42 protein-coding genes and 2 tRNA genes (1 of these 44 running past the window's edge) are annotated in these 57,671 nt (G+C 62.5%); 32 read left to right on the top strand and 12 right to left on the bottom strand.

The genetic code is table 11. From position 1 onward, the window contains the following. The 6 genes from rplI to AC1AUD_RS12285 all read left to right on the top strand — a co-directional run. Positions 1-221 carry the final stretch of a 50S ribosomal protein L9 gene (gene rplI, locus AC1AUD_RS12310; RefSeq protein WP_476574668.1) on the top strand. 226 nt of this gene lie to the left of the window's left edge, so 221 of the gene's 447 nt are visible here — the last part of the coding sequence; the start codon falls outside the window, past its left edge; its stop codon occupies positions 219-221. Between the two features lie 457 nt (positions 222-678). Beyond that, positions 679-755 (top strand) — tRNA-Lys (locus tag AC1AUD_RS12305). Between the two features lie 203 nt (positions 756-958). Beyond that, on the top strand, positions 959-1,690 hold the full coding sequence (locus tag AC1AUD_RS12300; protein WP_476574667.1) for an MIP/aquaporin family protein: 732 nt from the start codon (positions 959-961) through the stop codon (positions 1,688-1,690). A gap of 196 nt (positions 1,691-1,886) precedes the next feature. Then, positions 1,887-3,059: a glutamate--tRNA ligase family protein gene (locus tag AC1AUD_RS12295; protein WP_476574681.1), complete on the top strand. Its 1,173-nt coding sequence runs from the start codon at positions 1,887-1,889 to the stop codon at positions 3,057-3,059. Between the two features lie 106 nt (positions 3,060-3,165). Continuing rightward, on the top strand, positions 3,166-3,999 hold the full coding sequence (locus tag AC1AUD_RS12290; RefSeq protein ID WP_476574666.1) for a YggS family pyridoxal phosphate-dependent enzyme: 834 nt from the start codon (positions 3,166-3,168) through the stop codon (positions 3,997-3,999). Between the two features lie 35 nt (positions 4,000-4,034). Beyond that, a complete protein-coding gene (locus AC1AUD_RS12285) occupies positions 4,035-4,850 on the top strand; it encodes a fumarylacetoacetate hydrolase family protein (RefSeq protein WP_476574665.1) in 816 nt (271 codons plus the stop codon). 128 nt (positions 4,851-4,978) lie between these two features. On the opposite strand, the gene AC1AUD_RS12280 is transcribed toward AC1AUD_RS12285, so the two are convergent. Further along, the gene (locus tag AC1AUD_RS12280) at positions 4,979-5,911 is read right to left on the bottom strand and encodes an AEC family transporter (protein WP_476574664.1); all 933 of its coding nucleotides are present in this window, start codon (positions 5,909-5,911) and stop codon (positions 4,979-4,981) included. Positions 5,912-6,320: 409 nt separating this feature from the next. On the opposite strand from AC1AUD_RS12280, the gene clpB reads away from it, so the two are divergent. Beyond that, positions 6,321-9,002 carry an ATP-dependent chaperone ClpB gene (gene clpB, locus AC1AUD_RS12275; protein ID WP_476574663.1) on the top strand — a complete coding sequence of 894 codons (2,682 nt, stop codon included), beginning with the start codon at positions 6,321-6,323 and terminating at the stop codon, positions 9,000-9,002. Between the two features lie 140 nt (positions 9,003-9,142). On the opposite strand, the gene AC1AUD_RS12270 is transcribed toward clpB, so the two are convergent. Next, on the bottom strand, positions 9,143-12,187 hold the full coding sequence (locus tag AC1AUD_RS12270; protein WP_476574680.1) for an HAD-IC family P-type ATPase: 3,045 nt from the start codon (positions 12,185-12,187) through the stop codon (positions 9,143-9,145). A 200-nt stretch (positions 12,188-12,387) separates the two neighbouring features. On the opposite strand from AC1AUD_RS12270, the gene AC1AUD_RS12265 reads away from it, so the two are divergent. The 17 genes from AC1AUD_RS12265 to AC1AUD_RS12185 all read left to right on the top strand — a co-directional run bounded on the left by AC1AUD_RS12265 (position 12,388) and on the right by AC1AUD_RS12185 (position 32,350). After that, complete coding sequence (locus AC1AUD_RS12265; RefSeq protein ID WP_476574662.1) at positions 12,388-12,669, top strand: metal-sensitive transcriptional regulator; 282 nt, start codon at positions 12,388-12,390, stop codon at positions 12,667-12,669. Between the two features lie 41 nt (positions 12,670-12,710). Then, on the top strand, positions 12,711-14,195 hold the full coding sequence (locus tag AC1AUD_RS12260) for a DNA recombination protein RmuC (protein ID WP_476574661.1): 1,485 nt from the start codon (positions 12,711-12,713) through the stop codon (positions 14,193-14,195). Continuing rightward, positions 14,192-14,812 (top strand): type I phosphoribosyltransferase, encoded by a 621-nt coding sequence (locus tag AC1AUD_RS12255; RefSeq protein ID WP_476574660.1) that lies wholly within the window; start codon positions 14,192-14,194, stop codon positions 14,810-14,812. The genes AC1AUD_RS12260 and AC1AUD_RS12255 overlap by 4 nt, the downstream gene beginning before the upstream one ends. A 9-nt stretch (positions 14,813-14,821) precedes the next feature. After that, positions 14,822-15,712, top strand: coding sequence for a TrmH family RNA methyltransferase (locus AC1AUD_RS12250; protein ID WP_476574659.1), 891 nt, complete (start codon positions 14,822-14,824; stop codon positions 15,710-15,712). Positions 15,713-15,784: 72 nt separating this feature from the next. Then, positions 15,785-16,810: an ATP-binding cassette domain-containing protein gene (locus AC1AUD_RS12245; RefSeq protein WP_476574658.1), complete on the top strand. Its 1,026-nt coding sequence runs from the start codon at positions 15,785-15,787 to the stop codon at positions 16,808-16,810. After that, a complete protein-coding gene (locus tag AC1AUD_RS12240; RefSeq protein ID WP_476574657.1) occupies positions 16,807-17,826 on the top strand; it encodes a permease of ABC transporter system in 1,020 nt (339 codons plus the stop codon). Before AC1AUD_RS12245 ends, AC1AUD_RS12240 begins: the two co-directional genes overlap by 4 nt. A 472-nt stretch (positions 17,827-18,298) precedes the next feature. Further along, entirely contained in the window at positions 18,299-18,598 is a 300-nt protein-coding gene (gatC, locus tag AC1AUD_RS12235) for an Asp-tRNA(Asn)/Glu-tRNA(Gln) amidotransferase subunit GatC (RefSeq protein WP_476574656.1), read from the top strand. A 5-nt stretch (positions 18,599-18,603) separates the two neighbouring features. Continuing rightward, entirely contained in the window at positions 18,604-20,142 is a 1,539-nt protein-coding gene (gene gatA, locus AC1AUD_RS12230; RefSeq protein ID WP_476574655.1) for an Asp-tRNA(Asn)/Glu-tRNA(Gln) amidotransferase subunit GatA, read from the top strand. Positions 20,143-20,163: 21 nt separating this feature from the next. Next, on the top strand, positions 20,164-21,660 hold the full coding sequence (gene gatB, locus AC1AUD_RS12225) for an Asp-tRNA(Asn)/Glu-tRNA(Gln) amidotransferase subunit GatB (protein WP_476574654.1): 1,497 nt from the start codon (positions 20,164-20,166) through the stop codon (positions 21,658-21,660). 190 nt (positions 21,661-21,850) lie between these two features. Then, entirely contained in the window at positions 21,851-22,933 is a 1,083-nt protein-coding gene (locus AC1AUD_RS12220; RefSeq protein ID WP_476574653.1) for a GNAT family N-acetyltransferase, read from the top strand. A 76-nt stretch (positions 22,934-23,009) separates the two neighbouring features. Further along, positions 23,010-23,324, top strand: coding sequence for a DUF2469 domain-containing protein (locus tag AC1AUD_RS12215; protein ID WP_476574652.1), 315 nt, complete (start codon positions 23,010-23,012; stop codon positions 23,322-23,324). Between the two features lie 94 nt (positions 23,325-23,418). Further along, positions 23,419-25,008: an NAD(P)/FAD-dependent oxidoreductase gene (locus tag AC1AUD_RS12210; protein WP_476574651.1), complete on the top strand. Its 1,590-nt coding sequence runs from the start codon at positions 23,419-23,421 to the stop codon at positions 25,006-25,008. Positions 25,009-25,218: 210 nt separating this feature from the next. Continuing rightward, a complete protein-coding gene (gene rho, locus AC1AUD_RS12205) occupies positions 25,219-27,219 on the top strand; it encodes a transcription termination factor Rho (protein WP_476574650.1) in 2,001 nt (666 codons plus the stop codon). A gap of 472 nt (positions 27,220-27,691) precedes the next feature. Continuing rightward, the gene (locus AC1AUD_RS12200; protein WP_476574649.1) at positions 27,692-27,814 is read left to right on the top strand and encodes a hypothetical protein; all 123 of its coding nucleotides are present in this window, start codon (positions 27,692-27,694) and stop codon (positions 27,812-27,814) included. 90 nt (positions 27,815-27,904) lie between these two features. Then, positions 27,905-28,297 carry a chorismate mutase gene (locus AC1AUD_RS12195; protein ID WP_476574648.1) on the top strand — a complete coding sequence of 131 codons (393 nt, stop codon included), beginning with the start codon at positions 27,905-27,907 and terminating at the stop codon, positions 28,295-28,297. Between the two features lie 955 nt (positions 28,298-29,252). Further along, positions 29,253-29,915 carry a hypothetical protein gene (locus tag AC1AUD_RS12190; RefSeq protein ID WP_476574647.1) on the top strand — a complete coding sequence of 221 codons (663 nt, stop codon included), beginning with the start codon at positions 29,253-29,255 and terminating at the stop codon, positions 29,913-29,915. A 446-nt stretch (positions 29,916-30,361) separates the two neighbouring features. Next, the gene (locus tag AC1AUD_RS12185; protein WP_476574646.1) at positions 30,362-32,350 is read left to right on the top strand and encodes a hypothetical protein; all 1,989 of its coding nucleotides are present in this window, start codon (positions 30,362-30,364) and stop codon (positions 32,348-32,350) included. A gap of 122 nt (positions 32,351-32,472) precedes the next feature. On the opposite strand, the gene valS is transcribed toward AC1AUD_RS12185, so the two are convergent. The 4 genes from valS to AC1AUD_RS12165 all read right to left on the bottom strand — a co-directional run bounded on the left by valS (position 32,473) and on the right by AC1AUD_RS12165 (position 38,453). Then, positions 32,473-35,211, bottom strand: a complete 2,739-nt coding sequence (valS, locus tag AC1AUD_RS12180; protein ID WP_476574645.1) for a valine--tRNA ligase — start codon at positions 35,209-35,211, stop codon at positions 32,473-32,475. A gap of 67 nt (positions 35,212-35,278) precedes the next feature. Next, positions 35,279-36,832 carry an ABC transporter substrate-binding protein gene (locus AC1AUD_RS12175; RefSeq protein ID WP_476574644.1) on the bottom strand — a complete coding sequence of 518 codons (1,554 nt, stop codon included), beginning with the start codon at positions 36,830-36,832 and terminating at the stop codon, positions 35,279-35,281. 156 nt (positions 36,833-36,988) lie between these two features. Further along, positions 36,989-37,648: an endonuclease III gene (nth, locus tag AC1AUD_RS12170; RefSeq protein WP_476574643.1), complete on the bottom strand. Its 660-nt coding sequence runs from the start codon at positions 37,646-37,648 to the stop codon at positions 36,989-36,991. A 1-nt stretch (position 37,649) separates the two neighbouring features. Next, complete coding sequence (locus AC1AUD_RS12165) at positions 37,650-38,453, bottom strand: winged helix-turn-helix transcriptional regulator (RefSeq protein ID WP_476574679.1); 804 nt, start codon at positions 38,451-38,453, stop codon at positions 37,650-37,652. Positions 38,454-38,924: 471 nt separating this feature from the next. Here AC1AUD_RS12165 and AC1AUD_RS12160 point away from each other — a divergent pair, with 471 nt between their 5' ends. Next, complete coding sequence (locus AC1AUD_RS12160) at positions 38,925-39,659, top strand: hypothetical protein (protein ID WP_476574642.1); 735 nt, start codon at positions 38,925-38,927, stop codon at positions 39,657-39,659. A gap of 182 nt (positions 39,660-39,841) precedes the next feature. Here AC1AUD_RS12160 and AC1AUD_RS12155 read toward each other — a convergent pair whose 3' ends face one another. Next, complete coding sequence (locus tag AC1AUD_RS12155; protein ID WP_476574641.1) at positions 39,842-40,339, bottom strand: inorganic diphosphatase; 498 nt, start codon at positions 40,337-40,339, stop codon at positions 39,842-39,844. A gap of 360 nt (positions 40,340-40,699) precedes the next feature. Between AC1AUD_RS12155 and AC1AUD_RS12150 the strand changes: the two genes are divergently transcribed. After that, entirely contained in the window at positions 40,700-43,630 is a 2,931-nt protein-coding gene (locus AC1AUD_RS12150; RefSeq protein WP_476574640.1) for an S-layer homology domain-containing protein, read from the top strand. A gap of 79 nt (positions 43,631-43,709) precedes the next feature. Further along, positions 43,710-44,198, top strand: coding sequence for a hypothetical protein (locus AC1AUD_RS12145; protein WP_476574639.1), 489 nt, complete (start codon positions 43,710-43,712; stop codon positions 44,196-44,198). Between the two features lie 242 nt (positions 44,199-44,440). Here AC1AUD_RS12145 and AC1AUD_RS12140 read toward each other — a convergent pair whose 3' ends face one another. Genes AC1AUD_RS12140 through AC1AUD_RS12130 form a run of 3 tightly spaced genes read right to left on the bottom strand, consistent with a single transcriptional unit; the run spans position 44,441 to position 45,643 of the window. Further along, complete coding sequence (locus AC1AUD_RS12140) at positions 44,441-44,770, bottom strand: nucleotidyl transferase AbiEii/AbiGii toxin family protein (protein WP_476574678.1); 330 nt, start codon at positions 44,768-44,770, stop codon at positions 44,441-44,443. Next, positions 44,770-45,132, bottom strand: coding sequence for a hypothetical protein (locus tag AC1AUD_RS12135; protein WP_476574638.1), 363 nt, complete (start codon positions 45,130-45,132; stop codon positions 44,770-44,772). Before AC1AUD_RS12135 ends, AC1AUD_RS12140 begins: the two co-directional genes overlap by 1 nt. After that, positions 45,113-45,643, bottom strand: a complete 531-nt coding sequence (locus AC1AUD_RS12130) for a hypothetical protein (protein WP_476574637.1) — start codon at positions 45,641-45,643, stop codon at positions 45,113-45,115. Before AC1AUD_RS12130 ends, AC1AUD_RS12135 begins: the two co-directional genes overlap by 20 nt. Before the next feature lie 369 nt (positions 45,644-46,012). Between AC1AUD_RS12130 and AC1AUD_RS12125 the strand changes: the two genes are divergently transcribed. Both AC1AUD_RS12125 and AC1AUD_RS12120 read left to right on the top strand, forming a co-directional pair. Next, entirely contained in the window at positions 46,013-48,622 is a 2,610-nt protein-coding gene (locus AC1AUD_RS12125; RefSeq protein ID WP_476574636.1) for an S-layer homology domain-containing protein, read from the top strand. Between the two features lie 653 nt (positions 48,623-49,275). After that, positions 49,276-52,629 carry an S-layer homology domain-containing protein gene (locus tag AC1AUD_RS12120; RefSeq protein WP_476574635.1) on the top strand — a complete coding sequence of 1,118 codons (3,354 nt, stop codon included), beginning with the start codon at positions 49,276-49,278 and terminating at the stop codon, positions 52,627-52,629. 70 nt (positions 52,630-52,699) lie between these two features. On the opposite strand, the gene AC1AUD_RS12115 is transcribed toward AC1AUD_RS12120, so the two are convergent. After that, complete coding sequence (locus AC1AUD_RS12115) at positions 52,700-55,012, bottom strand: alpha-1,4-glucan--maltose-1-phosphate maltosyltransferase (protein WP_476574634.1); 2,313 nt, start codon at positions 55,010-55,012, stop codon at positions 52,700-52,702. Positions 55,013-56,218: 1,206 nt separating this feature from the next. On the opposite strand from AC1AUD_RS12115, the gene AC1AUD_RS12110 reads away from it, so the two are divergent. Then, the gene (locus AC1AUD_RS12110; protein WP_476574633.1) at positions 56,219-56,866 is read left to right on the top strand and encodes a hypothetical protein; all 648 of its coding nucleotides are present in this window, start codon (positions 56,219-56,221) and stop codon (positions 56,864-56,866) included. Positions 56,867-56,959: 93 nt separating this feature from the next. Beyond that, positions 56,960-57,033 (top strand) — tRNA-Met (locus AC1AUD_RS12105). On the opposite strand, the gene AC1AUD_RS12100 is transcribed toward AC1AUD_RS12105, so the two are convergent. Further along, entirely contained in the window at positions 56,993-57,202 is a 210-nt protein-coding gene (locus tag AC1AUD_RS12100; protein ID WP_476574677.1) for a helix-turn-helix domain-containing protein, read from the bottom strand. The genes AC1AUD_RS12105 and AC1AUD_RS12100 overlap by 41 nt on opposite strands. Positions 57,203-57,387: 185 nt before the next feature. Here AC1AUD_RS12100 and AC1AUD_RS12095 point away from each other — a divergent pair, with 185 nt between their 5' ends. Beyond that, positions 57,388-57,624 (top strand): helix-turn-helix domain-containing protein, encoded by a 237-nt coding sequence (locus AC1AUD_RS12095; protein ID WP_476574632.1) that lies wholly within the window; start codon positions 57,388-57,390, stop codon positions 57,622-57,624. The last annotated feature ends 47 nt before the right edge of the window (positions 57,625-57,671 follow it).

Here is a 57,671-nt window from a genome sequence, read left to right as displayed (position 1 = left end):
AGGGCACCGCCGTGACCATCGCCGCCAAGGTGAGCGAGTCCGGCAAGCTGTTCGGCGGCGTGTCCGCCGACGCCATCGCCAAGGCTCTGGCCGACAAGGCCCCGGTCGATCCGAAGGCCATCGAGGTCGAGACGATCAAGACCACGGGCGAATTCCCGGCCAAGGTCACCCTGCACCCGGAAATCGTCGCCTCCTTCTTCGTGAAGGTCGTCGCCGAGTGATTCATTCCGGCTGACCCTGCTTCGGTGGGGCGCCGGATTCCATCAGACTGCATGTCTGAGCTTAAGCATCGAGACCCTCCGTTCCGCGCATGTTCGCGGGCGGAGGGTTTTCTTATCGCGTGGTCTGTGCGCCACATTGTGGTGCGCCAGTAACGTTGGAAGGGGATTCAGCGTTACTTGCGTTCCATAAGATAGCGTGGCGGTAACGCTGGCAGGGAGCTTAGCGTTGCCCATGCTCCGCAAGATGGCGTGAAGATAACGCTGAGGTTCGCTAGCGTTACCTCTACGCCTGTTGGCGGAGCGCGGACCACGCTGAGAGGCATCCAGGCGTTACCTGCGCTCCACATTACGGCGCGCAGGTAACGTTGGCGGTGGTGCGACACGCCGAGTTTGCGCTCCGGAAGATCCTGAGTATAGTTATCACTCGGCTCAAGAAGTGAGAACTTCCAAGACCAACGCCCCTTTAGCTCAGTTGGTTAGAGCAGCTGACTCTTAATCAGCGTGTCCAGGGTTCGAATCCCTGAGGGGGCACCAATGAAAACCCGCCGAAAGGCGGGTTTTTTCATTGGTGCCCCCGGCGGAGGGGACGCGGCGTTAAGAAAACAGTCCGGTGGACTGTTTTTAGACGCGTGCGAGGAGGCTATGCCTCCGAGCCAGCAAAAGATGTGCGCGTAGCGCTCCGTTTCGCCATAAGGCGGGTTTTTGTTGGTATAAGTAATCGAGAGAAAAGAAATCCAGTGGAAGTAAGCCTGTTCACCAAACTTGCCGCCGAATTCTTCGGCACCGCCATCCTCATGATCTTCGGCAACGGCGCGGTCGCCAACGTCGAGCTCAAGAACACCAAGGGCCACCATGCCGGCTGGCTCAACATCGCGATGGGGTACGGCTTCGGCGTCATGTTCCCGGTGCTGATGTTCGGCTCCATCTCGGGCGCGCACATCAACCCGGCCATGACCATCGCCCAGGCCGTCAACGGCATGTTCGACTGGGCCCTTGTGCTGCCGTACATCATCGCGCAGCTGCTCGGCGCCCTCGCCGGCCAGCTCGTCGTCTTTGCGATCTATTACCCCCACTACCGCGACACCGACGATCCGAATGCCATCTTCGCGACCTTCTCGACCACCGACGCCGAGAACTCCAAGTCCAACTACTTCCTCAACGAGTTCTTCGGCACGCTGGTGTTGGTGCTCGGCGCGCTGTGCTGCCTGTCGCTGCCGTGGGGCAAGCAGGATCTGGCCGCGGCGTCCATCGTCGTCGGCTTCATCGTGTGGGGTCTGGTGACCTCCATGGGCGGCGCCACCGGCCCCGGCCTGAACCCGGCCCGCGACCTCATGCCGCGTCTGCTGCACGCCATCCTGCCGATCTCCCACAAGGGTTCGTCGCGTTGGAACGAAGCGTGGATTCCGGTCGTCGCCCCCATCTTCGGCGCCATCGTCGGCGCGTTCCTCTTCAACGTGTTCTTCGCCTGACGAACGGCGGGAATATGATTCAACGCCCGGTTCGCGGTATTGCCGCGGGCCGGGTTTTGTCTTGCGGAACCGGACATTCCGTCGGCAGCCGGGGAGTCCCCGCGACGCCGGCCGCGACGGAAACGCGCATAGGATGGTCGGTATGACGCAATACACGTTGTCTGGGCCCTCTGCGCGCGGCGCGGCGGATTCGCCCGTGATCGGGCGGTTCGCCCCCACGCCCTCGGGGCGTATGCATCTGGGCAATGCCTACGCGATGCTCGCCGCATGGCTGTCCTCGCGCTCCCGGGAGGGACGGATGCTGCTGCGCATCGAGGACATCGACCGTCCCCGTGTGCTGCCCGACGCCGACCGCTGGATCATGGATGATCTGACGTGGCTGGGGCTTGATTGGGACGGTGAACCCGTCTATCAATCCGAGCGGCTGGATCTTTACGAAGATGCGTTGGAGCGGTTGCGGGATGGGTGCTGCATTGCGGCAGATGCCGCGGGAATGGCCGCATGCGCGTCTGCGGACGATATGGGCGTGGCGGACGGTGCCGCCGTGCTGCCGGCGGAGGCAAATCAGTCGGCTCCGACCATATATCCCTGCTTCTGTTCCCGTGCGGATATCCGCGCCGCCTCCGCGCCACAGGAGGGCGACGGTTTTGTCGTGTATCCCGGCACCTGTCGCCGGCTTGCGTGCGAGCATCCCGATGAGATGCGCGCGCGTCTGTCCGAGGGGCGGCGGCATTCCCTGCGTCTGGCCGTGTCCGAGCGGGATGTGAGTTTCGACGACGAGGTGTTTGGCTCGCAGCGGTTCAATCTGGCGCGCGATCTGGGCGACACGGTGATGCGGCGCGCTGACGGGCTATTCGCCTACCAGTTCGTCGTCACGATCGACGATTTGCTTATGGGCGTCACCGACATCGTGCGCGGGCGTGATTTGCTGCGTTCCACGGCTTTGCAGGAGCATCTGCGAGGGCTGGTGGGCAGCGTGGGGTTCGAATGCGAGGCCGCGCCCCGGAGATCCGGAGATTTGCGTGCGGACGACGGTGCGTTGGAGACGCGCAATGCCGCTGCCCCGGAGGAAGCGCACGAAATCGGAGCATCGACGTATACGCCGTGGCATCCGCGGTATTCCCATCTTCCGCTGGTGGACAACGCGGCCGGGAGACGGCTCGCCAAGCGCGAGCGATCGCTGGACTTGGGAGCGTTGCGTGCGCGGGAGATCAAGGCCGAGCAGGTGGTCGGTTATTGCGCATGGCTGCTGCGGCTGATTCCCGAACCTGCGCCGTGCGCGCCGCAGGATCTGCTTGGCGACTTTTCCTGGGCGCCACTGTGCGCCGAACACGCCGACCGCGCTGTGCCGGACGATCCATTCGTATGATGCGTTGGGTGGAGAACGGGCGCTCGTCCCGCTTGCGACAGACGCCCGGCGCATCCCGTCGTGCGCATGGATACGATGGAATGCGGACCGACAGTAGGGGAGCGATATGACGGCTTATATGGATCACAAGGATCTGGCCAACGAGACCATCGACCCGGCGCGTGCGCGGCAGATCGCCGACGGCGTGCGCCGGGTGCTCGATGGCATCGCCGAAGCCGAGGCGGCGGCCGGGCGGGCGGCGGGTGAGGTCAAGTTGCTGGCCGCCACCAAGACGCGTGACGTGGGCGAGATCATGGCCGCCATCGATGCCGGCGTGCGGATGATTGGCGAGAACCGGCCGCAGGAAGTGGTGGCCAAGGCAGACGGACTGGCGAGGTTGTGCGCCGAACGTGGATATGACCTGGGTGTGGCCGGCGGCGCCGCTGACGCTGACGCTAGCGCGGCTGCGCGACCGCATATCCCTTTCCATCTCATCGGCCAACTGCAGAGCAACAAAATCGGCAAGGTATTGCCTGTTGTGGACACCATCGAGGCGGTGGACTCCATCGAATTGGCCGAGAAGATCTCCCGCCGGGCCGTCGCGCGCGGCATCAGCGTGGGTGTGCTGCTGGAGGTCAACGAATCCGGTGAGGAAAGCAAATCAGGCTGTGCGCCCAGCCATGCCATCGATCTGGCGCAGCGCATCGGCGCGATGGGCGGCTTGGATTTGCAGGGCCTGATGACCATCGGCGCCCATGTGGACGACGAGGCGGTTATCCGTCGAGGCTTCGCCCATCTGCGCCGCACGCGCGACCAGATCCTCGCTTCGGGTGCGACCGGCACCGAGCATTGCGTCGAACTATCGATGGGTATGACGCAGGATATGGCGCTCGCCATCGCCGAAGGCTCCACCATCGTGCGCGTCGGCACCGCCATCTTCGGCGAACGCGCCTTCATCTGAGATTCTTGGCCCCCGGCGCGGGTAGGGTGGGGCATATGAGAATCGCACGTTTTTCGCTCAATGACTCCCCGCGCTATGCCTTCGTGCAGTATGACGAGGCCGAGGAGAAGGACTATCTGGTCGAAATCGACGGCTATCCGCTGTCCTCCGCGCAGGTGCGCCCCACCGGCAACCGCTACGCGCTCGACGCCGAGGGCATCCGCCTTCTTGCGCCGGTGATCCCCTCCAAGGTCTTCGGCCTGGCCAAGAACTACGAGGCCCATGCGCGGTTCATGCACGAGGCCGGCCATTCCGACATCGCGCACGCGCCCGAGGATATGATGATCTTCACCAAGCCCTCGACCGCCGTGATCGGCCCCGACGATCCGATTGTGTTCCCGTCGTGCTCGGACGACATGAATTTCGAGCCCGAGGTGGCCGTCGTCATCGGACGCATCGCGAAGAACGTGAGCGTCAACGAGGCGATGGATTATGTGCTCGGCTTCACCTGCGTCAACGACGTGACGCTGCGCGATTTGCAGGGCAAGGACCCGATGTGGACGCGCGCCAAGGGCTTCGACACCGCCTGCCCGCTCGGCCCGTGGATCGAGACCGAGCTCAACTGGCGCGACGCGCATATCTCGTTCACCTTGAATGGCGAGGATGTGCCCGAGGCCTCCGGCACCACCGCGAATCTGATCCATGGCATCCCCGAGCAGATCGCCGCGATCTCCTCGTTCTCGACCTTGCTGCCGGGCGACGTGATCCTGACCGGCACGCCGAATGCCTCGGGCTCGCTGCGGCCCGGGGACGAGGCCATCGTGCATGTCGAGGGGCTTGGCGACCTGCGCAATGTCGTCGTGCGCGGGTGACTTTACAACGCTATAACCATTTTGACCTTGATATTGGCCTTTTAGGGGGTGGTTGGTTATAGCGTTGTGGGATTGTGCAACGCTATAACCAACCACCCCTGTCTTAGGCCGTTCTGACCGTCAAATGGTTATAGCGTTGTAGGCAAAGCCGCATGCAACCCCGTCATAATGACCAACCCGATCACCCCGGTGACGGTCAGCGAGAACCCGGCGAGCTTCGCGTTGCCGGTCAGTGAATCGGTGAACTTGGTCGAGAAGATCGTCACCGGTGCGAAGGCGCCGAGCACCGCGATCTCGCGGATCGAGGCGTCGAGCGGCAGCAGGAACCATGCGGCCAGCGCGATGATGACGCCGAACGCCAGGCGCCAGCCGACGACGATGCCGAGTTCGGCGCGGTCCTTGCGCCCATGCGGCACGTCCATCATCAGCCCGATCATCGCCATCGATGCGAAGGTGTTCGCGTTGGCGAACGGCGTGATCAACGTGACGATGGGCTGCGGCACGGTGATATGGAACGCCATGAACACCAGCATGAGCATGTAGATGTCGAAGGAGATCGACGAATAGAAATCGTGCGCGATGTTCTTGAGTCGCAGCGACAACGGCAATGACTTGGACGGCCCGTCGAGATGCAGCAGTCCGCGCGTGATGGTCAGCGAGGCGGCCGTGGCGACGATGGCGTTGCCGATATCCATCATGATGACCGGCAGGCCGGCCGCCGAGCCCATGAAGGTCTGCACGACGGGCAGACAGAACGCGCCGAGGTTGAGACCGGAAGCGTTGAGCATCTGGTAGGCGCGGTATCGCGGCTCATCCCGATGCGATCCGAGGAACACGATGAACAGCGGCACGAGCGCGGCGACGAAGCCGAAGGCCACGAGCCACAGCAGGCTGGTGGGGTGGTCATGCGTGGCGAATGACATCACGATCGCACACGGCAGTGTGAGGTTGAACACGAGTCCCTGCGCCACCTTGTAGTCCCGCTCGCCGAAGATATGGAGCCGTTTGAGTGTGTATGCGCCGAGGATCACGAGCAATAGGGAGCCGGCTTGGAACAGCATGGGATTCCTCTCCTTGATATGCAACCTGCCCGAGTCTAGGTCCGTGGGTTGCGCCGCGCGATTGTCGTTGCGCATTGCGGACCGCTTGCGTGTGACGGGATCCTTCGGCTGCGCGCGTCGCGTTTCGCTCAGGATGACAGAGAGTGCTGTGTCCTTTGTCATCCTGAGCGGAGCGCGCAGCGCGCAGCCGAAGGATCTCCTGGGTGGGAAGATCTACCCCGTCGAGATCCTTCGACTCGCTTCGCTTGCTCAGGATGCCAGGGGGGACGAAGGCTTCATTTTGAAACTTGAGTCAGGTTCGCTCAAGTTTTGGGAATAGAATGCATGAACAAGTGGTTGAGCATATCAGCACATGACGGATGCGCCCGCGTGACCGACGGTCGGTGGGCGCGAGATTTTGGAGGATGATATGGAACAGAAGTTCACCACCATGGCGCAGGAAGCGCTTGGCGACGCGATTCAAAGCGCGTCGGCCGCGGGCAATGCGCAGGTCGAGACCCTGCATCTGACGGACGCGTTGCTGCGCCAGGAACAGGGCGTGGTGCGCGGGCTCATCGAGGCCGCGGGCGGCGACCCGCAGGCCATCGGCGCCGCCGTGCGCAATGCGCTGGTCGCGCTGCCGAGCGCTTCTGGTTCGACCACCTCGCAGCCGCAGGCCAGCCGTCAGCTGACCGCCGCGCTTGCCGCCGCCGAGAAGGAAATGCAGGCGATGGGAGACGAATACGTCTCCACCGAGCACTTGCTTATCGGCATCGCCGCCGCGGCCCCGAACCAGTCCGCGGACATCCTCAAGAACAACGGCGTCACGCCCGAGGCCCTGCGCAAGGCCGTCCCCGGCGTGCGTGGTGGCGCGAAGGTGACCAGCCCCGACGCGGAAGGCTCCTATAAGGCGCTGGAGAAGTACTCCACCGACCTGACGGCCGCCGCGAAGGAAGGCAAGCTCGACCCAGTGATCGGCCGCGATCAGGAGATCCGTCGCGTCATCCAGATCCTGTCCCGCCGCACGAAGAACAACCCGGTGCTGATCGGCGAGCCCGGCGTCGGCAAGACCGCCGTCGTCGAAGGACTGGCGCAACGCATCGTGGCCGGAGACGTGCCGACCACGCTGCAGGACAAGAAGCTCATCAGCCTCGACCTGGGTTCCATGGTCGCCGGTTCGAAATACCGCGGCGAATTCGAGGAGCGCCTGAAGGCCGTGCTCAACGAGATCAAGAACGCGGACGGGCAGGTCATCACCTTCATCGACGAGATCCATACGATCGTCGGCGCGGGCGCGGCCGAGGGCTCGATGGACGCCGGCAATATGTTGAAGCCCATGCTGGCGCGCGGCGAGCTGCGTCTGATCGGCGCGACCACGCTCGACGAATACCGCGAGAACATCGAGAAGGACCCGGCTTTGGAGCGCCGCTTCCAGCAGGTCTTCGTGGGCGAACCGTCCGTCGAGGATACGATCGCCATCCTGCGCGGTCTGAAGCAGCGTTACGAGGCCCACCATAAGGTGACGATCGGCGACGATGCGCTGGTGGCCGCCGCCACGCTGTCGAACCGTTATATCTCCGGCCGTCAGCTGCCGGACAAGGCCATCGATTTGGTCGACGAGGCCGCCGCGCATCTGCGCATGGAGCTTGATTCCTCTCCGGAGGAGATCGACGAGCTTGGCCGCAAGGTCACCCGCCTGGAAATGGAGGAGATGCAGCTCAAGAAGGCCGAGGACCCGGCCTCCAAGGATCGTCTGGGCAAGCTGCAGGCCGAGCTGGCCGATGCGCGTGAGCGTCTTGCGGGCCTCAAGGCGCGTTGGGATGCGGAGCAGGCCGGGCATAACAAGGTGGGCGAGCTGCGCGCCAAACTCGATGATCTGCGCGTGCAGGCCGACAAATTCACCCGCGAGGGTGACCTTGAGCAGGCGAGCCGCATTCTGTATGGCGAGATTCCGGCCATCCAGAAGGAGCTGAACGCGGCCGAACAGGCGGCGGATGCGCAGAAGGCGGGAGCTGGCGCGGCCAGTGCGACGGACGGCGATGCGACCGCTGCCGTCGGCGCACTGGGCGGGCCGGCGAACGAGCCGATGGTGCCCGACCGTGTGGACGCTGACTCCGTGGCCGAGATCGTCTCCGACTGGACCGGTATTCCCGTCGGTCGCCTCATGCAGGGCGAGAACGAGAAGCTGCTCCATATGGAGGACTACCTGGGCAAGCGCGTGATCGGCCAGAAGGAAGCCATCGCGGCCGTGTCCGACGCCGTGCGCCGTTCGCGCGCCGGCATCTCGGATCCGAACCGTCCGACCGGCTCCTTCCTGTTCCTCGGCCCCACCGGCGTCGGCAAGACGGAGCTGGCGAAGGCGCTCGCCGACTTCCTCTTCGATGACGAGCGCGCCATGGTGCGCATCGATATGTCGGAATATATGGAGAAGTCGTCCGTGTCCCGCCTGATCGGCGCTGCCCCAGGTTATGTCGGATACGAGCAGGGCGGCCAGCTCACCGAGGCCGTGCGCCGTCGTCCGTATTCGGTGGTGCTGTTCGACGAGGTCGAGAAGGCCAATCCGGAGATCTTCGACGTGCTGCTGCAGGTGCTTGACGATGGCCGGCTGACCGATGGCCAGGGGCGGACCGTGGACTTCAAGAACACGATCCTCATCATGACCTCGAACCTCGGTTCGCAGTTCCTCGTCAACGAGGATATGGACGAGGATGCCAAGCGCAAGGCCGTGATGGACGCGGTGCATATGAACTTCAAGCCGGAGTTCCTGAACCGCCTCGACGACACGGTGATGTTCCATCCGCTTACGCGCGAGGAGCTTGGCGGCATCGTCGACATCCAGGTCGCCGGTGTGGCGGCGCGTCTGACCGAGCGTCGCATCACGCTCGACGTGACCGATGCGGCGCGCACCTGGCTCGCCGACATGGGCTACGACCCGGCCTACGGCGCCCGTCCGCTGCGCCGCCTCGTGCAGACCGAGGTGGGCGATCAGCTTGCGCGCATGCTGCTCGCCGGCAAGGTCCACGACGGCGACACCGTGCTCGTCGACCAGACCGGCGGCGAACACCTTGAGCTCACCGCCTGGGCCAGCGACAAGCTCGTCGACGAGGGCTGAGTGCGTCTATCCTCCCTCTGACGAGGGAGGTGGCGGCCGTAGGCCGACGGAGGGAGAGATAACGATCGTTACCCGAAGCATGCTCTCTCCCTCAGTCAGCTGTCGCTGACAGCTCCCTCGTCAGGGGGAGCAGGGCGGTCTTAGCTCAGGAACACCTGCGGGGCCTTGGCGAAGTTCTCCGCGCAGCGCTCGCCGCAGAAGTAGTAGGTGCGGCCGTCGTGCTCGCGTGTGATGGCGTCGGCGTTGACGGCGACGGTCATGCCGCACACCGGATCGGTGGCGGTTTCGCCGTCGGTCGGGGCGGCCATGTGCATATGCATATCCATGTGATTCTCCTTTGTGGTGATAGTGGGTGTGTTGTCAAGCGCAGTGCGTTCGTCGACGATCACGATCGGCTGGTGCGTCGCCGGTGCGCTGCCGGCAGAGGCGCTAAGTCGTACCGGCCCGTCGAGACGCGCGCGGTTCAGCCGGTTCGCATTGAGCACCAGGCATACCGAGCTCAGCGCCATCGCCAGCCCCGCGATCATCGGGCTCAGCAGCCAGCCGGTGAACGGATAGAGCACGCCGGCGGCGATTGGTATGCCGATGACGTTGTATCCGAAGGCCCACGCGAGATTTTCACGGATATTGCGCATCGTGGCGTGGGAGAGGTTGATCGTGCGGATCACGCCGCGCAGGTCGCCGCTCATCAGCGTCACGTCGGCCGACTGCATCGCCACGTCGGTGCCGGTGCCGATGGCGATGCCAAGATCGGCCTGCGCGAGCGCAGGCGCATCGTTGATGCCGTCGCCGACCATCGCCACAAGTCCGCCACGCAGGCTGCGCTTGGCGATATTTCCAGCATGATTCGTACCAGCTGCGGCATCTGAGGCGCCAATGTTGGTGCTGGTGTCGCGGTTTTCGTCGGTTGCTGTGGGCGTGATGTCCATGCTGTTTATGGCGCTGGTGTTTACTCCGTTTGTGGAGCTGGTGCCCGCGTTGTCCGGGACACCAGTGTTTGCGCCGTTTTTGGTGACGGTGCTTGTGCTGTCCGTAGCGCCGGCGCTCGTGCTATTCGGCATCAACAACCCGGCTTGGATGCGCTTGATCCAGTGGGCCTTGCCGTCAGGTTTGACCTGGCAGATCACCGTGTCGATGCCGACTTCGCGCGCGATGCGCTCGGCCACTTCGGCGCGGTCGCCGGACAGCATCACCGTGCGGATGCCGGCGGCGCGCAGCGAGGCCACGGCCTCCTTCGAGCCTTCCTTGATTGGATCGAGCTCGTAGCTCGGCGCCTTCCAGTCGGCGCTCGCGTCCACGGTGCCGCGCGTGATCGTGCCCGTTTTGTCGAAGACGACGGTCATGATGCCGCGCGCCTGTTCCAGGGCTTTCGCATTGGCCACAAGCACGCCGTTCGTGGCTCCAAGTCCCGTGGCCGCCGTCACCGACAGCGGGGTCGCCAATCCGAGCGCGCACGGGCAGGCGATGATGAGCACACTGACCGCCGTGACCAGTGCGTGCGCCAGCTCCGGGGCGGGGCCGAGCGCCAGCCATATCGCAAAGGTCCAGATGGCCGCAATCATCACGGCCGGAACGAACACGCGCGCGATGCGGTCGGCCAGTCGTTGCACCGGTGCCTTCGTGGCCTGCGCGCGCGCCACCATCGCCACGATCTGCGAAAGCACGGTGTCGCCTCCGGTGCGCGTGACCCGCATCAACAGGTCGCCCGTGAGCAACACCGTCGCGCCGGTCAGTGTCGCATGCGGGTGAGGGGTGTCGGTAGTCGTGGCGTCGTTTGTGACTGGCAGCTTGTCCGTTGGCAGGATTTCGTCGGTGAGTGTTGCGTTGGCACGGCTGGTGCCGGCAGTTGCACTCGTTGGGTGGTTGATATCCGCAATCTCGCTTGTCGTCGGTGCTTTGCGCACTGGTCTCGCTTCGCCGGTGAGCATCGACTCGTCCACTTGCGCTTCGCCTGCCATGACTATGCCGTCGGCAGGCACGCGCTCGCCGGCTCGCACGATGACCAGATCGCCGGTTGCGAGGTCGTCAATGGCCACATCCTGCGCAAGCTTCGGGTTTCGCCAATCCACGGTTGCCCCGGCCGCAGTCGCAGAGGCTCCAACGGTAGCGGCGTCAGCGGTCGCGCCCTCGCGCAAGACATGCGCAATCCGCGGCCGCAGCGCGATCAACGGTTGCACCGCCTTGCCTGTGCCCTCGCGTGCTTTTGTCTCTAATAGGCGCCCGAGCAACACCAGCGTGATGACCACGCCCACCGATTCGAAATACGGTTCGCGCGCGTCCTCGGGCAGCAGCCACGGGGCCACGCAGACCAGCAGGCTGTAGAGGTAAGCGGCGCTGGTGCCCAGTGATACCAGCGAATTCATGTCCGGCGAGCGGTGTTTGAGCGCGGGGAATCCGACGCGGTGGATCGGCGCGCCGCAATAGAACATCACCGGCGTGATGAGTATCGCCTGCAGCCAGGGATTCGTGAGCCACCCCGGCAGCAGCATATGGTCGAACATATGAATCATCATCACGATGAACACCGGTGCGGTAAGCACGGCGCCCACGACGACGAGTTTGGTTAAGTGGTGAATCTCGGCTCGCCGTTTCGCGGATTCGCGCTCCGGGTCGATGGCCGGCGTGGAAGAGTCCGCGTGGCAGGAAGCGCAGGCGGTGGGGTGGCTCTCCGGGCTAGGGGAGGGGTGTGCAGGGGAGTCGATTGAGTCCATGCCTGGGTTTTCCCGCAAGGAAGTCTTTCCCGACGCGGGAGTGCGCTGCTTTTCCGCGTCGGTCTCCTTGCGCGAGCCAAAGCCAGCCTGCCCCGCGGTGATGCGCAGCAACCCATGCACCATATTCATCCCGCAGGCGAAGGGATATTCGCCCTCCGCCAGCGCCGGCAGCCGCACCTCGGTGCGCGCGTTGCCGGGCAACGCCGCGTCCACGCCGAGGTCGGCGAAAACGACATGCGAGGTGCATTCGCCGGTTTCCTGCCGGTCGAATTCGAGCACAATCGGCACGCCCGCCTGCATTTCGATTACATCGGGCGAGTAGCCGCCGTGCACGACGATGGTCGCCCGCTGCTCGCCGTCGACGAGCTGACCAGCCTCGCCCTGCCGCTTTGCGAAGAAGAACCTGAGTATGGCCCAGGTGAGTGCGGCCGCCACCAGCGCACACGCGACAATAAGGAACATGCTCCATCCCATCGTCCGATTCATCCTTTCCCTCCATCATGGCACCGCAGCGGCGGGCGCGGCATCGTCCTGTGTGCGGATTCCGTCGTGGTTCATCATATACCCAATACCCCCAGAGGGTATACTTTCGGCATATTATGATGTACGGAACCGAGATGCCGCCCGGCATCGCGTGGCGGCGAGGGATATGAAATGGGACGGAAGGATCGCGTATGCACGGATATCACGGCGACAAGGCCAAGCTGACCGCGCGACTCAGGCGGATCGAAGGGCAGGTGCGCGCCATCGAGCAGATGGTCGAGGACGACAAATACTGCATCGATGTGCTCACGCAGATCTCGGCCGCCAACTCCGCGCTCAAATCAGTGGCGTTGCTGCTGCTCGACGACCATCTCGGCCATTGCGTGCGCCAGGCCGCCGCCGAGGGCGGGTCGCTGGCCGACGAAAAACTCGACGAGGCATCCGTCGCCATCGCGCGGTTAGTCCGGTCATAAGGATTAGACATAGGATTTGGCGGCAGACGGAAGGAATGGATATGGGAAATTTCGATGGCGTGGCATGGATCGTCGTGATCGTGGTGCTGATCGTCGGTGCCGGATTGGGTGCCGTGGCCGGCTTCCTCTTCGGTCGCGCTCGCACGCAGGAGGCGGCGCGCGCGGCCCGCGGCGAAGAGCTTGCCGAGGCGCGTGCGCAACTGGACGCCGCCAATGCGCGGCTCTCCGAACAAGGCGCCGAGCTCGCGCAGGCACGCGCGCAGGCGGATGGGCTCACCCAGCAGCTCGGCTTTGTCAAATCGCAACTGGCCCAGGCGCAGCAGGCCGAGCAGGTGCGCATCGAGCATGAACGTGAACGAGCCGCGACTGAGGCCGAGGAGCGTCGCAAGGCGGAGGTTGAGCGTGCCGAGGAACGGCGCCAGGCCGAAGCACAGGCCGCGGAACGCCGTCGGCTTGAAGCCGAGGCCCGGCTCAAGGAACAGGCCAAGGTGCTCGAGGCGCTGGCTCCCGTGCGTAAGAACCTCGACGATCTGGCCGCCAAGGTCGGGCAGATCGAAGAGGGTCGCAAGCGCGAGATGGGTGCGCTGGGCGCGCAACTCAAGGGGCTCGGCGAACAGCAGACCAGGCTCGACAAGGAGACGAGCGCGCTATCCGCGGCGCTGCGAGACAACAAGGTGCGCGGCGCGTGGGGCGAGGCCCAGCTCAAGAACATCGTCGAATCGGCGGGGCTGCTCGAGCACGTTGATTTCGACACTCAGGTCGTCGTCACCGATCCCGATGGCAAGCAATACCGTCCCGATATGGTTGTCCATCTGCCCGGCGGCAAGACGATTCCCATCGATGCGAAGGTGCCGTATTCCTACTATCAGCGCGCCTGCGAGATTCCCGACGTCGCATCGGTCGAGGAGCTGGCCCGCCGCGACGATCTGCTCAAGGAGCATGCCAAGGCCCTGCGCGAGCATGTCAGGGCTCTGGGAGACAAGGCGTATTGGAGTGCCTTCGACACGGCCCCCGATTTCGTGGTCGCCTTCATCCCCAACGAGGCGCTGCTGCAGGCCGCGATGGCGGCGGATCCCACGCTGCTCGACGATGCCTTCGCACGCAAGGTCGCGCTCACATCGCCGGTGACACTGTGGGCCGTGCTCAAATCCGTTGCCTACGCCTGGCAGCAGCAAAGCCTGACCGATGACGCCAAGACGCTGTTCCGCCTGAGCCGCGAGCTCTACGACCGTTTCGCCACGTTGGGCGAACATGCCATCAAGCTCGGCACGCAGATCACGCGCACGGTCGCCGCCTACAATGCTTTCGCCTCCAGCTTGGAGCGCCGTGTGCTGCCCACTGCGCGCAAACTGCAGAAGATCGATGCGGGCAAGGTCATCGACGAAGTGCCGATCATCGACTCCGACAAGGGCAACATCGTCGAGCTCACCGCGCCGGAGACGCTGCCGGACCAGGGCTCAGGGGACGCGGAAGGTTCCAGGAGCGCGGACGGCGCATCCGACGCTGACGATAGGGTGGAGGCATGAGCGAAACCAAGGATTTCCGGGCCACCGGCACGCCGTTTGCAATGATGGAGCCGCGAGAGCAGCTCAAGACCCTGCTCGCCGAACAGGTGTCGGGCAAGCCGTTCTCCGAACTGGCCTCCGTCACCTTCGACCACCGCGGTGCGCCGATTATGGGGCATATCCTGCTCGACGCGCTTGAAGACGCCGGCTATTCGGTCGACGATTTCGACGCGGTCGGAGCGCTGACCGCTGCCGCCGTGCCGCTGGTCGGCGCGATGATCCAGTCCGCCGCCTCCCGTGGCGAGGATCTCGACGGTTTCGTGATGGACTTCGTCTATCCCTCCGTCAAAGGCCCGTCGATCAAGGGACGTCGCGTCGTGCTGCTCGACGCATGGCTGTCCGAGAAGTCCTATGTGCAGACCTCCTCTCTGGTCACGCTGCGCAACGGCAACGAGCTTGGCCTCGATTTCTCGATCGTCGAGCACGAGGGCGCCGAGGTCGTGGCGATAGCTTCGCTGGTCGGTGGCATCGGCGAAGGCGTGGCCGACAAGCGCCATATCGAGGTCGTCAATCCGGTGAACGACGAACGCCGCACCCTGCCCTTCGTGCAGGTCTACGACGAGTCCGAATTGCGCTGAGCCGCCGTCATGCACACCCCCAATCCCGTTTCCGAGGAGGCGCGCCGCTCCGGCGAGCCCGTCTTCCGTGAGGTCGGCGTCGGCCCGTGGGCTGAAACGCATCCGGGCGAACCGCGCCCCGATGATCCGGCCTCGCTCTCGTATGACGCGAGATATGACACCGCGTTGCTCGACGAGGGCGACCGGCGCAATGTGCTCGACCGATACCGCTACTGGTCCGTCGCCGCGATCAAAGCCGATCTGGACGCGGCGGGGCGCCACGATTTCGAGGTCGCGGTCGAGAACTGGACCCACGATTTCAACATCGGTTCGATGGTGCGCACCGCCAACGCCTTCCAGACGCGGCGTGTGCATATCGTCGGCCCGCATAAGTGGAATCGCAAGGGCGCGCTGATGACCGAGCTCTACAGTCATGTCGAGCATCATCCCTCCATCGCCGAACTGGTGCGCTGCTGGCGTCACCGCATCGCCGGCGAAATCGCATGGGAACGTTCTGCGGCGGCCGCCGCATCATTGCGTGCGCATGCGCTCGCCAATGGTTCCGATGCTTTCGATGCGTCCGATGGCGCCCCGGCCGACGAGACGTCCCGTCGTCATGCTGCGTCCGAGGCCGCCGCGCTTGTAGCCGCGCACGATGCGCGCATCCGCGAACTCGAGACCGCCCGCGTCATCGCGCTCGATATCATTCCCGGCGCGGTGCCGATGGAAACCTATGCCTTCCCGAAGCGTTGCCTGCTGCTGTTCGGCGCCGAGGGGCCGGGCCTGAGCGAGAAGGCCCTCGAACTGGCCGACGACGTGGTCTATATCTCCCAATTCGGCTCCGTCCGATCGATCAACGCCGGCGCCGCGGCCGCCGTCGCCATGCACGCCTGGATCGCCCAGCATGCGGTGATCGGTTAACGTTTTGTGGACGGACGATGACGACTGTCGTGAGGCTTTGGCCGATGCGCCTGTCGCGCATATACTGGCAACATGATCGAGATAGAGGGGCTGTCCAAGCGGTTCGGCGCCAAGCAGGCGTTGGATGATGTGAGCTTCGTGGCCGAGAATGGCAAGGTCACCGGGTTCCTCGGCCCCAACGGCGCCGGCAAATCCACCACCATGCGCGCGGCGCTCGGCATGATATCTCCGGATAGGGGACGTGCCCTGATCGATGGCAAGCCCTTCGCCGTCCAGCGCGCTCCGATGCGCGCGGTCGGCGCGGTGCTCGACGCGAAATCGGCGCACAGGAACCGCAGCGCGCTGGCACATCTTCGGGCGCTCGCCGCCACGAATCGCATTCCGCGCCGCCGCGTCGACGAGGTCGTCGAGCTGACGGGACTCGCTTCCGCGACCAAACGCAAGGCCGGCCAATTCTCGCTCGGCATGAGCCAGCGCCTGTCCATTGCGGCCGCGCTGCTCGGCGACCCGGCGAACCTGATGCTCGACGAGCCGATCAACGGGCTCGACCCCGAGGGCATCAAATGGGTGCGGGAACTCTGCCGCCACTATGCCTCCGAAGGGCGCGCCGTGCTGCTGAGCTCGCATCTGATGAGCGAGGTGGCGTTGACCGCCGACAATCTCGTCATCATCGGGCAGGGGCGCATCCTGGAGACCACGACGGTCAATCGGTTCGTGGCCGAGCATTCCACGAAGGCCATCCGGGTCGTCACGCCTGAGCCGGGCAAACTGCGCGCGATATTCGCCTCCGCACACGACGTGCGTGTCGAGGAAATCGGCGGCGGGGTTGCCGTCGGTGCTGTCATGGCGGACACGGGCGCCACTGGTATCGCCGATGCGCCGGCCACCGTCTTTCGCATCATCGGCGCCGACCTGAAGCAGGCTGCGCGCGTCTTCGCCCAGGCCCAGTTGGTCGTCTATGAATTCGTCGAGGAACATGCCTCGTTGGAGGAGTCCTATATGGCGCTCACACATGCGCACGCGGAATATCTCACGACGGCCGTGCCCGGGGCCCACGCGCCGGTCGCCATTGCGAACAGCGGGAGGGAGACACGATGAGCCACTCCACGCAACAACGAATCGACGCCGCGCATGACCCGCTGCATCGGCATACCGCCGGTGCGGCGACCCAACGCCATGCGGGATATGGCTCCTCGCGTGCGTTGAACCGCCGCGCCCGGCTCACCTTCGCCGGCGCGCTCGCCGGCGAGATCATCAAATTGTGGTCGCTCAACTCCACCCGGATCCTGCTCGCTGTCACCGTGGCACTGTCCGCCGGCATGGCGGCGTTGAGCGCGTGGAGCACCACCTTCATCGCAAGCATCGATCCCCTCACCGGCAAAACGCTCGATGATCCGCAGCCCATCGCCGCTGCCAACGTGTGGTCCCTGCTCGGCGCCTCGTCCTCGACTGCCGGGCTGGTCATAGGCATCTTCGGCGTCATGGCGATGACCAGCGAATACACCACGTCGTCTATCCAGAGTTCGCTTGCCGCCAATCCGCGGCGCGGCATGTTCTATGCGGCCAAGTCCGTGGCGGTGGCGGCGTTCGCGCTCGCCGGCGGGGTGGTCGGCATACTGGCGGCCGGTGCGGTGATCATCGCGATGACTTCCGGACATGACGTCACGCCTCTGGGCGGCGATCAGTGGCGCATCATTCCGGTCATCGTCGCCGGTTGCCCGGGCGCGCTGATGCTGACCTCGCTGATGGCGCTTGGCCTCGGAGGGCTGACCCGTTCGACCGTCGGCGGTGTGTGCTCGGTCGTCGGCCTGCTGATGATCCTGTCGACCGTCGTGAGCCTCACCTCGCTGATCGCCGGCAAAATCAAGTGGCTCGGGACCTTGGCTTATCTCACTCCCGATTCGGCGATGAACAACTTCCTGAGCGCCGGCGTCCTCGACGGGTCCGCCACAACCGTCACCGTCGATTCCCAAGGAGCCTCCGCGCAGACGGTTGCGAACGACCCCGGCTACTGGATTCCCGAATGGTGGCAGTCCGGGCTGATCTTCCTCGCATGGGTGGCGCTGTTCTGGATCGCCGGTCTCATCGTCACCAAGCGCGCCGATATCAAGTAGCCGCGGTCCCGCATCCGTACGTTTGTGAGCAGTCCGACGGTATGGCTGCGCGGAATCGTACGCTGAGCCACCCCATCCGTACGTTTCTGAGCAGTCCAATGAGCTATATGCGCAGAATCGTACCCTTGGCGCCGCTTATCGTACGTTTGTGAGCAGAGGTTTCGTCGGAATGCGCGGAAACGTACTCGGACGGAGGCGCGGGCGCGAGTATGGGCGGGTTTTGGCGCGGGATGCCTCGGAATTACGGTGGTTGCGGTTTGTTATAAGGATGGCTCCCGGTCCGTCCGCATGGCAGACGGACCGCCGCGCGAGGAAGGAGGAAGCCCAGTGGGCTTCCGGATGGCGGAGCAATCCTTGTCATATGTGGGTCATGGCTCCTTCTTCGGCCGGCTCGCGCGGCCTGCAATTGCAATTCCTCCGGAATTGCGGCAGGCCGCCTTGGAATTACGGCAGGCCGCGTATAGTGGGGCCCATGCCAACATTCACACGAGAAGAAATCGAGCATTTGGGCGATCTTGCCCGCATCGCGCTCACCGACGAGGAAATCGGCCGTCTGCAGGGCGAGCTGAACGTCATCGCGGATTCCATCAACAAGGTGCAGGAAGTCGCCTCCGACGACGTTGCCCCGACCGCCAACCCGGTTCCGCTGGAGGCATATCTGCGTCCCGACGAGCCGGCGACCCCGCTGACGCAGGCCGAGGCGCTTGCCGGCGGTCCGAAGACAGAGGCCGGCATGTTCGTCGCGCCGCGCATCCTGGGAAGTGAGGAGTGAGCGCCATGACCAACGCAACCAACGCCAACGAACTGGTGAAGCTGTCCGCGGCCGATATGGCCGCCGCCATCAAGAAGGGCGAGGTGAGCTCCCGCGAGCTCGTCGACGCGCACCTCAATGTGATCGAAGCCGCCGAGCCGAGCATCAAGGCCTTCCTCAATGTCTCCGCCGACGTGGCCCGCGAGCAGGCCGATGCCTTCGACGCGCTCAGCGCCGACGAGAAGGCCGCCAAGGGCGAGCTGGCCGGCGTGCCGATCGCGATCAAGGACATGATCGTCACCAAGGGCATCCCGACCACCGCCGCCTCGAAGATCCTCGAAGGCTGGGTGCCGCCCTACGATGCCACCGTCATCGAGAAGCTCAAGGCCGCCGGCATGCCGATCCTCGGCAAGACCAACCTCGACGAGTTCGCGCAGGGCTCCTCCACCGAGCACTCCGCCTATGGCCCGACCCACAACCCGTGGGACACCGACCGCGTGCCCGGCGGCTCCGGCGGCGGCTCGGCCTCCGCGGTCGCGGCCTTCGAGGCCCCGATCGCCCTCGGCACCGACACCGGCGGCTCCATCCGCCAGCCCGGCGCCCTGACCGGCACCGTGGGCGTCAAGCCCACCTACGGCGGTGTCTCCCGCTTCGGCGCGATCGCCATGGCCTCCTCGCTCGATCAGATCGGCCCGGTTTCCCGCACTGTGCTCGACTCCGCGCTGCTGCAGGAGATCATCGGCGGCAACGACCGCCGCGACTCCACCTCCATCCCGGAGGGCCCGCGCCCGATGGCCGCCGCCGCCCGCGAAGGCGCGCGCCGCGACCTCAAGGGACTCAAGGTCGGCTTGGTCAAGGAACTCTCCGGCGAAGGCTTCCAGCCCGGCGTGCAGGCTCGCTTCGATGAGGCCGTCGCCAAGCTCAAGGAGATGGGCGCCGAGATCGTCGAGGTCTCCTGCCCGCACTTCGAATACGCCCTCGGCGCGTATTACATCATCATGCCCTCCGAGGTCAGCTCCAACCTGGCCCGCTACGATGGCATGCGCTACGGCCTGCGCGTCATGCCGCCGGCGGACAAGCCGCAGACCGCCGCCAACATGATGGCCGCCACCCGCGAGGCCGGCTTCGGCGACGAGGTCAAGCGCCGCATCATCCTCGGCACCTACGCCCTCTCCGCTGGCTACTACGACGCCTGGTATGGCTCCGCGCAGAAGGTGCGCACCCTCATCATCGAGGACTTCAAGAAGGCCTTCGAGAAGGCCGATGTGCTGGTCTCCCCGACGAGCCCGTCCACCGCCTTCAAGTTCGGCGAGAAGATGGACGACCCGCTGTCCATGTATATGAACGACATCGCGACCATTCCGGCGAACCTCGCCGGCGTGCCCGCCATGTCGATTCCGTCCGGCCTGTCCGACGATGGCCTGCCCGCCGGCATCCAGTTCATCGCGCCGCAGCAGCGCGACGAGGCGATGTACAAGCCGGCGGCCGCGCTCGAGGCCGCGCTTGAGGAAAGCTGGGGCGGCCCGATCTGGCAGAGCCTCAAGACCCCGTGGCTGGGCGAGTGAGATTCGGAGGAGACAAAGACAATGGCTGAAAAATTGATGAAGTACTCCGAGGCCTGCAAGAAGTTCGATGTGGTCTTCGGTCTGGAGACCCACGTCGAGCTGAGCACTACGACCAAGCTGTTCTGCCCCGCCGAGGTGCATTTCGGCGGCGAACCGAACTCCCAGCTCACCCCGGTGAGCCTCGGTCTGCCGGGCTCGCTGCCGGTGATCAACAAAACCGCCGTCGATTACGCGATTAAGCTGGGCCTGGCCCTGCATTGCGAGATCAACGAGTGGAGCCAGTTCGCCCGCAAGAACTACTTCTACCCGGATATGCCGCGCGATTATCAGATCTCGCAGTATGACAAGCCGACCAACGGCAACGGCTACCTCGACGTCGAGCTCGAGGACGGCACCGTCTTCCGCGTGCCGATCGAGCGCGCGCACATCGAGGACGACGCCGGCAAGAACACGCATGTCGGCGGTGCCGACGGCCGCATCGAGGGCGCCGACCATTCGCTCGTCGACTACAACCGCGCCGGCGTGCCGCTGATCGAGATCGTGACCAAGCCGATTGAGGGCGCGGGCGACCGTGCGCCGGAGATCGCTGGCGCCTATATGCGCGCGATTCGCGACATCGTGCGTGCGCTGGGCATCTCCCACGCCCGCATGGAGCAGGGCAATATGCGCGCCGACGTGAACGTCTCGCTGCGCCCGACCGCTGACGATCCGTATGGCACGCGTTCCGAAACCAAGAACGTGAACTCGTTCCGCGGCATCGAGAAGACGCTGAACTACGAGATCCGCCGTCAGGCCGCGATCCTGACCGACGGTGGCGAGATCCTGCAGGAGACCCGCCACTGGGACGAGGCCTCGCAGACCACCGCCGGCGGCCGCGTCAAGTCCGACGCCGATGACTACCGCTACTTCCCGGATCCCGATCTGGTCATGCTGCACATCACTCCCGAGCATATCGAGGAGATGCAGGCGCAGATGCCGGAGATGCCGCGCGAGCGCCGCAACCGTCTCAAGGCTGAATGGGGCCTGACGGATCTGCAGTTGCGTGACATTCTCAACGCCGACGCGCTCGACCTGATCGAGGAGACCGTCAAAGCCGGCGCCACTGCCGCTGGTGCGCGCAAGTGGTGGCTCGGCGAGCTCTCCCGCGAGGCCAACGCCAAGGGCGTCTCGCTCGAGGAGCTGGCGATCACCGCCGCCGACGTGGCCGAGGTCGAGAAGCTCATCGCCGCGGGCAAGCTCAACGACAAGCTCGCCAAGCAGACCGTCGCCGGTGTGCTCGCGGGCGAGGGCACCCCGTCCGATGTCGTCGAGAAGCATGGCTACAAGATCGTCTCCGACGACGGCGCCATCGAAAAGGCCGTCGACGAGGCGCTCGCCGCGAACCCGGATGTCGCCGAGAAGCTCAAGAGCGGCAATATGAAGCCGATGGGCGTCATCATCGGCGCGGTGATGAAGGCCACGCGCGGCCAGGCCGACGCGAAGGCCGTCACCAAGATCGTGATGGGCAAGATCAAGTAAGGCGAAAGTGGTTCCAAGGCCCTGTCCGGCATGGCATGGCGCATACGCGTCGACGCCACGCCGGACGGGGCCTTCGCATATCGCGCGGCTTGCGGCGCCCCGCCAAAGCCAAAAGCTCCCAGCATATCTTCAGCCCCGTCGGATACAATACGTACCGTTTGGAATCGTCGACAACGCAACAGGGGTATATATGCCGGACAACGCTGAGACGACGTACAGCGACGGAACCCGTCGCGAACTGCCAGCGAGCATCGTCATTCCGCCGATTCGCGGTGAGATGGTGCATCTGCGTCCCGCCGTCGTCGAGGACCTTGACAAGCTCGACGAACTCGACGCCTATTACGGCGCCTCCAAGATCACCGGCAAGGACAAGGTCGCCGAGCGTGCCTTGGTGCACACCTGGGTCCGCCGTTCCGTCGCATGGACGAAGGGACAAAAGCCTTCCGAATCCGGCGTCGGCGATCCTGAGTTCCGTCGCACGGTCGCCTGGGCGCTGCTCACGGATGCCGACCATGACGAGGATGGCGCCGTCGATGCGGCCTCCACCGGCAATGTCATCGGCATGATCTTCCTGATCGATGTCGACGGTTGGTCGCGCTCCGCCCGCATCCAGGTGATTCTGGGCAAGGATTACCGCGGCCGCGGCTATTCGCGCGACGCCATGCCGCGTGTGATGACCTATGGCTTCGCGCCCGCGCCGGTGGGCCTCGGGATGCATCGCATCTGGGTCGCCGTGCCCGAGAAGAACTCGCGTTCGATCTCCGTCTACCAGTCGCTCGGCTTCGTGCCCTCCGGCACTTCGCGCGACGCGCTGTGGGATGTCGAGAACAACAAATACCAGGACCAGATTGTCATGGACACGCTGGCCGACGAATACGATCCGATCCGCTCGCTGGATGCCTTCGGCATGCATGTGTTCGAGGACAACCCGGGCGTCAAGGAGGCCCTGAGCGCACGCGAGCATTCGCTGGCGATCCGCAAGAAGGACGCTGTCGACGGAGAGCGGAGCCAGACGGCGGACGCCGCCGCCCGTTCCGAGTCCGGTCCCGCGTCCTCCGCACAGGAAAGCGGCCAATCCACCCTCCCAGAGTCCGGCAAAGCCGCGCAAGGCGACGCGGACAATGCGTCCAAGGATTCCCGGGGCGACCAAGAGACCGCCGGCGGCGAGGGAACCGGCAGCTGGCCCTATGGGCAGTCCGACCGGAAGACCTCGAAGGAAGCTTGGTGGCGTACGCTGGGGCGCGGGCGCAAACGCGACGACAACGACAAATAGCGGACGCGCCGCGCCGGTCGCATCCGCCGGCGCGCGGATATCGACATAGTCATAACGGCATATGAAAAGGCAGGATATGAGCGCCGAGGACCTCGACAACTACGAAACCGACGCCGAACTCGCGTTGTACAAGGAATATCGCGACGTCATCAAACTGTTCACCTATGTGGTGGAGACCGAGCGCCGCTTCTATCTGGCGAACAAAGTCGATTTCAACGTGCGTTCCGCCGGGCAGGACGTCTATTTCGACGTGCGGTTGACCGACGCGTGGGTCTGGGACGTCTATCGTTCCAGCCGTTTCGTCAAGAACGTGCGCATCGTCACCTTCAAGGATGTCAACGTCGAGGAAGTGCAGAAAACCGACATAGACATCCCCGACGAACTGCACTGATATTCGTGAGGGAACTGAAGAAACGCACGCTTCCGCGCGTGCGTTTTCGTCGTTTCCAGTACACTGTTTCTGATTTCGTTTTCTAAGGAGCATCATGACCGAAAAGCAATCCGTGGTCATCATCGGCGGCGGCCCCGCCGGTCTGACCGCCGCTTGGGAGCTTGTCAAGGATGGCGGCGCGGATAAGTACGATGTGACCGTGCTTGAGGCCACCCGCGAATTCGGTGGTATTTCGCGCACTGTGAAGCACAACGGCAATCGCATGGACATCGGCGGCCATCGTTTCTTCTCCAAGGACGACCGCGTCATGGATTGGTGGAAGAACATCCTGCCGCTGCAGGGCGCGCCCAGCTACGACGACAGGAAGCTCGGCCGCGAGCATGACATGGAGCCGGGCGGGCCGGATCCGGAGACGACCGACCAAGTGATGCTCAAGCGTCACCGCGTCTCCCGCATCTATTGGAACCGCCGCTTCTTCGACTATCCGATCTCGCTGAGCGTCAACACCTTCAAGGCGATGGGCTTCAAGCTCACGATGGAGGCCGGCTTCTCGTATCTCAAGTCGATGTTCCACAAGCTGCCCGAGGACAATCTCGAGAACTTCTATATCAATCGTTTCGGCCGCAAGCTCTATTCGATGTTCTTCGAGGGATACACGGAGAAGCTGTGGGGCCGCCATCCCTCCGAGATCTCCGCGGACTGGGGCGCGCAGCGCGTCAAGGGTCTGTCGATCATGGGCGTGCTCAAGAACGCCATCGCCAAGCTGGCGCCGAAGAAGCGCGACAGCTCGCAGGTCGAGACCAGCCTGATCGAGGAATTCTGGTATCCCAAGCTCGGCCCCGGCCAGCTGTGGGAGACCGTCGAGCGCCAGTGCGTCGCCAACGGCGTCAAGGTGCTCACCGACGCGAGGGTCGTCGAGGTGCGCCAGTCCGGCGGCCGCATCGCCTCCGTGGTCTATCAGGATGCCGAGGGCACCCGCACCGAGCTCACCGCCGACCAGTTCATCTCCTCGATGCCGGTCAAGGATCTGGTCAACGCGATCGACGCCTCCGAGGCGCATGCCCCGGCCGATATGGTGCATATCGCCGACGGCCTGCCGTATCGCGATTTCGTCACCGTGGGCCTGCTGGTCAAGCATCTGCGTTTGAAGAACACCACCGACATCCCCACCCTCGGCAACCCGCCGATCGTGCCGGATTGCTGGATCTATGTGCAGGACCCGGGATACAAGGTCGGCCGTCTGCAGATCTTCAACAACTGGAGTCCGTATCTGGTCAAGGATGTCGACGACACCGTGTGGATCGGCCTCGAATATTTCTGCGAGGAAGGCGATTCCTTCTGGAATATGACCGATGAGGAGGCCACGAAGTTCGCAATCTCCGAGCTGACCCGCATGCGCGTGATCAACGGCCCGCAGGATGTGCTCGATTCGCATCGCGAGCGCGTGCAGAAGGCCTATCCGGCGTATTTCGACACCTACGATCAGATGGACGAGCTGGTGGAATACCTCGATTCCTTCGGCAACCTCTACTGCGTGGGCCGCAACGGCCAGCACCGCTACAACAACATGGACCACTCCATGGCCACGTCCTTCGAAGCCGTCTCCAACATCAAGTCCGGCAAGACGAGCAAGAAGAACGTCTGGAACGTCAACACCGACAAGTCCTACCACGAGCAGAAGTAGGGTTTCTCCGGTTCCTTTCCAGTGATCAAATCAACGGGGCGTCATATGGCGCCCCGTTTTGCGTTGGTCCCGAATGCGTTGTATGGTGAGTGCAGTCCACAGGGCGCAAGGGTTTGCGTGTGGGCACTCGCAAGCGGCATCCAGCCGCAAATCATTCATAAGCAAGGCCGTCGCCATGCGTCGGCAGGTGCTATGGAAAGGTATGACATAGTGGCAACCAGCCAGAATCTCGAGGATATGAAGCTGCCGGAGCTCAAGGAGCTCGCCAAGCAGATGGGACTTCGCGGCACGTCGACGATGCGTAAGCCGGAATTGCTTGCCACACTGCAGGCCGCCCGCTCCGGCGGCGAGCCGCCGGCCGGCGTGACCGTGCGCGCGCCGAAGACCGGTGCCCGCAAGGCCGCCGTAGCCAAGACCGAGGAAGCTCCCAAGGTGGCCGAGACTGTCGTCGAGGCTGCCGGCGCCGCCGATAAGGCCGATGCCGCTGAGGCTGAAGCCGCGGCCTTCGCGCAGCCGGAGGCCGAAGAGCGTGGTGAAGGACGTCGTACTCGCCGTACCGCGCGTCGTGCCTCGGCTCCCGCCGACGAACCGCAGGTGGAGGCGGCCGATCTCTTCGACGAGCTGGGCATCGATGCCCCGACTGCGAAAGCCGATCGCGCCGAGCGTCCCGCGCGTGCCGAGCGCCGCACCCGCCGCACCGAGAACCGCCCCTATCGCGAGGTCCGTAACGAGGAAGGCGACGAGGTGATCGTCGAGAATATCCGTCGTCGCCGTCGCCCCGAGCCGGAACCGCAGACCGAGGAAACGGTGCGCGATCTGGATGATATCCTCGCCACCCTGCCGTCCCAGCGTTCCGAGGCCGGCGAGGACGAGGACCACGAGCGTGAGGAGTATCCGCATCGCAACCGCCGTGACCGTGGCGATCGCAATGATCGTGGCGATCAGCATGACCGCCGTGGCCGCAGACTGCGCGGGCGTGGCGGCGAGCGTGATTTCGACGAGCGTGAGCCGCGCGAGGCGCGTCGCGAGCATGACCGTGATGTCCGCCGCGAAGAAGCGGCCGATGATCTGGTGCCGGTGGCGGGCATCGTCGACGTGCTCGATTCCTACGCCTTCGTGCGCACCTCCGGATATCTGCCTGGCCCCAACGATGTCTATGTCTCCATGGGTCAGGTCAAGAAGTATGGGCTGCGCAAGGGCGACGCCGTGCATGGCGCCATCCGTGCGCCGCGCGAGGGCGACCGTCGCAACCAGCGTCAGAAGTTCGTGCCGCTGCAGTCCATCGACTCGATCAATGGCATGACCGTCGAAGAGGCCATGAACCGTCCGCAGTTCTCCAAGCTCACGCCGCTCTACCCGCAGGAGCGCCTCAAGCAGGAGACCACGGCCAACAAGCTCACCGGCCGCATCATGGACATCGTCTCGCCCATCGGCAAGGGCCAGCGCGGCCTCATCGTCTCCCCGCCGAAGGCCGGCAAGACGATCACGCTGCAGAACATCGCCAACTCGATCACCACGAATAACCCCGAGGTCCATCTCATGGTGGTGCTCGTGGACGAGCGCCCCGAGGAAGTCACCGACATGGAGCGCACGGTGCAGGGCGAGGTCATCTCCTCGACCTTCGATCGCCCGGCCTCCGACCACACCACCGTCGCGGAGCTCGCCATCGAGCGTGCCAAGCGCCTTGTGGAGCTTGGCCAGGATGTCGTCGTGCTGCTTGACTCGATGACCCGCCTCGCCCGTGCCTACAACATCGCCGCCCCCGCCTCCGGGCGCATCCTGTCCGGCGGCGTCGACGCGCAGGCGCTCTACCCGCCGAAGAAATTCTTCGGCGCGGCCCGCAACATCGAGAACGGCGGCTCGCTGACCATCATCTCGTCCGCGCTGGTGGAGACCGGCTCGAAGATGGACGAGGTGATCTTCGAGGAGTTCAAGGGCACCGGCAACATGGAGCTGCGCCTCTCCCGCGAGTTGGCCGACAAGCGCCTGTTCCCGGCCATCGACATCAACGCCTCCGGCACCCGCCGCGAGGAGCTCATCACCGCGCCGGCCGAGCTTCCGATCATCTACCGCCTCCGTCGCCTCTTCGGCGGCATGGAGCCGGAGCAGGCCTACCAGACGCTGGTCCCGCGTCTCAAGAAGACCGCCTCCAACCGCGACTTCCTGGCCGCCATCGTGCAGCAACAGGGCGGCGGCGTGAACGGCAACTGAGGTTGCCGCTCAGACAAGCCCGGTGGGCTTGCCGGCAGCGCGACGCCTGAGCGAGGCCCATGGAGTTTCCCATGGGCCTCATTGCGTTCCGTAGGCGGTTTTTGACTTCCGTAGGTTTTATGGCCGCTGTTGCGCATGCGTGCTTCGAGAAAATGGCCATTTTGCAACGGTCTGCTAATTAAAAAATGACGCCTTGACTCCGACATCCACCTACGGAAGCCCAAAACCGCCTACGGAACGTGGGTAGGTCTGGGGCTCGGGCGGAAACATGGTGAAAGAACGTCAGGCATGTGAAGAAAATGTCATATTGACCGTAACGGCCGATGGATATATCAAAAATTCGATGAATGCGGCAAGGTATGGGCTTCTCATTCGACGTAAGCTGGAGCCACAACAGAAGAACGAACAGAACAGACAGGCCGCGCGAAGAAAGAAAAATGACAATTGCGGCTGCATGTGAAAGGACAAGATTATGGATAAGAAGACCGTCAACACCGTGCTGAACTCCCGTCTCGCCTCGCTGGACCCCGCCTTTGGCGCCGCCATGCTCGGTGACGCGATTGTGGACGTCATCAAGGGCTTCCGCAACAAGTGATTTGGCGTCGGAGCATTCCGACCGCAAACTGACGTAAGGACCCGTATCCCGCACAGGGAACGGGTCCTTTTGCATGGGTATCCTTGAACCATGAGCGAAACGACAAGCGGCGACTGGCGCAACTCCACCATCGACGACGCGGCGGCTGCCGCGCATCCCGAGACCGCGGCGGCGGTGGCCCGTATCAAGGAACTTCGCCAGACCATCGACAATGTCGACGCCGCGATTGTCTCCCTGCTGGCCGAGCGTTTCAAGGCCACGAGCCAGGTCGGTGTGCTCAAGGCCGGCGCCGGCTTCGCGCCGGAGGACACCAAGCGCGAGGATTATCAGATCGAACGCCTTCATCGCATCGCCGTCGATGCGGGCCTCGACCCCAACATCGCCGAAATGTATCGCGAATTCGTCGTCACCGAGGCCAAGAAGCGCCATCAGCGCATTGCCGATGCCGGCGGCGACCCCGGCGTGCTTGACGTCTTTGCTTGAGCGCCGTTGCTGTGCGGGCCTGCATGGCGCCATTGGCGGCCCCGATTGAAGTCTCGTATCGCATTTCGCTTGTTGTGACCGCGTGTTGCCCTGTCCCGTTATCGGGCGGTGGTGTAGGCGGCGCTGTGCAGGCAATGAGCGTTACCGAGACACCTCATGCTGGCGTGTGGGCAACGCTTGACAGTCTCGTCGCGTTGCCTGAGTGCCTCCATCCGGCACTTAGGCAACGCTTAAGATGGCCAAGCGTTGTTCGGATGCCACTTACTGGCATGTGGGTAACGGCTGGCTGCTGCTTAGCGTTGGCCGTGTGCCGCAAGCTGGCGCCAAGGTAACGCTAAGGGCTCTTATCGTTACTTTGGCGTCGGTCAGTGGCATCTGGGTAACGATAAGGCTTGCCCCAGCGTTGCTGGAATGCCAGTCAGTGGCGCCAGGGTAACGCTGCAGGATGCGATCGGAATAATCCGCAATGCCAATGCAACTCCGACAGCATGGTGCCGGATAATCGGATGGCGCTGATGATCCGCCGCGTTCCAAGAAAACACGTTTGGTTCCTTCCTCTTCTCGAGATGCGCGACACGCCGATGGAACGGCCTCCGTCCACAATGCCCGAAATCCTGCCGGTGCAATCCACGCGTGGGTTACGCTCAGAGGCATGAAGCGGCACAAAGCGGTGATGGTCCTTTTGGACAAGGCGGAGAATGGACGGCGATGCGCCTTCGCGGAAACGAAGGCGGAACAGATGGCCCTTCGACGAAGAGCCATCGCTGGCGAGCTGACGCATCCGTATCCCGCGTTATACGCGCGGACAGTTTATTGGCGTGACCTCGATCCTCCCGAGCGGACCCTCCACATGGCCCGCTCATTGTCTCTGCTGCATCGTGACTGGGTGTTCGCCGGACCTGTGGCTGCGGCGGCCCATGGTTTCGAGCATCAGTGGTCGCTCCATGATGGTTCCATGACCATCTCCACCCATCACCGCGGCGGATATCAGGGCAGCAAACGGCTAAGACACCTGTTTGCGCCGGCGTCTACGCTGGAATGCGTCGATGCGGGCGGCGTGCCGGTGACGGGCAAGTCCCGCACGCTTGTGGATTGCGCGTTGATGCTGGAGTTCCGCCTTGCCCTGCCGATATTCGACTCGGCTTTGGCACAGGGCGTGCCCATTGCCTCGGTGTTGCGGCTATGCGGATCCTCGCGTGCGGATTGCAGCGCCGTCTTCCGGCTTTTGCATTATGCCAGCGCGGACAGCGAGAACGGCGGCGAGTCCTTCGCGCGTGGCACCATGATCGATCTGGGCCTTCAGGTGCCGAGACTACAGGTGGAGTTCACAGACCCCGCTACCGGCAGCTCATATCGTGCGGACTTCGTGTGGTATCTGCCCGATGGCCGCGTCATCGTCGGCGAATTCGACGGACAGGAGAAATACATTGCGCCTTCCATGACCGGTGGCAAGGACATCGCCGGGGTCGTCGGCGCAGAGCGCGAGCGGCAGGAGGGTCTGCGCCGTGCCGGGGTGAGCGGGATATTTCGCTTCAACTTCCGTGAAGTGACAGACCGGGAGCCGCTGCGGCGCAAAGCGCTTGCCGCCGGCGTGCCATTGCGGGCCGACGGCCTGTGAGTCGTGGGATTCCCAAGTTCCATCTGCCGGAGTTCTTTCGCCGCCAATGAGCGGCGTGTGGGTAACGCTGAGTGCGTGTCAAGCGTTGCTTCGATTCCAATGAATGGCGTCTGGGTAACGCTGAGTGCTCCATGCGTTACCCAGCTGCCACATGATGGCATATAGGTAACGCTGAGAGTATGTCAGGCGTTACCGCGGCTCCGGTAGATGGCGTCTGGGTAACGCTGGGCGTTTCAATCGTTACTTAGCTGCCACATACCGGCATATGGGTAACGCCTGACATACTCTCAGCGTTACTTGGATGCCGCAATATGGCATATGGATAACGCGCGGAGATGGGAAAGTCGGCATCGCGGGTAGGTGATGGTTCGTGGAGCGGATCATGTGGCGCATGGAGTAGATTGGACGGAGCAACTTTCGGACGACCGGTGGGAATCATGCATCATATGAAGGCGACGCTTTCGTGCGCATGCGGTGTTGTGATTGCCGCGTCTCTGGCGCTAGGCACAGGTATCGCGGGGGAGTGGGCCGAGGCCGCGCGCGCAGTGCCCCCGTTGGCCGGGCATGACGTGTTCTCTGTGGTCGCCGCGGATGGCGATCCGGGAACGCTATATGTGATCGGGAATGACGCGGCGCAAACCGACCAAGCAAACCATGATGGCAAAGTGACCGAGATACCGGCCGGAAAGCGAGACTTGCCGTGGGATGTGCGCGTGCGGTATTCACTTGACGGTCCAGATGTGCCGCGGAACCAGATCGCAGGTGCCAGTGGCATGGTCGGCATCCATATCACGGTCACCTCGGCCGGAGACGTCGAGAATCCGCATGTCGACGCTTCCGATGGCGTGTTGGTCGCGTTCTCGATTCCAGCCCGCGTTTCCAGCGATGTGAATGCCAGCCATGGGGCGCGCGTGCAGGCGCAGGGCTCGAACACCGCTGTATCTGCGACCTTGTCCGCCGGCCAGACGCTGGATTGCTATATGACCGCGAAGAATTTCGCAATGGGCGCGCTGGTGGTTGCCTCGCCCGAAGGCGCGGAGGAACTTGCGTCCGCGGCCGTCGGATTGTCGGATGCCGTGGGGCAGGGCGGAGGCGCAAGCGCGCATCAGGGGCTGATCGATAAGCTGACCGCATTGCGTGACTTGGAACGTTCGTTGGCGGCGAGCGAAATCGCGGCCAAACAAGCGGCATACGAGCAGGCTTTCCAGGATTACATGGCCGCCTATGTGAGGTCGTATGCGAGCCATCTGTCCGGTTCGATCGGTTCGTCCACGCAGCTGACCGCGTTGATGGGCACTGCCGGCGAACTGTCCGGAGACACGCCGTTGGCCGTCGCGGTGATGGGCGAGGCGAGCGCCGTGGACGAGCTCAATGCCGCCAAGCGTCACACCGGCGCGGCCGATGCCATCGACCAAGTGATTCGTCTGGTTAGGCAGCAGGGCGTCGATGGCTTGGCGGAGGAGCTGAAACGCAAAGCCGGCGAGGAGCGCACGCAGGGCGCGAAGGGATACGCCGACGGCCAGGCGCAGATGTCGCAGGCGATGATTCCGTATTCGATGGCCTATACCGATGCGTTCACCAAGCATTTGAGCGGGCTCACCGGTGGCGCGTCCTCCGCGTCATCCGGGCAGATCCAGCAGGCGATCGAAGCGACGAACCGCGAGTTTGATTCCAGCGCCGATTTGGCCGATGACACGGCGAAGGTCGACGCCGCGATGAGTGCGATGGCGGCGGCCAGCGAACGGAGCGGGGCCGGGGACGCCTACGAACAGATTGTGCTGCGCTTCGCCAACGATTTGGCCGATACGGGTGCGGGCGGCGGTTCGGATGCGGAACCGAGCGGCTCCAAGGAAGATGTCGGACGATCCGCGTCGCCTGTTGCCGCGGCACGCACGGGGTTGGCTGAGGATGATTCCTTGGCGGCCAGGGCCGAGACAGTGCGCTTGCGCAAGCAGGCCCAGTCCGAGCGGACGGCATCGGCCGCCTCGTCGGGCGATGTGACGACTTCGGTGATTGATCCGAATGCCGGCAGATCCGATGCCGGCGAGGTGATGAAATTCGCCGGTGGCGTGCCGGGAGCGTCGAGCGGCAAGGGGGCGGATGCCTCCAAGGAATCGGATGCGAAGACCCCCGACGGCAATGCCGGCGCCAGCGCGCAAGGCTCGTCGTCACATGAGGGAGCATCGGCTGACGGCAAGCCCTCCGCTCCCAAAGTCATCGAGCATCCCTCGATGTCGTATGGCATGGCAGGCAAGACGGACCGCACCCTGATCAAACCCGATGTCTCCGAATTGCTCAATGACACCGCGGATCTTGCGGATGGCGGCGCTCTGGTCGCCGCCGCGCTCGCCGCCGATGCCGAGGACGGACAGACGGCGGAATCCTCCCGGACCGGCGAGCCCACGCGTATTTTCTTGGTGATGCCAGGTTTGTGAAGCCAGACGGTGACGTCTTTGTAAGCTGAGCTTCAGACCCATATCGCAGTCGCAACAAAAAAAGGGGAGTCCGGCGGGGCTCCCCAAAAGTCAATCGGCTAAAGCCGAAAAGACAAAAGACATCAGGCCTTCGGCTTTTTGGCCGGCGGCTCGCCGAGCTCGGAGGAGGCGATGGTGACGCTCTGGTCGCCTTCGCCCTCGGCGTCGCCGCTTTCGGCGGCGGGCACGAACTCAAGCGGACCGGTGACGCGGCCGGCCTCGGCGATATCGTCGCGCACGGCTTCCAGACCAGCCACGGCGTCGGCCGGCACGCACAGCGTAGCCGAGAGCACCGGGGTCTTCATCGAGACCTTGGCCTGTGACTTGATGCCGCGCAGCGCGGCCAGCGCCTCGCCGGCGTGGACCAGCAGGTCGGCCGAGGCATCGCCCGCGGCGGTCTCGTAGACATCGGCGGTCGGCCAAGCGGCGCGGTGCACCGAACCGGAGCCGGCATGCATCCAGCCCCAGACCTCCTCGGTCGCATAGGGCAGATACGGCGCGAGCAGACGGGCGAAGGCGTCGAGTCCCAGGCCCAGCGCGGTGCGCGCCGACTTCACGGCGGCCTCGGAAGGCACATGCCCGGTGGAGTCGGCCGTGCCATAGGCGCGGTTCTTCACCAGCTCGATGTAGTCGTCGCAGAACTGCCAGAAGAAGCTTTCGATGGCCTCAAGCGCCTTGGAATGCTCATAGGCCTCCAGATTGGCGGTGGCCTCGCGCACAACGGCGGCCATCTTCGCCATCGCGGCGCGGTCCAGGGCCTCGGTCACGTCGGCCGGGTTCCACACGGCGGAACCGGCTTCGCCCACATGATGGTTCTCGTCCTCGCGGCCGATGGCCAGCGCGAACTTCGTGGCGTTGAGCAGCTTGATGGCCAGGCGGCGGCCGATCTTCATCTGGCCCTCGTCATAGGTGGCGTCGAGGCCCAGGCGGGCGGAGGCGGACCAATAGCGCACCGCGTCCGCGCCGAACTTCTCGATTGGCTCGTTCGGCACCACGACGTTGCCCTTGGACTTCGACATCTTCTTGTGATCCGGGTCGAGGATCCAGCCCGAGAGCGTGGCATGCGCCCACGGCAGGCACTTGTTCTCGAGATGCGCGCGGTCCACGGTGGAGAACAGCCAGGTGCGGATGATGTCCTGGCCCTGCGGGCGCAGATCCATCGGGAAGGTCATCTTGAACAGCGCCTTCGAGGCCTCGTCCTGTTCCTCCCAGTGGGTGACGATCTGCGGGGTCAGCGAGGAGGTCGCCCAGGTGTCCATGATGTCCTGCTCGGCCGTGAAGCCGCCGGGCACGTCGCGCTGGTCCTCGGTGAAGCCTTCCGGCACATCGGAGGTCGGGTCGATCGGCAGACGGTCCTCGGAGGGCGTGATCGGGTGATCGTAATCCGCCGTGCCATCCTCGCGCACCGGATACCACAGCGGGAACGGCACACCGAAGAAGCGCTGGCGGGAGATCAGCCAGTCGCCGTTCAGGCCATGCACCCAGTTCTCATAGCGCACGCGCATGAAATCGGGGTGGAACTCGAGTTCCTTGCCGCGCGAAATAAGCTCGGCGTTGAGATCAGCGTCCGTGCCGCCGTTGCGCAGATACCACTGGCGCGAGGTGACGATTTCCAGCGGCTTGTCGCCCTTCTCATAGAAGTTCGTCATACGCTTCGTCGGCGTCGGCTCTCCGTCGAGATCGCCGGATTCACGCAGCTTATCAACGATGATCTGGCGGGCCGAGAACGTCGTCTTGCCGGCGGTCTCCTCGAAGACAGCGCGGCCGGCCGGGTCAGTGATCCAGTCGGGGGTGTCCATCGCGATGCGGCCGTTGCGCTGGATGATCGAACGGGTCGGCAGCTTCAGATCGCGCCACCATTCGACGTCGGTCACGTCGCCGAAGGTGCAGCACATGGCGATGCCGGCGCCCTTGTCCATCTCCGCGGCCGGGTGCGCGAGAATCGGCACCTCCACATGGAACAGCGGGGAATACACATGCTTGCCGAAATACGGCTTGTAGCGCTCGTCGTCCGGGTGCGCGATCAGCGAGGTGCAGGCCGCCAGCAGCTCGGGGCGGGTCGTCTCGATGTAGATCGGGGTGCCGTCCTCGAAGCGGAAGGCCACCTTGTGATAGAAGCCCGGATATTCGCGGCTCTCAAGCTCGGCCTGGGCCACGGCGGTCTGGAAGGTCACATCCCACAGGCCCGGCGCCTCCTGTTGGTAGGCTTCGCCGCGCGCGAGGTTGCGCAGGAACGCCTTCTGCGCCACGCGGCGCGGATGCTCGCCGATGGTGTGATAGGTCTGCGTCCAGTCGATCGACAGACCGAGGCGACGCCACAGCGCCTCGAACTTCTGCTCGTCCTGGCCGATCAGCTGCTCGCACAGCTCGATGAAGTTCTGGCGGGAGCAGGGCACCTGGTCCTTGGCTTGGATCTTCTTGCCCTCGGTGCCCTCGAACGGCGGCTTGAAATCGGGGTCGTACTTGAGGGAAGTGTCCACACGTACGCCGTAATAGTTCTGCACGCGGCGCTCGGTGGGCAGGCCGTTGTCGTCCCAACCCATCGGATAGAACACGTCGAAACCGCGCATGCGCTTGTAGCGCGCGATGACGTCGGTGTGCGTGTAGGAGAACACATGGCCGACGTGCAGCGAGCCGGAGACGGTGGGCGGCGGGGTGTCGATCGAATACACGGCCTTGCGGTCGCGCGTCTCGCCGTCCTTGTTGAAGCGGTAGGTGCCGTCCTCGTCCCAGACGGCGCGCCACTTGTCCTCGAGTCCGTCCACGCCGACTTTGTCGGGCAACGGGCTCAGATTCGCGGTGATGGAGTTGGTTTCAGTCATACGCGCCAGTCTAGGGCCGTTGTGTGACAAGGGCTGCGGCCGGTCTTGGCTTGGTTGTGGCAGTAGTTCAGGCCTTCCGCAGCTGGCTGAGCGGCAGCGTCACATCGGTCATATTCGCGGGCATGCCGGATATTCCCTTCGCCGTCACCACGCGTGATTCGATGACATACAGCCAGTCGCTGGCCGAGTGCTGGCTGACGACGCGGGCGTATTCCTTGAGCCGGTTCTGATAGTCCTGGTCGTTCGTCGCCGCCATCGCCGCCGCATACGCCTGCTGTGCGTCGGCGTTCTCGAACCAATACGGGGACTGGGAACTCGCGAAGGCAGCGATGCCCGCCTCGCCGCGCGCCGTGGCCAAGGTCATGTCGTAGTCCTTCGCCTCGATGCGCGCGGCGTATTCGTCGTGCGAGGCGACCGTCTGCACCTCGACGGCGAGCCCGCCGGCCGACAGCTGGTCGGCGATGGTCTGCGCCAGCGGTTGGTCAGCGGCCTCGACGACCAGCCGCATCGTGCCGAGATATCCGGCGGAGAAATAGCTCAGCATCGAACGCGCCTTGGCCATGTCATAAGGGAACAGACCCGTCAGATCCTCGTAGCCGGGTTCCAAGGGGGCGATGGGGCCGCCGAGCGGTTGCCCCGCGTCTGGGCGGGAGCCGGCGATGGCATTGCGGTCGATGAGATGGCGGACCGCGCCGCGCACCTGCTCGTCGGAGAATATCGAATCGTTGCCGTTGTTGAAGACGAGCACCTTGACGTCGGTGGTTTGCCCGGCCGCAACTGTTGCGTCTGCGCTGTTCTTGAGCCCGTCGGCTGTGGCGGCGTCGGCCGGCATAATCGCGTCGGCCTTGCCGTCTTTGAGCGCCTGCGCCAGCGCCGCGTCGTCGGCGTAATAGCGCAGCGTGACGCGCGCCGAGGCGGCCTTGTCTCCCCAATAATCGGTATTGCGCTCCAAATCGATCGAGGTGAGGGTGCCGTTGCCGTCCTTCGCGCTGTCGGCGACGACGAAGGGGCCGGAGCCCAGCGCCTCGGTGGCGTAATCGATATCGGCGTCCTGATCGTAGACGACACCGGCGCGGCCGGCCAGCGCGCGCGGCAAGGCGGAATTCGGCGCGGACAGCGTGATGACGACGGTGCCGGCGTCGGGATTGCCGACCCCGCTCACATTGCCGAGGCCTTCGTATCCGGGCAGGCGGCCGGTGATGATCTGCTGCAGTGACCACACGGCGTCCGAGGCATCGAGTGCGTCGCCGTTGGAGAAACGCATGTTTCCGCGCAGATGCAATGTCAGCGTCAGCCCGTCCTCCGACATGCTCCACCGCTCGGCGAGACCGGGCTGGAGCGCATTGTTCTGGTCGCGGGCGATCAGTGTCTCATAGACATTGCCGAGCAACGCGCGGCCGACGGCATCGCCTTGTTCCTGGCGCAGGTCGAGGGACGCGGGGGCGTCGCGCAGACCCACGGTGATCGTCTCGGATGATGAGGCGGTGGTTCCGGGGATAGCCGGGCGGTGCCCGACCAACGACCAACCCGCCCACAGCAAGGCGGACAGCAGCGCCACCATGACGATGAACACCGCCCATTTCCTTGGGGTGTTGTCCCGGATCGCATTCGTCTCACGCATGGGAACCCAGTGTAGCGTTTGCGCCTTGGACGGGACTGGCGCTGGTGGCCGGCGCTGACAGCTGGTGGCTGCGTGCCGGTGTCTGTGCGTTGGCAAGGCGGCCTCTTGGGCCACCGATGTCCGTCCACGAGACGGCTCAACCCCTGGCACGACCCGTCAGAGCGCCGACGGGCAGGTCTCTGCCAGCGGGCACTCGCCGCAGGCCGGCTTGCGCGCATGGCAGGTCGCCCGGCCGAAGAGGATGAGGCGGTGCGACAGATCGGTCCATTCCTCCGGCGGGAAGCAAGCGGTGATCTCCCGCTCGATATGCACCGGGTCGGGGGTCGTGGAACGCCAATCGGCGCGCCAACGCAGCCGTCCGGTCACGCGCATCACATGCGTGTCGACGGGAAATCCGGGCACACCGAAGGCATTGCCGAGCACCACGTTCGCGGTTTTGCGCCCGACGCCCGGCAGGCTCGTCAGCTCCTCCATCGTGCGCGGCACTTCGCCGCCGAAACGCTCGACGATGCCCATTGCTAGCCCCACAAGGTTCTTCGCCTTGGCACGGAAAAAGCCCAGCGAACGTATGATCTCCTCGACCTCCTCGAGGCGCGCGTCGGCCAAGGCCTCGGCGGTGGGGTAGCGGTCGAACAGCTCCGGGGTGACCATATTCACCCTCTTGTCCGTGCATTGCGCGCTCAGCACCGTGGCGATGAGCAGCTGCAGCGGATTGGCGAAATCGAGCGCGCATTTGGGCGCGGGGAACATGGTTTTGAGGATGTCGTATTCGGCGTGCATACGGCCGAGCCGCGCGGCCTTCGACTCGCGGGGCATATCAGGCTCCGTCGGAGGCCGCGTGTGGCGCGGTGGAATCGGCGTCCCCGTTTCGCCCGGCCTTGGAAGCGCTGGCCTGCGCGGCCGACTCCTCCATCTCCTCGTTCGGCGGATCGAAGCGGTATCCGACGTTGCGCACGGTGCCGATCAAATGCTCGTATTCGCCGCCCAGCTTGGCGCGCAGACGCCGGATATGCACGTCGACGGTGCGGGTGCCGCCGTAATAGTCGTATCCCCACACCTCCTGCAGCAGCTGCGCGCGCGTGAAGACGCGCCCCGGATGCTGCACCAGATACTTGAGCAGCTCGAATTCCTTATAGGCCAGGTCGATCGGTTGGCCGTGCAGGGAGGCGGTGTATCCGTTGGTGTCCACGATCAGGTCGCCGGAGCGGATCTGGCCGTCCTCGTTCGCCACGCCGTCGGGCGTCGTGGCGCCGCGCGCGCCGGCGGACGGTGCGTTGCCCCGTTCGGAGACAAGCCGCAGGCGTGCCTCGACCTCGGCGGGGGAGGCGTTTGCGACAATCACGTCGGCGATGCCCCACTGCGAGTTGACGACGGTGAACCCGCCCTCGGTGAGCACCAGCACGATCGGCGTGGACAGGCCGGAGGCGTGGATGAGGTTGCACAGCGTTTTGGCGGTGGCCAGGTCATCGCGCGCGTCGAGGAACAGAATCGTGTTCTCCGGCATCTTCACCAGGCTCGCCGCGTCCATCGGCAGCACGCGCACGCGGTGCGACAGCAGGGCGAGCGAGGGCAGCACGGAGGCCGGGTCCTTGGCGAACGTCATCAACGTCAGATCCGTCACGTTGTGCCCCCTGTGTTTTCGGTCGCGCCTCATGCCGCGGTTTGTGCGATATTCTACGCGTGTGCGTCGGACACAGCCGCCGCGGTTCCGCCATATGTCGCCCTATACGCGCATCGCATGTCCCACCGCGTCGTGCGGCGCCGTCACTGCGCGACCGTACCTCCGCCCTCGCCGCGTGCCGTCGCGCCGTCCCCTGTTTGCGCCCCGCCATGCCCCATTGCGCTGCGCGGCGCCGCCCCACCGTGCTGCAAACTCCACGGTGCGGCAAACCCCACCGTGCTGCGAACTCCACCGTGCGGTAAACCCCACGGTGCTGCAAACTCCACGGTGCTGCAAACACGGTTTCGGCCATATTCCGCCATTCTGCGAGTTACCGCACGGTGGGGTTTACCGCACCGTGGAGTTTGCCGCACCGTGGGATTGATGGTGGGTAGGATGGAAGGCATTGTTAACGTGGAATTGGGAGTGGGTATGAGCGGAGAGGTCGCGGCTGAGGACAAGTCGAAGGCTCGCGTCGCGCTGCGGACGCAGCAGTGGGCTGCCTACGCGGTGCAGCTGGTCGTCTATGTGGTGCTTGCATTGGCGGCTTTTCTGCCGGGGAATATGGGCCCCGGGGCGAGCGGGTTGACACTCCCATATCCGCTGCTGGGCGTGGTCGTGGTCATCCTGATGTGGTTCGTGATCCGCTGGCCCTTCCGCACCGGCAAGGCCGAGCGCGTGATTGCCTTGGTCGCCGGTCTGGCGTCGGCGACGCTTGCCTTCGGCTCCCAGCCGGGCGGGTTCGCAGGCATCGTGTCTTCGCCGGCCGACCATGCCGCGTTCCTGACCTTGGTCAACTGGGCGCTGTGGGTCGGCGTGCTGCTGATTGCGCTGACCGTCGTGTCCTTCGGCCGCCAGATGGCGCGCGAGGATCGCAGCCATCTCATCCGCGCGCTGTCGCACTGCATGACCGCAGGCGTGGCTGCGATCGCGGTCTCCGGTTGGATGTTCCTGCCATGGGTGCTGACTTCGACGAGCGCGGTGCTCATGACGGTTGCGCTGCTGGTGGTGCTTGCGGTGATGGCCTACGCCTCGACGTTCTGGGTGCGTGAGCTCGATCCCGACCCCGCCGCAAAAGTGCCGTGGATGGGCGCCGCGCTGCTGCCCGTGATGTTCTCCGGGCTGGCCGTGTTCGCCATGGCCTTCGCCAGCCAGTTGCTCGGTTGATGATTTGTCGGGCGATTGCGGCCCGCGCGCGTTCATCGGAACGTGAGCAACGTCTAAGCCGTTGCATGGGCTTCGATAACGCCGAATATCAAAAAGCGTTACTCGGATGCCGTACTTGGTATCCGAGTAACGCTTAGGCACAATATCGTTGCCTAGGCAACGATATGTCGATTAGCTTGGGCTCACTTGCCTTCGGAAGCGGCGAGGCGCTCGCGGGCGGCCTTGATCTCCGCCTCGGCCTTCTCCGCGCCGGTCCAGTAGTCGCCGGGCTTGACTTCCTTGCCGGGCTCCAGGGCCTTGTACTGCTCGAAGAAGTGCTTGATCTCCGCCTTGTGATATTCGGAGACGTCGTCGACGTCCTTGATGTCGTCGAAGCGCACGTCGGCGGGCACGCACAGCACCTTGTCGTCGCCGCCGGCCTCGTCCACCATGTGATACAGGCCCACGGCGCGGCACTCGACCACGCAGCCCGGGAACACGGAGTTCGGGATCATGACGAGCGCGTCCAGCGGATCGCCGTCCTCGCCCAGCGTGCCGTCGATGTAGCCGTAGTCGTCCGGGTAGCCCATCGCGGTGAACAGCGTGCGGTCCAGGAACACGCGGCCGGTCTCGTGGTCGACTTCATACTTGTTCTTCGAGCCGCGCGGAATCTCCACGACGACATTGAAGGTCTCTGCCATGTCGTTCTCCTTTGGAACGTCGGATATATGTTCGCAACCCACAATACCCGTTTCGTGCGTTTCGTGCGCTTTGGGGCATGGGGGAGGGGCGCCGGCGTGTCCTTTGGCTTCGGTTCGTGCGATTTATGGGGTTTCCCTATGAAGGGGGTATAAAGACGGAGCGCTGCCTTGTTGGAACGCGGCTTTCGACAGGGGTGGAATAATCCTCTTTTCATACTGCCATCGGCATTGGTGAGTGCCGCTGGCGCAAGGGGAAACCGTCTAGGGGGGGGGGTATTGATTGAGGCAGCACGAGGGTGTGTCCGCTGGAAGTTGGAGCCGTTGTGGCTGCGGACTGGCCTTGTGCTGGAAAGGATTCTTATGACAACGCAAACTAACGGCGCTCCCGTGCGTCGCTGGGTCGCCCTCGTCGCGGCCGCGTGCACGCTGGGCTCGCTCGCCATTGCCCCCGTCGCGATGGCGGATGAGGCCACCTCCGACGCTCCTGCGTCTGGCACCGAGGCGGTGACTCAGGAAACGCAGCAGGCCCCTGTCCAGTCTCCTGCGTCTCAGACGCCAAGCAATGATCAAACTCAGACGGCGGAGAAGACCGTCGCCAAGATTGGCGACAGCACGTATACGTCGCTGGAGGAAGCGTTCAAGGCGGCGAAGGGCGGTGAGACTGTCACGTTGACGGCTGCCGCTAAAGACACATCCGTGACGATTCCGCAAGGGACTACGAAGATTACAGTCACTGCGGATAAAGATGTGGTGTTCACGAACTCCATGAGAATCAACGCGAGCAACATCACGGTCACCGGCATGAGCTTCAAGCTTGGTCCCACGGAGAGCATCACCTCTACGAATAAGGGTGTGCTGCAGAACGTCATTGTGAGTGGGGCTCAAAACGTCACGATCGAGAAGAATCAGTTCACCATTAATTCCGGCAAGCCGGGAACGTGCGGGAGCGACTGTGATTGGCAGCCCAGCTCCGTGTGGCTGGAATCCGGCGCCGACAACACCACCATTGCCGACAACGAGTTCAAGCTCGGACAGGTCTGGAACAACTCGTCGGTTGGTGTGAACCTCGTCGGGGGCAAGGATAAGCCGATTAAGAACACGACCATCTCCAACAACCGTATTGTCACAGGACCGACGTACGGGAATGCTGCTTCCGGCAGCATGTCCTTCGTCATCGGCAACGGCAATGAGAATACCAATAAAGAGAATTTCGGCATCCAGACTGTGAACCTCAAGGGCAACACGTTCGATGGAAGCGCGGTCAAGGCAAAATCGTATTTTGCGGGCTTTTCCGACGCGAGCGACGTCGTTGCCGAAGAGAACACGTTGAACAACGCGGAATACGGCATGTACAACACCGTTTACAAGGGACAGAGTGATGCCAACACATGGAAGCCTAAGAACAACACCTACAACGGTGTCGCGTTCAATAATTTCCGAGCTGCTGATCAGGACGGCAATGAATACGTGCAGATTGCCGATGCGCTCAATGCTGATGCAACTGATGTCAAGCTGCTTGTTAATCAAACTGCGAACGTGACTATCCCCGAGGGAAAGACCGTCACGCTTGATCTCAATGGCCACACGCTGACCAACAAGGTCGAGAAAGACGAAGCTTCGGACCACACCATCACGAACAACGGCACGCTGACCATCAAGGACTCCGTTGGCGGTGGCGTGGTGGACAACGTGTCGCACCAGAAAGCGGCGTTGTTCAACACGGAGGGTGCTAAGGCCACGCTTAACGGCGGTACGTTCAAGCGCTCCCAGGAAAAGGGCGATGTCGTTCTGCAAAATGGCAAGTGGACGGATCAGCCTAACGGCAATACGTATTACACAATTCAGAACCAAGGTGACCTGACCATCAATGATGGAACTTCAGTGCAGCTGCTTCGCGAAGGCGTCAAAGACCATGAGAAGGACATTGCCGGCAACTCCAGCGTCATTGCGAACGGCTGGTACGACGGCAAGCCTTCCAAGGATGGATACCAAGCGAAGCTGACCATTAACGGTGGCACCATTACCGGTGGCAAGTACCTTAAGAATGACAGCTATGGTGAGCTCGTGGTCAACGGTGGTACTATTCGTGGACGCCGTGCCGCTGTACTCAACTACAATGTCGCGACCATCAACGGCGGTACGTTCTCCACGCAGGATGACTCTACTCCCGTAATCTGGAACTATCCGTTCCAGACCAATGAGAAGGGTGCGCTCACTGTCACTGGAGGATCGTTCACGGCAACAGGCAGCCAGCAGGCCCTTGCTCAGTCAGCTGTCAACGGTGCCACGTCAAAGGGGGGCATCTCGATTTCTGGTGGTTTCTTCGAGGGGCCCATCAAGATCGCGCAGGGAACCAAGTCTCCTCAGATTTCCGGTGGCAAGTTCACGATTGGTGGAAAGCCTAATGAAGCTGTGAAGGAATACTTGGTTTCCGATGTCGTGATTGATAACAATGGCACGGTGAGCAACCCCGCCCCGACTCCTGCTCCGTCGGAGCCGACGATTTCGGGTATCGAGATCGCCGCGAAGCCGTCGAAGACCGAGTACAGGATCGGTGAGGCGTTCGATCCGGCTGGTCTGAAGGTCGATATGAAGTGGTCGTCGGGCAAGAAGGATGCGCTCAAGCCCGCGCAGTACGAGGTCACCGGCTTCGACTCCTCCAAGCCGGGCAAGGTGACGGTCACCGTCAAGCTGGCGTGGGACGAGTCCAAGACCGCCACCTTCCAGGTGCTGGTCATGTTCAAGGATGTGACCGAGGCGACCCCTCACAACGAGGAGATCAAGACCTTGCTTGAGCGGGACGTCACGCGTGGTTTCGACGATGGTACGTTCCGTGGCATGGGTTCCTTGAATCGCCAGGATCTGGCGGCGTTCCTCTACCGTATGGCAGGCCAGCCAGACTACACGCCGGACAAGGAGGACTTCGTATTCGCTGATGTGACGACGGATACCCCGCATTATCGTGAGATTCTGTGGGCCGCGAAGCAAGGCGTGGTCAAGGGCTATGACATGGCCGATGGCACGCGTCGTTATGAGGGCGATAGCCCGATTCTGCGTCAGGATCTGGCGGCGATGCTGTGGCAGCTCGCAGGCGCTCCTGAAGCGGAGGGGTCTTCGTTCGCTGATGTGACCGAGGCGACTCCGCATGCGCAGGCGATCGTCTGGGCCAAGCAAGCCGGCGTGGCGCAGGGTTTCCCCGACGGTGGCTTCCATCCGGGCGACACGATCGTGCGTCAGGACGCGGCCGCGTTCCTTGGTCGCGTGATTGCCAAGAACCTCATCAAGTTCTGACGGGAGCAGCAGTGGTGCTGGGGGAACGGGCGCGTGTGCCTTTTTCCCCAGCCCTTGTCGTGTGCTGGAGGGGATGATTATGACTGGCGAACGGCAGTCGGCAAGTCTTATGACTTCGCCCGTTGGTTTCGGAGAGCGGGAGCGGCGGTACTTGGAGTCGTTGCCGGCGGTGCGCGAGGTGCGCAACGGGCGCATCTACTATACGAAGGCGTTCCGGGAGCAGTGCGTGCGTCGGTATATGGATGGCGAGAGTCCGACGGCGTTGTTCCGTGAGGCGGGGCTCGATCCCCGTCTCATCGGCTCGAAGCGCATCGAGCGGGCGCTTGCCCGTTGGAGGCAGGCCTCTGCGTCTACCGATGGCTCGAGCGCGCGCCCCGCGCGTAAGGCTGCGCCGGTCGCGGGTGCTTCCGACGGCTGTCTAGGCGACGCGCGTGATCATCTCATCGCAAGCCAGGCTCTGCGCATCAAAGAGCTTGAGGAGCAGCTTGACCAAATACGCCAAGCCATCCAGCCTCAGCTCCGCTCCGCGGGGCAATCGGAATCCGACGGTTCCGTCATGCAAGCCTGAGCCCCGCTGCCGGGCCAGCGAGCCAAAAATTGTGTACTTGGCCCGGGAATTGTGTATCCGCTCCGTCATCGGGACACCGAAGCTCCAGTGTTTCCGGTGGTCGTTTCGGAGAGGGAATACACAATTCCCGGGCCAAATACACAATTTCATGCCCGACTCTCTTCGAATGTCGAGACGGGGACGAGCCGGCAACGAATCGCCATACTCGTGCCTCATTCATCCGCCTTCTGCGCGGAAGACGGTTAATTCGGTTCTTGACTGCTGACAGTCGTTGGTTGTTTGTTCTCGACCTGCGTTAGCAGCCGCTGAGTGTTTTCCCAAGCTTCTTCAAAGTCCGTCGCGCTGCCGGTCTCCTCGAAGCTGAGGCGGTATTCATTCTTGGCACGTTCATCGAGGGGATGGACATGATGCTGACCCTGCGCCGTTTCGATATGCCGGACGGCCTGACGCAATTCGGCGGAATCGACGCCGCTTCGTGTCAGCAACGCCAGGTCCGCAAGGTCTCGGCCCCGGACTTTGCCGGGCCTGCTGATGGCATGGAGCTTGTCCGCGATTTGGCTGATGCGGTCCATCACCACGGGCGGGGCAATCGCTCGACGCTGCCGGTGAATCCGTTCCAGCCCGCCGTAAGCCGGTCGGCGAGCATGGTTTCGAATTCGCGCAGCGATCCGGAATAGGCAGCGTCCAAGTCCTCGGACATGCGACCGTCCCGCAGCGGATAGCGCAGCTGGATGGCCGCGCCTCCTTTGACGTAAGCGATGCCATCGAGAAACTGAGACAGAATGGCGTTGTGAACGGACTGCATATACACGCGCCGCTCCCGGGCCGACAATCCCGCCGATTGACGTTGCATCGCTTTATACAGCTGTTTGGCGGATGACGGTCGTTCTATGGCCGCGTCAGTCGGCAGCGAATCAGGATCGGAGGAGTTCATCGGCGTGCTCCTTGGTCAGGATATTTCGTTCCATGGCGTCGGCCAGAGCGGCTTGGCGTTTGTCTTCGTCCATGAACGGCAGCGAGGCGGCCAGGGCATCGTTGAGTCCCTGCGATGGCAGGCCGGCTGCCGTTTCCCTGCGGTATCCGGTGTCGTGATGCCAGCGCACGCCTTCCTTGGGGCGTTTGCGGACATAGGTGGCGATGTGCGTCACAGGGGAGGCCCAAGCCCCCAAACCATGCAGCTCCACGACGGTCGGACCCCAGAGCGTCGCGCCTTCGCCGGCGGAGGCGAGCGTCTGTGCCAGATGTGTGTACTCGTAGTTCACGTCTTCATCGTCGGTCCACCATACGTAGATTCCGCGTTCGGGGTGGTCCACGTCCGGGTTGCCTAGGGCCCAGTGACGTAGCTGGCTGTCGTCGATGCCCGCGTTGCGGGCTTCCCATGTGGGGATCACCCCGTGCCACCTGCGTGCGATGGGCAGCAGCCTGTCCTCCAATTTCATATTCATATCAATATATTTTACCACGGTTCTGCGCAGTGAGAATGGCCGAATTGCACCATTTTTACATTGTTTGATTGCGCGTTGCTGGTGAGGTTTTTCACAATCGGTGGCGTCTCGGCATGTTCTGTTGGAAGGAAAGGCTTGGAATCCCCTTTTTGGTGGGGTTAAACATGTGGCAATCATATGTGCTTACTAGATATGTCATCGGGGTGCATATGTCCCCCTTAATTTCTTCAAAATCATTGGTATTGCAAGGTTCGCGGGTGTCCTCTTAGTCTGGGGGGGGGGGTATTGGTTGAGGCAGCACGAGGGTGTGTCCGCTGGAAGTTGGAGTCATTGTGGCTGCGGACTGACCTTGTGCTGGAAAGGATTCTTATGACAACGCAAACTAACGGCGCTCCCTCGCGTCGCTGGGTCGCCCTCGTCGCGGCCGCCTGCACGCTGGGCTCGCTCGCCGTCGCCCCTAGTGCGATGGCCGATGAGACCACCTCCGCGCCGGTGGCAGAACAGACGCCTGCCGCCACGCAAAATACGACGCAGCAGCCGGCGACTGATTCGCAGTCTCAGACGGGGACGCAGAACTCCGGGAGCACTCCGGTGACGGGTGCCGAGCCGGAGCAGCAGCAGAAGGTTGTTGCCAAGATTGGCGAGACAACATACGCATCATTCAAAGCTGCAGTGGATGCCGCCAAGGCGAATGACACGGTCACCCTTGTCGCCGATAGCGATGAGAATGTGACGGTCAACAAGCCGAACATCACCATCACGTCCTCGGACAAGGCCAACGTGACCTACACAGGCACGATGACTATTAGATCTTATGGCTCAGGCAACAATGCTGATCATGTCACGGTCAAGGGCATGACCTTCAAGCTCGAGACTACAGGCGATCCTTCTCATGACAATACGGGGACGAGCGTCATAGTGAATGGCGCGACCAACACCGTGATCAAGGACAATGCTTTCATTATCGAGCCCCTTAAAGTAAGCGATGGGGGCTACAATGACCCCGCTTTTACCTATGATCGATTCTGGTCGGTATGGTTGGACCAAGGCGCGTCGGACACGCAAATCACTGGCAATACCTTCGATATAGGTCAGCACACCACTGCTGCTGCCGTGCATGTCGAACAAACCGGCACGATTGCAAACACAGTCATCTCGGATAACACAGCGACTTTCACTTCTGCGTCGAAGCTTCCAACTGGCTTTGTGCGACCTATGTCTCCCCATCTGAGCTTTATCTGGGGCCAAGCTGCTCCAACGATTTCCGGCCTCACCGTGAACAGCAATACGGTGGTGGATACGACGAAGGAACGAACCTGGAATTATGGCGTGTATCTCATCGGTATCAAGGGTAATGGGGAGATTTCATTTAGTGGAAACAAATTCGACGCGGCCATCGGCTTTAACTTCACTGTGAATGCGAAGGCTAACCATACGGTCAAGATTGATGGTACCAATACATTCGGAGGCAAATACAATGGTTCCTTCGCGGTCGTGAACGCGGACAACAACCAAGCGTATAAGACCTTGGCTGCTGCGCTGGAGGACGGTGCGGTGAACCTGCGTCTGCTCGCTGGAACGGTTTATAGCAGTTTTGCCGTTGATGCGGGCAAACAGGTGACGTTGGATCTGAACGGTCATACGATTAAAAACGGTAGCGACAAGAATGTTCCGCAGACACTGGCGACCATCAACGCCGGTGGCTCCCTGACAGTGAAGGATTCTTCTTTGGGAGGCACTGGAGCGGTCATGCCTGATACCGTTGGTATCCAAGCGCCGAGCGTTCTGATCGACAACAAGGGTACCTTGAAGGTTGAGGGTGGTGCGCTCTCCTCCGAAGGCTCGGACAAGGTAATCGTCGATAATCAAGGCTCATTGACGATTAGCGGTGGCAAGTTCTCGGGAACTAGCCCGCTGATCAAGACGACGGGCGAGAATGCATCCGTGATGATCACTGGCGGCCTGTTCACCGCGATCAAGGATGGCGGCATCCTGTTCGAGGGAGACAAGTCGGCGACGACACTGTCCGGCGGCCTGTACGACAACGTGGACCCGGCGACGCAGACGACCATCGCCAACGGCTACGAGGCCCAGAAACTCGCCGGCACTCCGGAGGGAACGACCGGCAGGTGGCAGATTGTGCCCGCGGCCGTCCATCCCGGTGGTGGCACGGTGACGGTGCCCGATCAGATCACGGGCATCGAGATTGCCGCGAAGCCGTCGAAGACAGAGTATCGGTATGGTGAGGCGTTTGATCCGGATGGCCTGAGGGTCGATATGGTTTGGTCGTCGGGCAAGCGTGACACGCTCAAGCCCGCGCAGTGGGAGATGACTGGTTTCGATTCCTCGAGGCCTGGCGTACAGACCCTGTCCGTCAAACTCGCGTGGGATGAGTCGAAGGTCGCCACTTTCCAAGTGTTGGTGATGTTCAAGGACGTGGACAAGGCGACCCCGCACAATGGGGAGATCCGCACCCTGTTGGAGAAGGACATCACGCGTGGTTTCGATGATGGCACGTTCCGTGGCATGGGTTCGTTGAACCGTCAGGACTTGGCGGCGTTCCTGTATCGGATGGCCGGTCAGCCTGAGTACACGCCTGCCAAGGAGGACTTCGTGTTCGCGGACGTGACGGAGGCGACGCCTCATTACCGTGAGATTCTGTGGGCCGCGAAGCATGGCGTGGTCAAGGGCTATGACATGGCCGATGGCACGCGTCGTTATGAGGGCGATAGCCCGATTCTGCGTCAGGATCTGGCGGCGATGCTGTGGCGTCTGGCTGGCGAGCCGGATGCGGGCGATGGGTCGTTCCCGGATGTGACCGCCGACACTCCGCATCGTGAGGCGATCGAGTGGGCGAAGCATGCTGGCGTGGCGACCGGTTTCGAGGACGGCACGTTCCGTGGCGGAGACACGATCGTGCGTCAAGACGCGGCCGCGTTCCTTGGTCGCGTGATTGCCAAGAACCTCGTCAAGTTCTGACAGGTTGGCAACGTGGCCGGGAGAGCTGTGTTTACCGCGTCTCTCCCGGCCGCTGAAACTTCGGTGCTTCTGTTGACCGTTTTGGAGAGGAGATACACAATTCCCGAGCCGAGTGCACAATTCTTAGTTGATGTCTTAGCTGATATGTCTTTCTCTGATGTCGACAAGGATGGGCGTACGGTAAATGGACTATTTCCCGTTTGGGACAGACCATGCTTAGCCGGCGTGGTCTTTTTGTTTATGGCGAGCCATATTCGGTAGTTCCGGGTGCCATCCTTTGCCCTGGACAGTGGAGATGCGCAAACGACTCGGGGCCGTCGTTCGTATTTTTGTGCTGAGATGCTTCCGCTCGTGTGGCATGTCAAACGTCAATAATGGGAATGCGATGGTGCAGACAACCATTCATGCCTCCCTATGAGCCATTTATGCCCGCGGCTCGGTGAACAGAGTGTTCGGGTATAGAGTTAGCGTAACGCTTGATATATCAGGCGTTCGTGGATATGTCTATGAGGATGTTGACGTATCCACGCGATGTTTGACGGACGATGTCGTCCGGTGAAAAGGAGCAACCATGAACATTCATCTATCGAGAAAGATCTCAACGGGGGGGGGGTATACGATCTGGCTTTAGGCCGGTAGGAAAGGCCCTGGCCATGATGGCGGCGGTCGCCATGTTCGCCGCATTCGCTCCCACGGCCTCCGCAAGCGAGCCGGAATCTCCGGTTCCGTCGCAGAATGTGGTGGGTGTTCCTTCTTCCGCGGAGCCGGAATTGAATTCAGACTCTCAACTGCCATCCGGAACCGCGGAACAGCCCAAGGTGGAAGATCCGGGTACTGAGGAGCCAACAGTTCCCACGGGGCCAGTCACTCTCGTAGGCAGCGACATCGCCGTCGAAACCACGGTCTCCGATGGGTATAGCTATGAGAACAAAGTGCTGACCATTAGCGAAAGCGGCGACTACACGCTGTCCATGGCAATCGATTCGGTTGGGTCCACGGGCATTAAAGTAACCGATGCTTTTAAGTCCGGCACTATCACGCTATCCGGCCTTAACCTCAGCGTCAGCAATAAGCCTGGCATCGATGTCGACGAAGGCGCCATCGTCACATTGAAACTTGTCGGTGAGAACACTATCACCAGTAGTCAGGCCGCAATCCGTTTCCCCGGTGCCACGAAGAATCACGTCATTACCTCCGACAAAGCCGCGGAGGGAGAAGGATACGACGGCTGGGCGGGTAGCCTGTCCGCAACGACGACCAACGATGGTTGGTATTCAGCTATCGGCGGCAATATGAGTGATAGTGCCACGTCGGTGGTAATTTCGGGCGGCAAAATCACCGCTAATGGCAACATCGGCGCTGGCCTCTATACCAGCAACACCATTGTTGACATCACCGATGGTTTTATTGATGCGAAGAATGGTATTACTGGATATGATGGTTCGAACTCGACTGCCACGATTAGCGTCGGTGGTGGTGTCGTTGCCGTTAATGCGGATGACGGACCTGCCGTTGGAGGCGGCGATAACAATATCATCACCATTTCCGGAGGAACGGTTACGGCGTCCAGTTCTGACGGGCCTGCCATTGGAGGCGGAAACGGACAAACCGCCACAATCACTATCTCCGGCGGGACCGTCAATGCTTCGAGCAGTGCCACCAACTTCGATGCTGTGGTCATCGGCGCGGGTTTAAACGAAGACGCCACAGTGAATCTCACCGGCGGTACTGTCACCGTAGAGAGCAAACAGAACGATATGGTTGGCATTGGCAGCGTCGGCAATGGCGTTGGTAATGTGACGATTGATGGTGCCAATGTGACTATCACGTTGACAGGCAATAACACTGTTGCCATTGGCGCCGGTTCCACCAATGGCCGGGCGGACGTGGCCATGAGCTCGGGTGACGTCAATATCAAGCTCACTGGTGACGGGGCCATAGGTATTGGTGGCCATGATAATCGAGAAGGTGAAGCCATTGATATCGACGGAGGAACCATCTCTATTGATTCGACTGGTGCCGAATCCATTGGCATTGGAGGATCTGACAAACCTACGGTAGACATCAATGACGGCAGTGTGAATGTCACTGTTAAAGGCACCGATTCAGTGGGCATTGGTGGAACCAGTACCTTCGGCTACGGCAAGGTGAATATTAGTGGCGGCGCGGTGACTACGACTGCTACTCAAGATGGTGCCGTGGGTATCGGCGGGCTGAATGGCAGCGATGTCACCATCACTGGTGGTGTGGTCAAGGCCGCTGGCGATGCGTGCGGTATCGGCGATACCGGTACGGGTCCTTACGAGACCAATTTCTCCACCACCGATGCCGAGGGCAATCCTGGCAATGCGGTGATCAAATCCAATACGCCGATCAAGGACCAGACCGGTCGCGACGATTGGTCGGGTGTGATCTTCGAGGGCAAGAACGGCACCGTGCACGGGACGCCCGCGCCTCCGTCGTTCACCATTGAATCGGACGAGACGCTGACGATTCCCGACGGCTCCGAGCTGATTCTTGGCAAGGACACGACGGTCACCAACAACGGCTCGATCAAGGTCGAGGGCAGCGGCAATGTGTCCGGCGGGGGTAAGGTCGACGGCACAACTGGATCGAAGGCGGAGGTCGATCCCACGGAGGACAACCTTCCCGATCTGTCCAAGTTGAATCTGACCTATGACGGCAGCAATCATATGGATACGGTGACGGAAAAGGCCATTGTCTCCAAGAATTCCGTCGAAGGCGGGCTGATCCATACGTTCCCGTCGGACTGGAAAGTATCCGTGTGGAAGGACGGCAAGCAGGTCACCGAGGTCAAGGACGCCGGTGAATACGAGGTGCAATTGACCAAGGGCAAGACCACACTCGTCAACCCCGCGAAGGTGACGGTGAAGAAAGCCGCGAGCACAGTCACCACCAAGCCGGCCGTTCCCGCGGTCGACAAGGACAAGTCCGTCAAGACCACCGTTGTCCTGACGACGGAGGCAAAGAACGTCGAATACCAGGCGAGGAAGGCTTCGGACAAGGACTGGCCCGACAAGTGGCAGGATTCCCCGACCTTCTCCAACCTGGCCGCGAAGACGGAATACCAGTTCCGTCTGCGTGACAAGGGAGACAAGAACCACGAGCCGTCCCAGCCGTCCGACGCAGTGACCCACACCACCGGCGAAGCCCCGGCTCCGACCCCTGGTGGCGGTGGCAGCGGTGGCGGTGGAGCCGTGACTCCCTCGAAGGGATTGGAGATCTCTTCGAAACCTGCGAAGAGCGAGTATGCATACGGCGACAAACTTGACCTGACCGGACTGGTGGTGACGGATGCGTCGGGCAAGAAGTTGGATGCCGCCGAATACACGGTGTCCGGCTATCGCTCTGACAAGCCTGGCGTGCAGAAGGTGACCGTGGCCTTGAAGGAGGATCCGAAGCAGGCCGCTTCCTTCGAGGTGCTGGTTATGTTCAGGGATGTCAATGAGATGACGCCTCACCATGAGGAGATCAGGACGATCCTTGAGCGTGATATCACGCGTGGTTTCGATGATGGCACGTTCCGTGGCATGTCGACTCTGAATCGTCAGGATTTGGCTGCGTTCCTGTATCGTCTTGCCGGTCAGCCGGATTACGAGCCCACGGAGGCGGACTTCGTGTTCGTGGATGTGACCACGGCGACCCCGCATTATCGGGAGATTTTGTGGGCCGCGAAACAGGGTGTCATCCGGGGCTTTGAGGCTGCCGATGGGACCCGCACGTTCGCTGGTGGCAGGGATATCCTGCGTCAGGATATGGTTGCGATGCTGTGGCGTCTGGCCGGTAGCCCGGCGGCGAAGGACGGTGTGTCGTTCTCGGATGTGACCGCCGATACTCCGCATTGTGAGGCGATTGCGTGGGCGAAGGCCGCTGGTGTGACGACTGGTTTCCCCGATGGCACGTTCAGGGGCGGCAGCACGATTGTACGTCAGGACACGGCCGCGTTCCTTGGCCGCATGATTGACAAGAACCTCGTCAAACTCTGACGAAACCCGCGGACGACAAAGCGGGGTGTGTGGTTCAGCTGAACCACACACCCCGCTTTGCTAGTGGAACTCAGAACTCGTGCACGACGTGGAAGATGTGCGCCACGTCGGCCCAGGGGGCCAGGGAGACGAAGTTGTCCCAGCTCCACGCGAAGTCGCGGCCGGTGAGTTCGTCGCGCATATGCGCGCCCCACTTCGGGTCGATGTCGAAATCGGTGAGTTCGAAGTGGACCATCGCCTGATGCGCGTTATGTCCGTCAAGATTGACGACGACGACCAGCGTCTCGGGCTTGCCGGAGCGCGTCAGATCGGCGGGCGTGTGGCGGGCGAAGGCGACGATATTCGGATCGGAGGTCTCGAGCAACGTCACATTGTGATAGCTGAAGACGTCGGCATACTCGCGGCGGATGCGGTTGAGCGAGGTCAGCAGCGCGGAGACGCCGAACTTATCGGCCTGCTCCCAGTCGCGCACCTTGATCTCGTACTTCTCGTTGTCGATCTGCTCCTCGAAACCGGGGCGCTGCTTGTTCTCGATGAGCTCGTAGCCGTTGTAGATGCCCCACGACGGCGATCCCATCGCGGCCAGCACCGCGCGCACGCAATGGCCGGCGATGCCGTTGTCACGCACGTAGGCGGTGAGGATGTCGGGCGTCGTGGGCCAGAAGGTGTTGTGCTGGTAGTAGCCGTCGTCGCAGTTGGTGGTGCCGAGGTATTCCTCGAGCTCCTCCTTCGTGTTGCGCCACGGGAAGTAGCAGTGGGACTGCGTGAAGCCGACGTAGCTCAGGGCGCGCATCATGCCGGGGCGGGTGAAGGCCTCGGCGAGGAACAGCACCTCGGGATGCTTCTTGGTGACCGCGGCGATGACGTCCTGCCAGAAGCGCACGGGCTTGGTGTGTGGGTTGTCGATGCGGAAGATCGTCACGCCCGCCTCGATCCACAGGTTGAGGATTCGTTCGACCTCGCGTTCGATGCCGGGCATATCCGCGTTGAAATCGATCGGATAGATGTCCTGGTACTTCTTCGGCGGGTTCTCGGCGAAGGCGATGGTGCCGTCCGGCTTGATGCGGAACCATTCCGGATGCTGCTTGACCCACGGATGGTCGGGGGAGCACTGCAGCGCGAAGTCGAGGGCGATCTCCAGCCCCAGCTCATGTGCCTTGGCGGTCAGGGCCTTGAAATCGTCCATCGTGCCCAGCAGCGGATCCACGGTGTCATGGCCGCCGAGCTCGCTACCCACGCCGAAGACGGAGCCCGGATCGTCGGGGCCGGCCGTCAGCGTGTTGTTCTTGCCCTTGCGATTGGTCACGCCGATCGGGAAGATCGGGGGTAAGTAGACGATATCGAAGCCCTCGGCCTTCGCACGTTCAAGGCCGCTGATCGAGGTCTTGAACGTGCCCTGCACGATCTTGCCGGTGGACTGGTCGACGTAGGCGCCCTCGGAGCGGGGGAAGAACTGATACCAAGCGGCGAAGCTTGACTTGGGACGCTCCACCTTGAACCGCTGCGGCTGGCTGGGGGAGACGCCGTCGCGCAGCGGCTTGTGCTCGTGCAGCTCCGTGATGGTGTCCGTGGTGGCGGCCGCGAGGCGCTCCTCGGGGGTGAGGGTGGCGTCGGCCATCGTCTTGGCCGCGTCGAGCAGATGCTTGCGCTCGCGGGCGCCGAGTCCGCTGTCCTCGGCGTCGGCCCAGCGGGCGAGCAGTTGCGCGCCGGAGGCCAGCGCGTTGTCCACGTCGTCGTTGACCTCCACCTTGATTTCGGCGTCATGCAGCCAGGAGGCGTAGGTGTCCTCCCAGCCTTCGATGGTGACGGTCCACTCGCCGAGCTGACGCTTCACATGCGTGAATTCGGGTTCCCAAGGCTTGGCGTCGGAGCGCTCGCCGCAGGTCAGCATCACGGTCCAGCGGTCGAGGCCGGCGTTCGCGCAGGTCATCTGGCGGCGCATGGTCTCCTTGCCGCGTGTGTTGCGCACAACGGCGGTTGCTCCGACCTTGGTGCGGCCTTCGATGAAGACCTGCGCGGTCACCTCGAAGGGTTCGCCGAGCTCGACGCGCGCCGGGAAGAGCCCCTGGTTCTCGCAGGGCGTGATGTCCATGACGTTGATGCGGCCGAATTGGGTCGGATCGCTGACGGGGATAACCGGTGCGGGGACCTCGCCGATGACGGTCTGCTTGGTGGTCCTGGGCGTCCGCTTGACGGTTTTTGCGGCCTTGGCCTTGGCGGCGCGGGCGGACGCAGGCTTGGCTGCGGCGCGCGCGGTGGTGGTCTTGGTCGCGGAGGCCTTGGCCTTCGTGGTGCGTGCCGCCGTCTTCGTCGAGGAGGCCGGTGTTGCTTCGTTGCTGTTGCGCTTGGATGCGCTGTTATGTGCTACTGCCATACGCCCCATTGTATGTGGCGTTTGGCGTTCCATATGCGATTGCGTCCGTGGCTGAGCGTGGAATGCGTGGTTGCGATGCGGTTTGCGGACGCATGGTTGCGATGCCGGGGTTTGCTGCATGTGTGGTGACTGGCTTTTTTGAATGATTGCTTCACGATATCTTTGCGTCGCGTTCATTGTGGATGATTTGGCCTATCCGGGTCTTTCCTTCCTCATATGTGGATAATTCGTCGTCTTCGGGATGGTTTTCGAGCCGAAGTTATCCACAACACGCCGAAGCGACGGCCTCCGACCACAATCCCCGGGGAAGCTATCCGGGTGCAGGTCGTTTGTGACAGTCTCTGATGCAGCCCCGCGAAGCAGCGGGTCCAACAGAAAGAAGAAGTCATGCTATCTCAACTCAAACGCCATCTGCCACCTCTCCTGGCTTTCCTTCTAGCCCTATTCCTCCTCACTCCACTCCTCCTTCCGGCCCATGCATATGCCGGTGATCAGCTCACGCCTAATACGGATAAAAATTTGTATTACGACTTTGAAGGTGAGACGTTCGTCATAGGAGTGCTTTACCAGGATGAGTCCGGGAAAAACTATTACTGCATGGAGGTAGAGAAGGAAGATAATGGTCAGGACGGGGCTTTTAAGCCGTTCCAAGATGATGAATCGCGTCAACTTGCTTGGCTAATGAAACATTATGAGAAGAAGAATGACCAAGCTGCGCATGCTGCAATAGGCATTTTGGTCCATGATGCCTATGATCCGAATCAAGAACTATGGGCAAAGCATCGGTTAGTGATTCTTAAAGAAAATCCGAGTCTTGAATCTGAAATTCAGCAACTTAAAAAAGAGGCTGAGGTAAACGCTCCCTCGACAGCGGTAGTTGAGGGTAGTGTACTTGATGGCAAAAAGAGGGGGACTGTTAGAGTTCAAATTCATAATGCTGCTAATCAGCCTATTGCTGGTGCCAAATATGTGTTGACGCTCAGCGGTCCAGCTGAGTTCGTGACTGGAGGCAAAAAGGTAGAAGGCGAATCTAAAAAAGAGCCTGTGACGCATGATTGGATTGCAACAGGTGAGGGGAAAGTCTCGGTTTCTGCTTCTTATTCGTATGAGCCACTAGGTCAAGTTGATAGCCAACAAGATTTTATGCGGACAGGTACGGAAGAATGGTCTGAAGGGTCATTGATTAATCTGGTTGTTCCAAAGGAAGAGCCGCCGGTGACTCCGCCCGTTACGCCTCCGGTCACGCCTCCGGTGACCCCGCCGACGCCGAAGGAGGAGAAGGTGAGCATCGTGACGAAGGTCGATCCGCAGAAGGTGCGGGTCGACGAGCGATTCCGCGATACAGCTGTCATCGTCGGCAAGGTCCCGGAGGGGTCGGTCGTGGTGTTCAAGGCATACAAGGCCGTCGGCGAGGATGACGAGCCCGATGCGAGGGGACTTCTGCTCGAGGACGGACGCATCGAGCTCGAGTCCGGGGTCAAACGCCAAAGCGTGCGAAGTCCGTGGATCAGTTCGCCGGAACCCGGTCTGGTCCATTGGCAGGCCACGGTGCTGTCTCCGGAGGGCAAGGTGCTTGCCACGCATGAGCTTGGCGCCGCCGACGAGACAGTGCTGGTCGAGGCTCCGCCCGAGGAACCGAAGAAACCCGAGGATCCCAAAGAGCCCGAGACCCCGAAGACCCCGAAGACCCCGAAGACGCCGGAACAGCCCAAGCAGCCGTCGACTCCGCAGACGCCGAAGGCCGAGCCGCAGCCCGACCTCGCGCACACAGGCATAGACATTGCCGCCATCTTCGTCGTGGCCGTGTCGGTGCTTGCCGTCGGCGCCTTCATGCTGGCGGTCATCCGCAGACGCAGTCTGTGAAGAATTTCGCTAAGAGAGGAAATGCGACACGCCGCGTTGACAACGACGGATTGGACAGTATCTTAGATAGAGCTGTCCGAACGGACGTGCCGACGCGGGGTGGAGCAGCTCGGTAGCTCGCTGGGCTCATAACCCAGAGGTCCAAGGTTCAAATCCTTGCCCCGCTACTACGAGACCGTTAGGGTCTAGGAATCTGGCCGGTGCAATTCCAAGGAATTGCCCGGCCTTTTCCATGTCTGAGATAGTCCACGCAGTAATTCCACGCATTTTCTGAGATACCAGCGCGCGCGACACGCCGAAAGCGCGTGATAAATCTGATTGATTTTTGTCGCGCATGGCTAGGGCTATGCGCATGTTTCCGCTAATTACTTCTTCGAGCGAAAGCGCTGTGGTTTCGCCGTTTATCGTCTGTGTAGTCATGCTTGACATTATACAACAAAGTAAAGCGTGGCTACGCGCTTGGTGGGTTTAATTTTACATTTTGTGTCAAGTGTGCCTTTCCAAGCTTTATTATGTAAATTATGCCTAATCAAATTGTTGCGGAGGGCGCGGCTACCGCCATTGACTTGCTTTGCAAGAGCAATCACGTAACCCGTGCCGAGTTAAGCCGCGAGCTGCATATAACCCGTTCGGCAATGTCTCAGAAGATGACCGGCAAGAGTGTGTTCACGCTTCGCCAGATTCGTCAGATCGCGGACTATTTCGATGTCTCCGTGGACGCGCTTCTTGGCCGTGAGCCGTTGGAGGTTTCGCGGTGAGTTGGGCTTACAAAGTGTTGTATGCGCTGGCTGTGTGGCCGGTTGCG

It is taken from the genome of Bifidobacterium sp. LH_730, from assembly GCF_056355835.1.
Note: the sequence above shows the minus strand (reverse complement) of the source record. Positions and strands in the feature narration are given on the sequence as shown.

What these genes read in the sequence shown, in the direction of transcription:
- AC1AUD_RS12155 (WP_476574641.1), bottom strand. Translation starts at nt 40,339, where the DNA reads ATGGCAGAGACCTTCAATGTCGTCGTGGAGATTCCGCGCGGCTCGAAG.
- gatA (WP_476574655.1), top strand. Translation starts at nt 18,604, where the DNA reads ATGACCAACGCAACCAACGCCAACGAACTGGTGAAGCTGTCCGCGGCC.
- AC1AUD_RS12175 (WP_476574644.1), bottom strand. Translation starts at nt 36,832, where the DNA reads ATGCGTGAGACGAATGCGATCCGGGACAACACCCCAAGGAAATGGGCG.
- nth (WP_476574643.1), bottom strand. Translation starts at nt 37,648, where the DNA reads ATGCCCCGCGAGTCGAAGGCCGCGCGGCTCGGCCGTATGCACGCCGAA.
- AC1AUD_RS12240 (WP_476574657.1), top strand. Translation starts at nt 16,807, where the DNA reads ATGAGCCACTCCACGCAACAACGAATCGACGCCGCGCATGACCCGCTG.
- valS (WP_476574645.1), bottom strand. Translation starts at nt 35,211, where the DNA reads ATGACTGAAACCAACTCCATCACCGCGAATCTGAGCCCGTTGCCCGAC.
- AC1AUD_RS12125 (WP_476574636.1), top strand. Translation starts at nt 46,013, where the DNA reads ATGACAACGCAAACTAACGGCGCTCCCTCGCGTCGCTGGGTCGCCCTC.
- AC1AUD_RS12140 (WP_476574678.1), bottom strand. Translation starts at nt 44,770, where the DNA reads ATGGACCGCATCAGCCAAATCGCGGACAAGCTCCATGCCATCAGCAGG.
- AC1AUD_RS12195 (WP_476574648.1), top strand. Translation starts at nt 27,905, where the DNA reads ATGAGCGAAACGACAAGCGGCGACTGGCGCAACTCCACCATCGACGAC.
- AC1AUD_RS12250 (WP_476574659.1), top strand. Translation starts at nt 14,822, where the DNA reads ATGCACACCCCCAATCCCGTTTCCGAGGAGGCGCGCCGCTCCGGCGAG.
- AC1AUD_RS12255 (WP_476574660.1), top strand. Translation starts at nt 14,192, where the DNA reads ATGAGCGAAACCAAGGATTTCCGGGCCACCGGCACGCCGTTTGCAATG.
- AC1AUD_RS12245 (WP_476574658.1), top strand. Translation starts at nt 15,785, where the DNA reads ATGATCGAGATAGAGGGGCTGTCCAAGCGGTTCGGCGCCAAGCAGGCG.
- AC1AUD_RS12095 (WP_476574632.1), top strand. Translation starts at nt 57,388, where the DNA reads ATGCCTAATCAAATTGTTGCGGAGGGCGCGGCTACCGCCATTGACTTG.
- AC1AUD_RS12265 (WP_476574662.1), top strand. Translation starts at nt 12,388, where the DNA reads ATGCACGGATATCACGGCGACAAGGCCAAGCTGACCGCGCGACTCAGG.
- AC1AUD_RS12215 (WP_476574652.1), top strand. Translation starts at nt 23,010, where the DNA reads ATGAGCGCCGAGGACCTCGACAACTACGAAACCGACGCCGAACTCGCG.
- AC1AUD_RS12285 (WP_476574665.1), top strand. Translation starts at nt 4,035, where the DNA reads ATGAGAATCGCACGTTTTTCGCTCAATGACTCCCCGCGCTATGCCTTC.
- AC1AUD_RS12100 (WP_476574677.1), bottom strand. Translation starts at nt 57,202, where the DNA reads ATGCGCGACAAAAATCAATCAGATTTATCACGCGCTTTCGGCGTGTCG.
- AC1AUD_RS12120 (WP_476574635.1), top strand. Translation starts at nt 49,276, where the DNA reads ATGATGGCGGCGGTCGCCATGTTCGCCGCATTCGCTCCCACGGCCTCC.
- AC1AUD_RS12220 (WP_476574653.1), top strand. Translation starts at nt 21,851, where the DNA reads ATGCCGGACAACGCTGAGACGACGTACAGCGACGGAACCCGTCGCGAA.
- gatC (WP_476574656.1), top strand. Translation starts at nt 18,299, where the DNA reads ATGCCAACATTCACACGAGAAGAAATCGAGCATTTGGGCGATCTTGCC.
- AC1AUD_RS12160 (WP_476574642.1), top strand. Translation starts at nt 38,925, where the DNA reads ATGAGCGGAGAGGTCGCGGCTGAGGACAAGTCGAAGGCTCGCGTCGCG.
- AC1AUD_RS12260 (WP_476574661.1), top strand. Translation starts at nt 12,711, where the DNA reads ATGGGAAATTTCGATGGCGTGGCATGGATCGTCGTGATCGTGGTGCTG.
- AC1AUD_RS12115 (WP_476574634.1), bottom strand. Translation starts at nt 55,012, where the DNA reads ATGGGGCGTATGGCAGTAGCACATAACAGCGCATCCAAGCGCAACAGC.
- AC1AUD_RS12200 (WP_476574649.1), top strand. Translation starts at nt 27,692, where the DNA reads ATGGATAAGAAGACCGTCAACACCGTGCTGAACTCCCGTCTCGCCTCG.
- AC1AUD_RS12270 (WP_476574680.1), bottom strand. Translation starts at nt 12,187, where the DNA reads ATGGGATGGAGCATGTTCCTTATTGTCGCGTGTGCGCTGGTGGCGGCC.
- AC1AUD_RS12190 (WP_476574647.1), top strand. Translation starts at nt 29,253, where the DNA reads ATGACCATCTCCACCCATCACCGCGGCGGATATCAGGGCAGCAAACGG.
- clpB (WP_476574663.1), top strand. Translation starts at nt 6,321, where the DNA reads ATGGAACAGAAGTTCACCACCATGGCGCAGGAAGCGCTTGGCGACGCG.
- AC1AUD_RS12280 (WP_476574664.1), bottom strand. Translation starts at nt 5,911, where the DNA reads ATGCTGTTCCAAGCCGGCTCCCTATTGCTCGTGATCCTCGGCGCATAC.
- AC1AUD_RS12210 (WP_476574651.1), top strand. Translation starts at nt 23,419, where the DNA reads ATGACCGAAAAGCAATCCGTGGTCATCATCGGCGGCGGCCCCGCCGGT.
- AC1AUD_RS12290 (WP_476574666.1), top strand. Translation starts at nt 3,166, where the DNA reads ATGACGGCTTATATGGATCACAAGGATCTGGCCAACGAGACCATCGAC.
- AC1AUD_RS12145 (WP_476574639.1), top strand. Translation starts at nt 43,710, where the DNA reads ATGACTGGCGAACGGCAGTCGGCAAGTCTTATGACTTCGCCCGTTGGT.
- AC1AUD_RS12130 (WP_476574637.1), bottom strand. Translation starts at nt 45,643, where the DNA reads ATGAATATGAAATTGGAGGACAGGCTGCTGCCCATCGCACGCAGGTGG.
- AC1AUD_RS12150 (WP_476574640.1), top strand. Translation starts at nt 40,700, where the DNA reads ATGACAACGCAAACTAACGGCGCTCCCGTGCGTCGCTGGGTCGCCCTC.
- gatB (WP_476574654.1), top strand. Translation starts at nt 20,164, where the DNA reads ATGGCTGAAAAATTGATGAAGTACTCCGAGGCCTGCAAGAAGTTCGAT.
- AC1AUD_RS12185 (WP_476574646.1), top strand. Translation starts at nt 30,362, where the DNA reads ATGAAGGCGACGCTTTCGTGCGCATGCGGTGTTGTGATTGCCGCGTCT.
- AC1AUD_RS12135 (WP_476574638.1), bottom strand. Translation starts at nt 45,132, where the DNA reads ATGAACTCCTCCGATCCTGATTCGCTGCCGACTGACGCGGCCATAGAA.